The following is a 54,875-nucleotide window of genomic DNA, read 5'->3' as shown; positions in this document are numbered from 1 at the left end:
ACGATGAATCCGCCGCTACCGTCCGGGATGAGTGTGGCGAAGGACCCGGCGTCCCGGTCGACAATGTGGTCCAGCATCGGGCCGTCGCCCGTGCGCATGCCCACATACTGAGCGCCCGGAATGGCGAGCTGCGCCACGAACTGCGGCGTCCAGTCACTCAGCACGGCGGGGCCGACACGCGTGGGCCGTTCCACGGCGCCCTGGGCGAGAAGTTCCGAGATGCCGGTGAGGGCCGGCGGCGCCTGAGTTCGAGCGATCATGAACGACACCGTGCCGGGCAGAAACCGGCCCTCGGCCGTGCAGTCCTCTCCGACGGTCAGCCGGACGAGGCCGGAGCCGTACAGCCATCCGGTCATCGTGGTCAGGACCGTGCCCCCGGGCCGCACCTGGGCGAGCCACGCCGCCGGGATGGTACGCACGGAGCAGGTGGCGATCAACCGGTCGTAGGGGGCGCTGCCGGCGTAGCCGAGCAGGCCGTCGTGGGGGACGAGCGTCGGTTCATAGCCGGCGGCGTGGATCGCCGCTCGCGCCCGTTCGGCCGCCGCCGCGTCGAGCTCGACGGACGTCACCTGCCTGCTGCCAAGGTGTTCGCACATGAGGGCCGTCGAATAGCCGGTGCCTGTGCCGACCTCCAGAACCCGGTCACCCTCCTGGGCGTCCAGGTCCTCCAGCATGCGCACCACCAGGCTTGGCAAGGTCGAGGACGAGGTGGGGTCGCCGTGAACCGGGTCACGGACGTCGGCGGGGTGTGTGCCGCCGTCCAACTGGGTCACCAGCGTCTCGTCGGAGTACGCCTCCACAAGCCACGCATCGGCGTCCGCCGGTGTGGGCACGACAGGAACCCACCGTGTGCCCTCGCCGCTGTCCGACCGGCGGAAGAAAGCCCGGACGAACTCGTGCCGGGGCACGGTCTCGACAGCCTTCCGCCAACCGGGTGAGCGGAGGTGACCGGCGGCTTCGAGCTTCTGCGCCAGGCGCTCGCGCAGCTCGGCCGCGCGTTCTTCGTCGACGGTGACGCGGTCGGGGTCGGTCATGTGGGGAGTCCCTTCTCCAGCAGGTCGGCCAGGGTTGTGGCGATGGCCACGGTCGTACGGTCATCGACGAACGCCCACTGCCCATTCGGGTTGCACTCGTAGAAGCGCCACACGCCGTCGCGGCCCTCGGCGAAGTCGAACGCCCCGAAGGCCAGGCCGAAGGCGTGCAGGTAGGCACGGATGCCGTGGCGCACTGGGGCGGGTACGGCGATGGGGTGGTACGTGATCCGGTCGTAGTTCAGGCGCCAGTCCAGGTGGTCACCGTCCACGGTGATGCGGCTCGCGAACAGTTCCCCGCCGACGGCGGCTACCCGTACGTCGGCGGTTTTCCGGACGACCTGCTGGAACAGGTGCGGGCAGGCGGCGACACCGTCGCCGATCTCACGCGGATCGACCGGGCGGACCCAGATTGTGTGCGGCACCCCGCTCTGGCGGTACTCGGTGGAGCGCAGCGGCTTGTAGACCACGGGCCCGTACTCCGTCGCGAAGGCGCGGGCGGCCTCCGGATCATTGGTGATCAGCGTCGGCGGGACGTCGAGGCCCGCCCGCAGGGCTTCGGTGATCTGGCGGGGCTTGTATTCGGCTCCCTGGTTCCGGTGCGGGTGGTTGACGTACAAGCAGTCCGGAAGGGCGGCCAGGACGCCACCGAGCCCGTGCCGGACCTGGGCGGCGGCGAACGCCTGTTCCTGGCCGTCCATGCCTGTCGGCGCGGCGTACGAGGACGGCCGTCGCCAGTACACGGCTCGTGCGTGCTCCAGGCCGAGGGACCTGGTGGGGGTGGTGAGGGGGCCGCGCCAGGTGCGGCCTGAACATGCGTGGGCGGAAAGGGTCACCCCGCCGGGCCGGCCGGGGTCGAGCCGCACGACCGGGACGCCCCGGCCATGTAGCTCGGTGATGACGTGGTCTGCCGTCAGGTCGTCCAGCGCGGTCACGACGACGACCGGTCGGGGGGAGGCCATGGCGTCAGTCCTGGTCGCTTTCCTGGTCGTGGCCCTCGTCGGCGTTGGACGGACCGCTCCCGTCGCCCTGGCTGGTGCGGGTCCTGGTCTCCTTGCCGGTGCCCGTGCCGTGCTTGCCTATCTCGACCCTGCGACCTTGGGCGTCGAGGTAGACGGTGGTCTGCGTGACCGGGTCCAGGGTGGCGGCCGTCCCGGTGACCGTGATCGGTGAGGGGTAGGGCTCCATACGGGTCAGGCCCCATGGTCGGACGGTCGCCTTCATGAGCGCTTCCTTTCCTCGGTTGTCCGCGGTCGGTTCTCGTCTGCGGTACGAAGTTCGGCCCAGACGCGTTTCCCCCACGGCAGAGAGTCGGCGTCCCACCGGTGGGCGAGTGCGGCTACCACGGCAAGGCCGCGTCCTCGTTCGTCCTTGGATGACGGCGTCTGACGGACGGGCCGCTGCGGGGACATGTCCACCACGGCCACCCGGACGCGATCCGGACGGGGGCGGGACACGATCACGCGCAGGTGGCGGCATTCGGTGTGTTCGATCGCGTTGGCGACCAGCTCCGACACGATCAGCACGCACGTGTCCAGCAGGCCGGGCAGGTTCCAGGTGTGCAGGGCGGCCGCCGTCAGGAGCCGTGCACGTCGAGCGGATGCCGGCTCGCGGGGCATGGTCTGGGCGTATGCGGGGACGCCGGTCGCGGCGGGGAGTGCGGTCATGGTCGTTGATCGCCTCGGCGGTTCCGGTGCCGTCGCCCGCGTGTACGCGGGGCGCGAAGGGGCGACGACAGATCGATGCGGCCACGCGTGGGTACGCGGCCTGTCCGACGCCAGTACAACGGAGGTGTCTGTTGATGGGGGAGGAAAGGCGCTGCAAGTGCTGCTCGGAGCCAACCGGAAATTTCCGGGGCTGGTAGCGCTGTTCGATTACCGTCCGCACGCCGCCTCGCTAGCGTGTGCGTCGTGGAGGAGACCGCGCCCAGACAGCCCAACGTGCGCTTTCAAGAACGCATGCGCGACGTCGGGTTCAAGCAGTGCGAGCTCGCGGACAAGCTCAACGAGCTTCTGACGGACTTCGGTTACCCCGGCACGGTCTCCGATCGCACCGTCCGCCAGTGGCTGACCGGAAAGACCCGTTGGCCGCACCCTCGGCAAAGGCGGGCTTTGGAGGCATTATTCGGGTGTACCGCCGAGGAACTGGGGTTCGTTCCGCCCCAAGGCAAATGCCACGTCACCAGCCCCCCGGAGAACCACGTGCTCCGCCGGACATTCTTCACCGCGACCGCCGGGACGACCGCCGCCGTCGTCGTCCCCGATCTATCGCCCCGTCGGGCTCGCGTCGGCACTTCCGATGTCATCGAGCTGCGAAAGGGGCTTGATGCCCTCATGGCCCTGGACGCCCACAGGGGCGGCCACGAGGCCCTCGAAAGCGCTGCCTTGTCGGGAGCGCGCCAGGCCATGGACATGCAGCAGAAGGCAGCCACGCAGCGCATCCGCCAACGCCTTTTCTCCGCTGCCGCCGACTACACCGCCACCGCAGCTTGGTCTGCCATTGATGCCCGGCGGCTCGGCAGAGCGGAACAGTACTTGGACCGCGCTCTCCGACTCGCCGGCATGGCCAAGGACGGTATCGCCCAGCTACGCGTGTGGAACTCGTACGCCATGCTGGCCCACCAGCGTCACGAGTACGCCAAGGCCGTGGATGCCGCCTATGCCGCCCAAGCTGTCGGTGTCGCCCGCCGCGCCCCGCTGTATGCATCGCTGGCCCATGCCCGGGCAGCCCTCGGACACGCCACCCTGCACCACCGGCAAGCCGCCCTGCGATCCCTCGGATATGCCGAAGAAGCGTTGGCTAAGGCGGACGTTCAAGAGCCCCGCCCGTCCTGGCTGGGTTTCTACGACCTTTCGGAGCTGACAGCGCTCACCGCCATCGTGCGGGACCGCATCGGGGACCACGCGGACGCCGAGGCTGCCTCGCACCGGGCTCTGTCGTCCATCCCGCGGAAGTTCCACCGCAACCGCGCTCTGGTGACCGCGCGTCTGGCACTCGCACAGCTCCACCAGCGCGAGACAGACCAGGCGTGCGTGACCGCGTCGAGCGCCTTCGATCTGATGAGCGGCTACCCGATTCCGGGGCGGGTGCGGTCTCTTCTCGGCGACTTCTATCGGGACTTGATTGCCATTGCCCCCACGACCCCAGTGGCTCAAGACTGGGGCGACCGCTTCCGCAGCGAATGGAGCCGAGCTTGACCGTCATTGACGTCCGGCACTTCAGCCACGCCCACGCGGCCGACATCCGTCAGACCCTTCTCGACGTGCATGCCGACGCTTACTCCGACCGTGCCGACGACCCGTTCGTCCAGCGGTTCCCGTGGTTCGTGGACCACTGGTCCGGCAATCCCGGGTTCTCCTGCGTGATCGGCTACGACGGGTCCGAGCCCGTCGGCTACGCCTACGGTGCCGCCGCGCAGCCCGAACGCGAATGGTGGCGGGAGCATCTCGACCCGGCGCCGGCCGGAACGCGGACGTTTCATGTGTCCGAGCTGATGGTGCGGCCGAAGTGGCGCAAGCGAGGGCACTCCGAGCGGCTGCACCGGGAGCTTCTGGCGGCTCGTGATGACGATCTCGCCGCCCTTCTGGTGGACGTCACGCACCCGAAGGTGCAGGCCCTCTACGAGAGCTGGGGGTATCGGAAGGTCGGTGAACGTCAGCCGTTCCCTGACTCCCCGGTGTACGCGGTCATGCTTGCCGAGCTGCCGCTTCCGTGAGGGGTGCCCCGGTCCCACCCTTTCGCCGTTTCCTGGGGGCAAGCCCCCAGACCCCCCTTTTCGCGGCTTCGCCGCTCGTCCTCAAACGCCGGACGGGCTGAATAGGGCGCCCACTCCAGCCCGTCCGGCGTTTGAGGACAGCGCGCGCAGCGCGCTTCGGGGTGCGGGGGCTCGCCCCCGCAGAAACGGTGAATGGGGGTGCCCCCTCTGGGGGAGGGGCCGGGGCTCACCTCCCCCGCGCAGCCTCCAGCGCCACCCGCAGGTGCCCGCCGGCCTCTTCCAGCAACCGGCCGGCGGCGGCAGCGCCCACCCCGCCCAGCAGCACCAGAATCGCCTGCTTCACCTCTCCGTCCGTGGCCGTCAGCGCCGCCTCGATCTCGGCGTCGTCCGCCCCCGTCGCCAACGCGACGATATGCCGCGACCGAGCCCGCAGCTTCGCGTTGGAAGCGCGCAGATCGACCATCAGGTTCCCGTACGTCTTGCCGAGGCGGATCATGGTGATGGTCGAGATCATGTTGAGGACCAGCTTCTGGGCGGTGCCGGCCTTGAGGCGGGTGGAGCCGGTGAGGAGTTCGGGGCCGACGACGATTTCGATGGGGTGGTCGGCGGCGGTGCCGAGGGCGGAGTTCTCGTTGCAGGAGAGGCCGATGGTGAGGGCGCCGGCCGCGCGGGCCCGGGTGACGGCGGCGACGGCGTACGGGGTGCGGCCGGAGGCGGAGACGCCGACGACCGTGTCGTCGGGGGTAAGGGCCAGCGCGGCGAGGTCGGCGGCGGCCGCGTCCGCGTCGTCCTCCGCGCCCTCGACGGCCGTCACCAGCGCCTCCGGGCCGCCCGCGACCAGGCCGACGACGCGGCCGGGCTCGGTGGCGAACGTCGGCGGGCACTCGCTGGCGTCCAGCACTCCGAGCCGTCCCGCCGTCCCCGCGCCCGCGTAGACCAGGCGGCCGCCGCGCGCCATCCGTTCGGCGGTCGCGTCGATGGCGGCGGCGATGGCGGGCAGCCGGCCGGCGACGGCGGTGGCGACCGTGGCGTCGTCGGCGTTCATGACGGTCGCGATGTCCAGGGTCGGCAGCCGGTCGATGTCCGCCAGTTCGGGGCGGAACGCCTCCGTGGTGAGGTGGGCGAGCTGGGCGCGGAGGGCGGCGTGGGCGGGGGACGACGGCATGGTGGCCTCGCTCGGTCTCGGGTCGGCGTCTCGGGCGGCGTCTTGGGCGGCGTCTCGGGTCAGCGCGGGTCGGGCCGCGCGGCGTGGCGGTGGGCGAGTGCCTCGTAGGAGGCGGAGAGGGCGGGCGCCGCCCGCTCGTACGTCCGCTGCGCGACACCGATGAACAGGCAGTCCACGACCAGCAGCTGGCTGGTCCGGCTGGACATGGCGGCCGGGCGGAGTTCGCTCTCCCGGGCCGTGGACGTGGCGAGGACGTGGTCCGCGTACTGGCCGATGCCGCCGGCCGGGTCGCCGGTGACGGCGACGGTGGTGGCACCGTGCTCGAAGGCGACCCGCAGGGGTTCGATGACGTCGGTCGTCCGGCCGGAGTGGGTGATGGCGATGGCGACGTCGCCGGAGCGCAGCTGGACGGCGTTGGTGACGGCGAGGTGGGGGTCGGCGGGGGCGTGCGCGACCACGCCGATGCGCAGCAGCTTCTGGACGAGGTCCTGGCCGACGAGGTTGGACGCGCCGATGCCGTAGACGTCGACGCGCCGGGCGGCGGCGAGCGCGGATACAGCCGCCTCCAGGGCGGTGGTGTCGAGCCCGGCCGCCGTGTCGGCCAGGCACTGCGCCTCGTCGTGCGCGAGCTTGGCGACCACGCTCGGCAGCGGGTCGTCCACGGCGATGTCCGCCGTGACGGCCGGCGCGCGGCCCGCCGCCCGTTCCGCGGCCAGCGCGGCGAGCGCGAGGCGCAGCTGGCGGTAGCCGGGGTAGCCGAGCACGCGGGCGGTGCGGACGACGGTGGCCTCGCTGGTGCCGGTGCGCTGGGCGAGCCCGGTGACGGTCAGGGCGGCGGAGCCCGCCGGGTCGGCGACGAGGGCGTCGGCGACGCGCCGCATGGAGCGGGTCATGGTCGGCGCGAGCGTACGGACCTTGGCGGCGAGCGCGCCGGGAGCGGGCGGAGGGACGGGCCTGCGCAGCGGCGGGAGACGGCGTTCGGCGATTTCCTTCGGATCGCTGCTCACCCGGTGAAAGGTATTTTCAGCCGGATGTGCCGTCAACCATTCGCGTCCCGGACAATGGGGCAATGGAGCTCGAACAAGCACTGCACGCGGCCCGGGCGCTCGTCCTCGACGACCTGACCGCCGGGGGCGTGGCCGACCCGGACGTGGTCTCGCTGGTGGAGGACGCGGTGGCCGGCCGGCGGTGGTGGGTCGAGCAGTGGCCGGAGGGCGTGGCCTTCGTCGCCGGGCTGATCGCCCAGGACGTCCAGGACGCGCTGCTGGAGCGGCACGGCCGCTGGCCGCTGTGCCCGGTCTGCACGGACTCGGGCGACCCGCACGCCCTGGAGGTCGAGCCGGAGCTCGGGCCGGACCCGCACTGGGCCTGTACGAAGCAGGCGGTGATCGTGGCGCCCGTCGGGCGGCTGTCGTCGGCCCTGCGCGGCTGACGCGAGCGACGGAAGAGGCGAGAGGGAAGAGCGGTGACCCTCTACATCGACCCGCCGCAGTGGCCGGGGCACGGCCGCATGTGGTCGCACCTGGTGAGCGACGTGAGCTTCGACGAGCTGCACGCGTTCGCCGCCCGCATGGGCCTGCCCGCGCGGGCCTTCGACGGCGACCACTACGACGTGGCGGCGTCCTCGTACGCGGACGCGGTGCGGCTCGGCGCGGTGGAGGTGCGCAGCCGGGAGGTGGTGCGGCTGCTGCGGGCGGCGGGGCTGCGGAGGCGGAAGCGGCCGGGGGCGCGGCCGGGCTGAGTGCGGCGGCGCCCTTGCCGGGCCCGCGCTACGTGGTGAGCAGCGCGAGCTCCGTCGTGAGGTTGTGCCGGGCGGCGCGCTCCCACCGTTCGTACCCGCGCGGGGTGCGGAACAGCCGGGGCAGGGCGAGCAGTTGGCGCAGGACGGCCGCGCGGCCAGCCCGGAACGCCTCGTCGGGCACGAAGCCGTACTCCTGGCGCACCTCCGCCGCGTACGTCGCGTACGCCTCGGGGGTCCCGCCGAGGACGGCGAGGTCGGCGTCGCACAGCAGCTCGCCGTTGCGGTCGCCGGGGGCCGGGTCGTGGCCGACGGTCAGCAGGACGAGCCGGACGACCTCGGCGGTGACGTCCTCGGGCACCCCGAGCTCCGCCAGGGCGCGGCCCGCGAGCCGGGCGCTGCGCTCCTCGTTGGTCGAGCGTTCGGGCAGGTAGACCGCGTCGTGGAACCAGGCGGCGAGGCGGACGGCGGCGAGGTCGCGGGCGGACCGCGCGTGCTCGGCGAGTTCGTCGACGCGGTCGAGGACGGCGGTGAGGTGGGCGGTGGTGTGGTAGCGGCGCTGCGGCTCCGACCAGCGGGCGAGGAGGTCGGCGGCGTAGCGGGCGAGGTCGGGGGTGTCGGCGTCCGGGGCGTCCGTGTCCGGGGTGTCGATGTCCGGGGCGTCGGGGCTCGGAGCGTCGGGGTCCGGGCCGTGGGCCGGGCGGCGGGCCGTGCGGACGGCGTCGGCCCAGCGGGCTTCGAGGGACTGCCCGGACTGCCCGGGCTGCGCGGGCTGATCGGGCTGCTCGGCGGGGGTGGCCATGGGGCCATTGTGGTGCAACCGAGGGGCGTGCTTCCTCGGCGGGCGCCGGTGTGGCACCCTTGTTACATGTCTAGACCAATTCTCGAAGTGATCGCGCTGGACGCGGCGGACGCGGTGGCGGCGCGGGCCGGCGGGGCGGACCGGCTGGAACTGGTCAGCGACATGGCGGCCGACGGCCTGACCCCCTCGCTGGAGACCTTCGCCCGGGTGCGGGAGGCCGTCGACATCCCCGTCCGCGTGATGCTGCGGTCCTCCGACGGCTTCGGCGTGGGCGGCGCTGCGGAACTCGACGCGCTGTGCGCCGCGGCGGGCGCGCTGCGGGCGGAGGGCGCCGAGGAGTTCGTCCTCGGGTTCCTCGGGGAGGACGGGCGGGCGGACCTCGCCGCCGTCGACGCGCTGTGCGACGTGCTCGGGCCCGGTGCCCGGTGGACGTTCCACCGGGCGATCGACCGGGCGGCCGACCGCGACGCCCTGCGGAAGCAGCTGGCCGACCGGCCTGGCCTCGACACGTACCTCACGGCCGGCTCGGCGTCCGGGGTGGACGACGGGCTTTCCGTGCTGCTGGCGGAGGCGGCGCGGGGGGACGAGCCCGGATATGAGCCGCGGATTCTCGTGGGCGGGGGGCTGAAGTTGAAGCATGTGCCGGTGTTGTTGGAGGCCGGTATCGACGGGTTCCACATCGGGGGTGCGTCCCGGCCGGGGGGTTGGGACGCGGCGGTGGATGTGGCGGCGGTTCGGGCTTGGCGGGAGGCGCTTGGGGGGTAGGTGGGGTGTGGGGTGCCCCGGTCCCGCCCCCTCACCGTTTCTTGCGGGGGCAAGCCCCCACGCCCCCGAAACCGCGCTTCGCGCGGTTGTCCTCAAACGCCGGACGGGCTATTTGGCGGGCGCAGCCCCGGGAACCGGTGAAGGGGTGGGCTCGGGGCGCGCCTCCGTGCTCGCGGGCCGCGACCGCCGGACCGTCGCCAGCGTGACGGCCACCGCGCCCGCCATCGCCACCACCGACACCAGCGGGAACCACCGCCCCCCGAGCACGTCGATCGCCGTGCTCCCCACGACCCCGGCCGCCGCCAGCCCGAGGTAGAGCGCGCTGCTGTTGAGCGACATCAGCAGGGGTGCGCTCGGCGGGTCGACGGAGACCAGGCGGTGCGGCAGGGCGACGGCCATCGACCAGCCGACGAGCGGGCTGATGACGGCGTAGCAGAGCGCCCCGGGCATCGAGCCGGAGAGCAGCGGCAGGGATCCGTACGCGAGGGCCCCGAGGACGCCGCCGGTGAGCAGGACCGCGCGGACGCCCAGCCGGTCGACGAGCCGGCCGCCCAGCCAGTTGCCCGCCATCGAGGCGAGGCCGGAGACCAGCAGGATCAGGGAGAGCCGGTCCTGGTCGCCGCCCGTCGCCGGGCGGACCGCCGTCGCCAGGTAGATGTAGATGGAGTTGACGGCGACGAAGACGAGGAACGTCGTGAACGTCCCCGCGATGACCTGGCGGTTGCGCAGCGGCGCCAGGCGTTCCCGTATGCCGGGGGCGCCCGTGAGGGTGGGCAGGTCGCGCAGCAGTGCGGCGAGGCCCGTGAGCGCGGCGGCGCCCAGGGCGGTGACCAGCCACATCGTCCAGCGCCAGTCGGCGCGTCCGAGGTAGGCGCCCAGCGGGACGCCCAGCACGGTGGCCACGGTCATGCCGCCGAGCACGGTCGCGATGGCGCGCCCGCGCCGCTCCGGCGGGACGAGGGTGGTGGCGACGGCGTTGGCCGTCGGGGTGTAGAGCGCGGCGCCGGCGGCGGCGAGGATCCGGGTGGCGAGGAGCGTTCCGTAGCCCGGGGCGAGCGCGCTGAGGGCGTTCGCGAGCGTGAACACCGCGAGCGCGGTGAACAGCACCCGCCGCCGGTCCCAGCGGGCGGTCACCGTGGCGAGGACGGGCGCGAGCAGCGCGTACGCCAGGCCGAAGACGGTGACGAGCTGTCCGGCGGCGGCGAGGGACGTACCGAGGTCGTCGGCGATGCCGTCGAGGATGCCGGTCATGACCATGGAGTCGGTGCCGACGGCGAACGCGCCGAGGGCGAGCAGGAACAGGCGGAGACGCACGGGAGTCCTTCCGGGCAGTTCCGGGCAGGTAAGGTTGGACGTGCGTCAAACAATAGAGATTGTTGGACCCCTGTCAAACAAAAAATGCCGGCCCGGTCATGTCCTCAACTCCGGCGGCCCGGCGCTCCGGTGACGGAAGGTGGGAATGGTGACGACCGTGGAGGGAGAGCTGCTGCCGCAGCCCGACGCCGGGGACATCCGGCTGGAGAAGGTCCTCAGCGCGCTAGGGGACCCTGTCCGCCTGCACCTGTTTCACGTGCTGGGCACCGACGAGCAGTGCGACTGCGACTCCGTCCGCCTCGGCCTCGGGCATCTGCACAAGTCGACGGTGTCGCACCACATGCGCGTCCTGCGGGAAGCGGGCGTCACCTCCACCCGCGCGGTCGGCCGCAACCGGCATGTCGCCCTGCGCCGCGACGACCTCGACGCGCGCTTCCCGGGGCTGGTGGACGCGTTGTTGGCGGCGGGTGAAACGGCTGGTGAGACGGCTGGTGGAGGCGCGACCGGCGCCGGGGCGGCCGGCGGAGCCGTGTGACGGCCGCCGGCCCGTGCGCGCCGCCTTTCCCCGGTCCGCTCCGCCGGTTCCTCCCGCGGCCTACTCGGGCCGCCCCTCCCCGCTGATGGCGGCGAGCAGACCCTGGATCGGGTCCTCGCCCGCGTCCTCGCCGATCCTGGCGGCCTCGGCGCTGCGCGGGAACATGGCCTGCTCGTACACCGTGAGCGCCGCCTCGACGTCGCCGGGGTGCGCGGCGAGCGCCTGGCCCAGCTCAGCGCCGTCGAGCATCGCCAGGTTGGCGCCCTCGCCGTTCTGGATCGCGAGGTGGGCGGCGTCGCCGAGCAGGGTCACCCCCGGCACCCGCTCCCACCGGTGCCCGGCCGGCAGGACGTGGAAATGGCGCAGAACCGGCGTGACGTCCGCGTCGGTGATCAGCGCGGTGAGCTCCGGCGCCCAGCCGTCGAACTCCCGCGCGATCCGCGCGGTGGCCTCGTGAGCCGTGGCGGCGTCGGTGAAGTCGAGGCCGGTGAACCACTCCAGCGGCTCGACCACGCCCACGTAGGCGTGCAGCGTGTCGCCCTTCTCCCGGTGGGCGAAGATCTCCCTGCCCGGCTTGGCCGCGATCATCGCCCCGCCGCCGACCGCCTTCGCGACGGCGGGGTGCCGGGTGTCGGCGTCGTACAGGTAGGTCTCGACGACCGACCTGCCGCTGTACTCCGGTTCGACGGCGGAGAGCAGCGGACGGATCCGCGACCACGCGCCGTCCGCGCCGACCAGCAGGCTCGTCACGACGGTGCCGCCGCCGGCGAACGCCACCTCGTGCCGTCCGTCGCCGAGCGCGCGGGCGCCGGTGACCTTGTGCCCCCACCGGACGGTCCCGGCCGGGAGCGAGTCGAGCAGCATCTGCCGCAACTCGCCGCGCTGCACCTCGGGACGGCCCCCGGAGCCGTCGTCGGCCTTGTCGAACAGCACGCTCCCGTCCGGCGCGAGCACCCGCATGGCCTGGCGGCCCTCCAGGATGAGTTCCCGGAACTCGTCCATCAGTCCGGCCGCCTCCAGGGCGATCTGGCCGTTGTAGTCGTGGATGTCGAGCATCCCGCCCTGTGAACGCGCGGCCGGGGAGGCCTCCGCCTCGTAGACCGCCGCCGGTATGCCGTGGACGTGCAGGACGCGGGCGAGCGCGAGCCCGCCGAGACCGGCGCCGATGATCGTCACTTCGGTGGTCATGGGACTGCCTTCCTGATCGTGGACCGCCGGGCGGCTTCCGCGGCGGATCACGCCGGGAGCGCCGCTCCGGTAGGCCGGGACACTGCGATGCCGATGGCCGGTACCGGTGACGACCGGCCCCGACCTGCTCCAATGTCCCGCCGCCCGCCGACAGATCACCGACAGTCCGCCGACCGCCACCGACGGCCCCCGACAAACGGCCGATACCCATACCTGTGCCGGTATCACCGGCCGGGCGGCGGAGGTCCGTGACGGCGCCTTGCCTGTCATGTGACCGCACGAAGACGGCGGGGGGTGGCGGCGGAATCCGCTGATTCACCGGTCCGCATGAGCGCCGAAACCACCACCCGTACCGCCCGCGTCACTTCTCACCGGCGCGAGCCCCGCCGCCGCTCCCTTCTCCGCGCGGGGGAGGAGAGGTGCGTGCGGTGGCCGTATGCGCCTGCCCCTCCCGGCCCCGGCGCGGAACCGTCACCCCAGAGCCGCCGGCAGCGGCTCCGCGTGCAGCACCGTCAGGCCCGACACCGCGCGGGTGAGGGCCACGTACAGCCGCCGCAGGCCGGTGCGTTCGTCCGGTTCGCCGGCGACGACGGCGGCGGGCTCGTCGAGGACGACGTGGTCGTACTCCAGGCCCTTGGCCAGGGACGCCGGGACGAGGGTGAGGCGGGCGTCGGCGGTGGTCTCCTCGCCCGGGGCGAGGTGGGGGAGGGCCGCCTCCGTGAGGGCCGCCGCGAGGGCGGGGATCCGGGCGTCCGCCGCGATCAGGCCGATGGAGCCCTCGCGGCGGAGCGCGGAGCGGCAGGCGTCGACCACCGCGTCGTCCAGCGCGGCGGGATCGCCGACGGCCCGGACCGCGAAGTCGCCGGCGGCCTCGCGCACCGACGTCGCCTCGGACAGTCCGGGGGCGATGGCGGGCAGCAGCCGCGACGCGTAGGCGATCACCTCGCGGGGGACGCGGAAGCCCTGCGTCAGCTCCTCGACGGCCGCGTCCGGCTTGCCCAGGTGCGCGAGCGCCTCGCCCCAACTCGCCGTCGCCCAGGGCGTCGTGCCCTGCGCGATGTCCCCCAGTACGGTCGCGGAACCGGTGGTGCAGCGGCGGCCGACCGCCCGGTACTGCATCGGGGACAGGTCCTGCGCCTCGTCCAGCACCACATGCCCGAGCGAGGGCGTCCGCTGGACGAGGTCGGTCGCCTCGTCGATCAGCACCGCGTCCGCCGCCGACCACTTCGCCGTCCGCACGCTCCGCGCGGGCTTCGCCCACAGCACGGCCCGCTGCTCGTCCTCCGTCAGCAGGCCCGCCGCGTGCTCGGCGAGGAACTCCGGCTCCGACAGCAGCCGCAGCACCAGCTTCGCCGGGTCGACGGCCGGCCAGACGGCCTTGACCGCCGCCTTCACGGCGGAGTCGCGGGCCACCGCGTCCTGCACCCGGTCGTCCGGCGCCTCGCCGGCCTGCTCCATCCGGACGAGCACGGCGTGCGCGATGCGCTGCGGCAGGGCCTCGCGGGCGGCGCCGTACCGGATGTCGCGGGCGAGCAGCTCGCGGACGATCTCCTCCACCTCGTACGCCGGGACGCGCCAGCGCCGCGAGCCGCGCACGACGACCACCGGGTCCACCGGCATCGTCACGCCCGCCCTGACCGCGCGCCGCAGCACCTCCGCCATCCGCGCGTCGCCCTTGACCGTCGCCGCCTCGGCGGAGTCCGTCCCGCGCACCTCCACATGCGCGACCAGGTCGTCCACCGTGGCCTGCGCGACGTTCAACTCGCCGAGCGCCGGCAGCACTTGCTCGATGTAGCGGAGGAAGGACCGGTTCGGCCCGATGACCAGCGTGCCGGTGCGGGCCAGCCGCTCGCGGTGGGCGTAGAGCAGGTACGCGACGCGGTGCAGGCCCACCGCCGTCTTCCCGGTGCCGGGCGCCCCCTGGACGCACACCGTGCCGCCGATCCCGGCGCGCACGATCTCGTCCTGCTCCGGCTGGATCGTCGCGACGATGTCCCGCATCGGGCCGACGCGCGGCCGCTCGATCTCCGCCTGGAGCAGCGCGCTCGCCCGCTCGGCGCCCGACGCGTCCGTCAGGTCCTCGTCCTCGTACGCCGTCAACTCGCCGCCGGTGTAACCGAAGCGGCGCCGCCGCCCGACCCCCTGCGGCTCCTTCTTCGACGCCTGGTAGAACGGCTGCGAGACGGGCGCGCGCCAGTCGACGACCATGGGGTCGCCGTGCGCGTCGTGCACGTGCCGCCGCCCGATGTAGAACCGCTCCTCGCCGCCGCCTTCCCCCGTCGCGTCGGCCGGCGCCTCCTCGTAGTCCAGCCGCCCGAAGAAGAGGGGTGCGTGCGCGAGATCGGCGAGCGCCGTGATGCGCTCCTCGATCTGGCGGTTCAGGACCTCCGCGTTGACCCAGTTGGCCGTGACGTCCTTGATGTCGAGCGCCTCGACGTCCTCCCGCATCGCGCGCAACGCGGCGCGGGAGGCGGTGAGATGGTCGCGCTCGCGGGTGAGCGGGTCGAGTGCGGTCGTTTCGTGCTGGTCAGGGGCGTGCGCGGGCACGGCATGGCCTCCAGGGCGGCTGGCTGCGGGCTACGTACGAGCGGGGGCCGGCCGGTTTCCGTCCGGGCGGCGGCGCTCCCGGGACACGCGGCGGGAGGCGGAAGTCCGCGAGTCTACGGACGGGGGCGGGGCGGCGCCAATGATTTTCCGCGCGCCCCTCTCGCGCCTTTCCCGCCCCCGGGCGGCTCTCAGGGTCGGAGTCCGTCTCCCGTAGGGGCAGGCATGATCCCTGAGTCGTACGGCGGGGCTCCCGCGTTTACACCGCGAGGGCGATGTCCGGCGGCCGCGCGGCTCGCATCATGGGTACATGACCACCGCAGGGATCACCTCAGCCGCCCAGGGCGCCGAGCACGGCGCCGCCACCGCCCTCTCCCACGCCTTCCGCGCCGTGAAGGTGTTCGCCGGCACGGCCGTCAGCGTCGTCCTCCTCGGCCGCTTCGAGGGGGAGGAAGCGCTGGTCAAGCGCTGACGACAGGATTGTCAGTCCTCCACGAGGAGGATGTCCGCGTCGTCGAAGATGCGCAGCACGACCAGCAGCAGCCGCCCGCGGGACACCATGTACTCCGCGACGATCTGCGAGGTGAGACGGATCTCCCGGTCCTGCTCGCCGGCCCCGACGGGACGGGACAGCTCGGTGTAGGGGTCCCTCGCCAGCAGCTCCACGGCCTTGTCGAAGGAGGCCCTGAGCGCCGCGTCGAGGCGGTCACGGTCGCGCGCCGCGGGCTCCGTGTACAGCACCTCGTAAACATCCTCGCGGGGCAATGTTCCCTCCGTGCCGTCGCCGATGCTTCGGCCAGATTACCGAGCGGAGCCGCGCCCTCCGGCCCATCTGCCTGAGTACCCCTACCCCCGCGGATTGAGTACGCGCCCCGATCCGCCCGCCGCCGCCCGCCGATGGAATGGCGGCATGGCATCCACCACCACGAGAACCCCCTCCGCGACCTCCTCCGCCGCTCCCGCCACCGGCCGGTTCCGCCGGCTGCGCCGCGGGATCGACCGGCGGCTCGGGGAGCGGGACGAGCGCTGGGCGAAGGGGCCCGCCGTCGTCTCCCTCCTCGTCCTCCCCGCGCTGCTGTGGTACGCGTTCGGCGACGGGTTCCTCGTCATCGGCGACGAGCCGCTGGCGGCCGTGCTGTTCGCGGGAGCCCTCGCCCTGGCGGTGGCGTGGCTGCTGCCGCACCGGGAGTCGATGCGGTCCGCGCGCCTCACCTTCACGGTCACCGCGGCCGTCACGATCCTGCTGCCGATCGTGATCACCGTCGTCACGGTGGTGTTCGTGGTCTTCGCCTTCATCTTCGCCTCGGGGCCCGCGTGACGCCTTCCCCGCCGGACGGGCGACCTCAGGCGTCGTCCCCCGCCAGCAGCTCGTCCGCGTCCACGATCCGGTACGCGTACCCCTGCTCCGCCAGGAACCGCTGCCGGTGGGCCGCGAAGTCCTGGTCGATGGTGTCGCGGGCGACGACCGAGTAGAAGCGCGCCTCGTGCCCGTCCGCCTTCGGGCGGAGGACGCGGCCGAGCCGCTGCGCCTCCTCCTGGCGGGAGCCGAACGTGCCGGAGACCTGGATGGCGACCGTCGCCTCCGGCAGGTCGATGGAGAAGTTCGCGACCTTCGAGACGACGAGCACCGAGATCTCGCCCTGCCGGAACGCGTCGAAGAGCTTCTCGCGCTGCGCGTTGCTCGTCTCGCCCTTGATGACCGGCGCGCCCAGGTGCTCGCCCAGCTCGTCGAGCTGGTCGATGTACTGGCCGATGACCAGCGTCTGCTCACCCGCGTGCCGCCGCACCAGCGCCTCGGTGACCTTCCGCTTCGTGGCCGTCGTCGCGCAGAAGCGGTACTTCTCCTCCGCCTCGGCCGTCGCGTACGCCAGCCGCTCCCCGTCCGTGAGGTTGACGCGGACCTCGACGCAGTCGGCGGGCGCGATGTAGCCCTGCGCCTCGATCTCCTTCCACGGCGCGTCGAACCGCTTCGGCCCGATCAGCGAGAACACGTCCGACTCCCGCCCGTCCTCCCGGACGAGCGTCGCCGTCAGCCCGAGCCGCCGCCGGGCCTGGAGGTCGGCGGTGAACTTGAAGACCGGCGCGGGCAGCAGGTGCACCTCGTCGTAGACGACCAGACCCCAGTCGCGGGAGTCGAACAGCTCCAGGTGGGGATAGATCCCCTTCCGCTTGGTGGTCAGCACCTGGTACGTGGCGATGGTGACCGGACGGATCTCCTTCCGCGTCCCGCTGTACTCGCCGATCTCGTCCTCGGTGAGCGACGTCCGCTTCACCAGCTCGTGCTTCCACTGCCGCGCCGAGACCGTGTTCGTGACCAGGATCAGCGTCGTCGCCTTCGCCTCGGCCATCGCCCCCGCCCCGACCAGCGTCTTCCCCGCCCCGCAGGGCAGCACGACGACGCCCGAGCCGCCGTGCCAGAAGCCGTCGACGGCCTGCCGCTGGTACGGGCGCAGCGCCCAGCCGTCCTCGCGCAGCTCGATCGGGTGCGCCTCGCCGTCCACGTACCCGGCCAGGTCCTCGGCCGGCCAGCCGAGCTTCAGCAGCGACTGCTTGATCTGACCGCGCTCGGACGGGTGCACGGCGACGGTGTCGGGGTCGATCCGCTCACCCACCAGCGGCTTGATCTTCTTCGACCGCAGGATCTCCTCCAGCACCGGCCGGTCCGTGGACTCCAGCACCAGCCCGTGCACCGGGTGCTTCACCAGCTTGAGCCGCCCGTACCGCGCCATCGTCTCCGCGATGTCCACGAGCAGCGCGTGCGGCACCGGGTACCGGGAGTGCGTGACGAGCGCGTCGACGACCTGCTCGGCGTCATGCCCGGCCGCCCGCGCGTTCCACAGGCCGAGCGGCGTCACCCGGTACGTGTGCACGTGCTCGGGGGCGCGCTCCAGCTCGGCGAAGGGCGCGATCGCCCGGCGGCAGGCCTCGGCCTGCTCGTGGTCGACCTCCAGGAGGAGCGTCTTGTCCGACTGGACGATCAAGCAGGACACACATACCTCCGCAGATAGGATCGCCGCGTGACAGACACCACACCTGCCACTGCGCGGGCCATGCCCCGTGCCCGGCGCCCGAAAGGCGTCTCAGCGAGCGCACCCGGTATGCGCGCTGCTGTCTACGTCCGCCTTTCCCGTGAAACTGAAGAGTCTACTTCCCCGGAGCGCCAGCGTGCGGCGTGCGAGGCGTTGTGCCAGGCCAGGGGCTGGCAGGTCATAGCCGTCGAAGAGGATATCGACGTCTCCGGCTACTCACGGGGGCTTGATCGTCCGGGACTCCAGCGCATCTTGGCCCGGCTCGCAGAGTTCGACGTGATCGTGTTCTTCAAAATCGATCGTCTCGCGCGGTCCACGGTGGACTTCGCCGAGATCATGAAGATCACACAGAACGAGGGCGTGGCGCTCGCGTCGGCGAGTGAGCCGCTGGACCTCACGTCCTCCATGGGACGAGCCATGGCGAAGGTGATCGCCGTCTTCGCCGAGCTCGAGTCGGACACGATAGGGATGCGCGTCTCGAGCGCCCACGAGCACCTGCGCCGGGAAGGCCGCTGGACGGGCGGTCGCGTCCCGTACGGCTACCGGGTGGCCCCGAACCCGGACGGCCCGGGGCGCGTGCTGGTGGTGAACCCGGAGGAGGCGAAGACGGTCCGGGACATCGTGGAGCGGGTCCTTGAGAAGGACTCCTTGATGAAGATCGCGACGGATCTCACCAAGGCCGGCGTTCCCTCGCCCGGCCACTCGTCCCGGCAGACCAGCGGCAAGCGCACCGACTCCAAGCAGTGGTACACGACCACGCTCAAGAGCCTCCTCACGAGCCCGCAGCTCCTCGGGCAGGTCATCGAAGACGGCAAGCCGATCCTCCGCACGGACGGCCTGCCGCTCGTGACCCGCCCGCCGATCCTGGACATGGACACATGGCACGCCTTGCGGGACGAGCTGAAGCGGCGCACGGGGACGGGTGAACGGCGCCGCCACAACACGGCGTTGCTGCGCGCTGTCCTGTACTGCGGTGTGTGCGCGTCCCGGATGTACACCTACACATCCAAAGGCAGACTTCGTTACCGCTGCATCGGCCGCCTGAAGCAGCGGCAACGCACGGGCGAACAGGGCGGTTGCTACGGCCCGTCGGTCCCGGCGGAGCACACGGAGGAGCACGTCACGGGACAGTTCCTGGAGAAGTTCGGGAGCTTGCAGGTCGTGCGCGTGGTGGAGCACGTCGGGGAGGACTTCCGCCCGCAGATCCGCCAGGCGGAGGAGGCGTTGAGCGACCTTGAGAGGGACCGGTACGAACGGGGCCTCTTCAAGGGTGACGACGGCGCGCAGCGTTACGCGGACCAGTACGCCAAGTTGGAGGACCGCCTTGCCTCGCTGAAGGAGAAGCAGCGCAACGCCAAGCCGGCGGGCACGGAGGCAGTGCCCACGGGTCGGACGTTCGGCGAACTGTGGAAGGCGGCGGACGTGGAGGGGAAGCGGGACCTCCTCCTGGAAGCTGGTGCGTACGTGGAGGTTGCTCCGGCCAAGCGGGGCGCACGACGACTGGACACGTCCCGACTCGCCGTCTTCTTCGGGGAGGACGGCAAGATCCGCCGGGCTGACGCGGACGGCAAGGACGTGGAGGAGGTCATCCGGGAGGCCGTAGCCCGAGATCTGGAAATGGCGTAAGCGCGCCTGAGCGCCCGTCGCGGCTTGCTACTGGGATTCCCCCCCCGGCGGCGGGCCGTTCGGCGTTTGAGGACGAGCGGCGCAGCCGCGAAAAGGGGGTCCGGGGGCTTGCCCCCAGGAAACGGAGAAAGGGCGGGTCCGGGGCACCCTTCCCACCCCCACTCTAGATTGCTAGCATCCTAGCCATGCCCGCCGATCGCCAGGTGAAGCAGTTCAACGTCTACCTGCCCACCGACCTCATCCGAGAGGTCAAACACCACGCCGTCGACACCGAACGATCGCTCTCCTCGATCGTCGAGACGGCCCTGACCGAGTACTTCCGGCGCCTCGCGGCGGACGCGGGCGCCGGGGAGGGGAGTGCGCATGACGACGCATGACGGCACGACTGACGGCATCCAGGGGTTCCTCGTCGAGACCCGCAACTACGGTGCGACCGCCGCGTTCTGGAAGTCGCTGGGATATGAGGGCGTGCTGGAGACCGACCACGGCTCCGGCCAGTGGCAGCACCCGGCCGGCGGGCCGTACGTGTTCATCGTCGAGCAGCATGAACGGGAGCTCGTGACAAGGCCCGTGCTGACCGTCGCGGACGCCGACGCGTTCGCGCCCGCTCGCGCGCCGGAGTTCGCCCGGCCGTTCACGCCGACGCATTGGGGTGTGCGGCAGGCGCTGGTCCTCGACCCCGACGGGCGGACCGTCGCGCTCGAAGCGCCGCTCTCGGGGCGGCACGGAGAACACCATGGCTGAGCGGCAGCGCACCGTCCCCGACCACACCGCCGTCCGCGTCGCCCTCTGGCGCGCGCTGCACGTGCAGGCCGACGCGCCCCCTCACGTGCTCGATGACGAGATCGGGCTGGAGCTCGCCGACCCCGGCCCCGGCTGGCGGGAGCGCGGCGACATGACCATGCCGGGCGTCGCCGGCGTCCGCGCGTCCGTCGTCGCGCGCGCCCGGTTCGTCGAGGACCTCGTCGCCGAGCGTGCCGCGGACGGCGGGGTGGCGCAGTACGTCGTTCTCGGCGCGGGGCTGGACACCTTCGCCCAGCGGCGCCCCGAAACCCTCGCCGGCATAAGGGTGTTCGAGGTGGATCAGCCGGGCACGCAGGCGTGGAAGCGGCGGCGTCTGGCCGAGCTCGGTTACGTGACGCCGCCGTGGCTGACCTTCGTGCCCGTCGACTTCGAGGGCGGCGACTCGTGGTGGGAGCGGCTGGCCGCCGCCGGGTTCGACCGGGCCGCGCCGGCGGTCGTCGCGTCGACCGGCGTCAGCATGTACCTGAGCCACGAGGCCAACGTCGCGACGCTCCGGCAGGCCGCCGCCGGGCTCGCGCCCGGTTCCGTGTTCGCGTCGACGTTCCTCCCGCCGCTCGACCTGCTCGAACCGGACCAGCGGCAGGTGCAGGAGACCTCGATGCGCAACGCCGCCGCGTCGGGCACCCCGTTCGTCAGCCTCTACGCGCCCGAGGAGATGCGGCGGGCGGCGCTGGAGGCCGGGTTCGCGAAGGCCGTGCACGTCTCGCCGGACGAGCTGGCGGAACGGTACTTCGCCGGCCGCCCGGACGGTCTCCGCCCGCCCCGGGCCGAGCAGTTCCTCGTCGCGGAGGTGTAGTCGCAGAGGTTCAGGAGGCGTGCTCCTCCGCCAGTTCCGCCACCCCCGTGACCCGGTGCAGCGCGAACGTCCGCACCTCGTCCGTCGTGTGGTCGTACGCCGTGACGTAACCGCCCTCCACCCGTACGGGCGCGATCACGCGCTGGCTCGCCGCGCCCTCCGCGTTGACGTAGCCCATCCACACGGCGGCGCCGGTCAGGACGGCCGCCTGCATGGTGGCCAGGGTCTCGGCGGAGGTGGTGCGGGGCAGGGCGGCGGCGCCCGTCGCGGCCGGGGCCTGGGCCTCGGCGGCGGGGGACGGCTTGCGTTCGGCCGTGGCGGCGCGGTCGCCGGCCCGGACCGCCCGGACGGCGGCGGCGAGCAGCGTGTCGTCGGGCGCGGGCGGGCCGTCGGGGACGGGCGCGGGGGGCGTGCGCGGCGGAGTGCGGTGCGCGTCGGCGCGCGTGACCACGACGTCGCCCTCCGCCGACTCCGCCGCCGGCGCGTACCCCATCGCCCGCAGCCCCTCCAGCAGCGCGTCCGGCGCGGCCTGGGCCGCGAGGACGGTCGGCGCGAGGCGGCGCAGCCGCAGGGCGGCCGAGCGGCGGTCGGCGAGGATCTCGGCGAGCGTCGCCTCGTCGTCGCAGCGCAGGTACGACGAGGCCGCGCCGACGCGCAGCCGGCCGTGGCGGCGGGCCACGTCCTCGACGAGGTAGACGAGCGGCTGGGGCAGCGGGGTGCGGGAGTGCTCGGTGAGGAAGGCGAGGACGTCGGACGCCGCCTGCCCGGCGTCCAGCGCCCGCCGCACCGAGTCCGGCGTGAAGCGGTACACCGTGGCGCCGCCCTTGGACTCGATGTCCGCGAGCACGGCGAGCCGCTGGGCGAGCGGGCGGTGCAGCGGGCCGGGCGCGACGGCGGTGAGGTCGGCCTGGACGAGGACGTGGTCGAGCGGTTCCGGCAGCAGCGGCGCGAGGGCGGCGGCCGCGGCGGCCTCCGCGCGCGGGGTGCGGCCGGGGACGGTGTTCGACGGGGAGGGGCGCTCGGGGGTCGGATGGGTCGTGTGGGCCGTGTGCGTGAGCAGAGTGCGGCCGGGGGCCGAGAGGGCGCCGCGGCCGGTGACGCCGAGGAGTTCGGCCTCGGTGAGCGCCCAGCGGGCGAGGCGGGACCGGAGGTCCTCGGAGGGGGTGCCGGGAGCGCCTGCCGGGCCCGCCGCTCCCGCCGCCCCCACCCCCGCGAACCGTGGCGGCCGCTCCCACGCCAGGCGCGCGAGCAGCGCGTCGGCGGGGACGGCCGCCCCCGCCGGAAGCCCGGCGAGCAGCGTGAGGACGCGGCGCCGGACCTCCGGCGCGGGCGACCGGTCGAGGTCCGGTCCGAGCGCGGACAGCGTGCGGCCCTTGGCGTCCCGGGTGCCCGCGAGGCCGGGGGTACGGGTGGTGGCGAGCCAGGCGCCGGCCAGCCACGCCCAGCGCTCGGCGGCGGGCAGGTCGAGCCACTCGTCGTACGCCGGGGTGGGGACGTACCGCTCGTCCACGTCCCCGTCCGACGCCAACAGGCCCGCCGCGTAAGCGAGTTCGGCCCAGAACGCGGCGACGGGACCGGGCACGTCCAGGACGGTCGCGGCCCGCTTGAGGTCGCGGACGCTCAGCCCGCCCGCGCGCAGCACCAGCGGGCCGGCGGTCTCCCAGTCCGACAGCAGCTCCTCGACGGCGGCCAGCGCCGCGAACGCCTGCCCGGCCGCCGTCGCGTCCACCGACTCCGGCGCGTACGCGGTGACGGGCGCCGGCGCGGGCGCCTCCGGCTCGGGCGCGCGGTGCGCACGCCCGCCGCGCAGGTGCAGCGCCGCCTCGCGGGGCAGGACGACGCCGCCGGGCCCGGTCGGCAGCAGCAGCCCCCGGTCCAGCAGCCAGCGCAGGTGGGGAGCCGGTTCGGCGGTCACCGTGCCGTACGGCGGTCCCCAGGCGAGGCGTTCGAGCACGGCCGGCGCGCCCTCGGGCGCTTGGGCCAGCAGCGCCGCCATCCGGGCGCGGTCCTCGAACAGTTCCGTCAGCGCGGCGACCGCCGTCACCGGATCGTGGGTGGCGGGCAGCCCGGCCGCCTCGATGATCTTTTGCAGCCGTCCGGGTGACATCCCGGCCGTGGCCTCCGCGACGGTCGGGCCCAGCCCGGTGGCGGACGGCCGGTTCGCGGACGGCGCCAGCAGCTCGCGGGCCGTACGGACCAGGCGCAGCCGGTCGTCCCCGCCCCACACCAGCGCCTGCCGCCGCAGCTCCGCGACGGCGCGCGGCAGCTCGGCCGCGACGCGCGGATCCGCCGGTTCGTCGCCCGTCATCAGCCCGGCCAGCCGCTCGTACGGGCACGGGTCCGGTGCCACGGCCAGCGCCTCCGCGACCTGGAGCACGAACCGGTCCAGCCGGTCCAGCGCCCGCACCACGGACGCGCGCGTCGCCGCCCGGGTGGCCAGCTGGGTGAGGTCCCCCGGCACCGGGTTCACCAGGTCGGGCCGCGCCCGCAACAGCCCCGCCAGCGCCTCGTCGGGCCGCCCCCGCAGCTCCTCGGCTAGGGTGCGCGGCCCTCCGCCGGCCCTTCCGCCGCCGCTGCCCGTCTCCCGAGAAGTGGTCATTCTGTTAACGGTACCGGGTGGAGGGGACGGGGGTGGTGGGGCCGCGGCCCGCGCTTCGGCGGGCGGGCGGACGTCTTGCGCGGCTTACACGGCCACCGCCGTCGGGGAGCGGGCGGAGCGGACCTTTCCCGCCGGTCCCGCGCCTCGAACGTCCCGTTGGTCCCGTTCATCCCCACCCGTTCGCCCTCCCGGGCGCCCCCGGCCGTTCTCGCGGACAGCCGGGGGACGACCGGGTACCGTCGGGTTCGGGCGGCGGCGAGGCGTCGGAGGCGACCGGGGAGCTTGGGGGACGTGGTGGGGATCGAGAGCGATCAGCTCGTCTACGACTACCTCAGCAAGGTGGGCGACATAGCCCAGCGGCGGTCCCTCACGTCCGGGGACCGGATGCGCCTGGTCACCCGGCTGCGTACGGAGATCGAACGGCGTCGGGCGGTCGAGGGCGCCGAGACGCCTGCCGCCGTGCGCCGCATCCTCGACGGGCTGGGCACGCCGGACGAGGCGGTGACCGGCGCGGGCGGCGCGGGTGGTGCCGGTGGGACGGGTGGTGCCGGCCGGGCGGACGGGGCTGGGGTTGGTGCTGGGGCGGGGAGCGCGGGCCGCGTCCCCGCGCAGCGCGGCGAGCCGGGCGCGGGCGCGGAAGCCGGCGCCGGGGCGCACGTGGCCGCCGGAACGAGCGCCGTGCGCTTCCCCGACGCGGGCGCGCCCCCGCACCTCGCCACGGAGGAGGAGCTGCGCGGCCCGTCCGCTCCCGCCGGGGCGGCGGACGAGTGGTGGCGGGTGGAACGGACGTCCTTCGACGCGGGCGGCGGGACCGGGACGACGCACGGCTTCACGGGCGGGATAGAGATCCCGGACATGCTCAAGCCCCCGCCCGGCCCGGAGGAACTCGCCCGGCGGCAGGCGGACGCGGCGGCCGGCGAGCGTTCCGGCGGCCCCCTCCAGCCGGCGGCCGGCGTCGGCGAGCAGGCGCCGGCCGGGGCGGGGCCGGGGACGGGCGCCGCGGGTTCCCGCCGCCGTTTCCCGTTCCGCCGCGCGGGTGGTGCGGGCGGTACGGGAGGCGCGGGAGGTACGGCGGGCGTGGAAGGCACCGCGGGCACCATCCCCATCAGCCCGATGCTCGCCCTCGTGGCGATCCTGCTCGTCGCCGGCGCGGTGCTCGGGCAACTGCTCGTCATGGCCGCGGGCTGGGCCCTCGCCTACGTCACGCGCAGGCTCACCCAGGCCGAGTCCAAGTGGGCCGTGATGGGCGTCCCCGGCGTGGCGGCGGGCGCCGCCCTGGTCTGGCTCTGGGGGCGTCTCGAACACCGCTGGGGCGACCCGATAGCCCAGGGCGAACTGGGCGCCGCCCTGGCCGACACCTTCCCGGTCGTCGTCCGGGTGGCCGCCGTCGGCTCGGCCCTGTTCGTCCTGTGGCGGGCGCGACGCCCGGGGTGACACGGGTCGTCTCGACGGTGCTGGGCGGGAGCGCGGCCTGCTGGGCGTCGAGCCGAGGAAGCTGATCCGGCCCTTCGTGATGCGGTCCTTCGCGATGCGGCCGTTTCCGAGCCGGTCCTTTGCGGCGCGGCCGTTTCCGGTCCGGCTGCTCCCGATCCGGACGGCCGTTCCCGATCCGGCCGTTCCTGACCCGGACGGCCTTCCCGATCCGGTCCTTCATCTCCCGCCACGGGAAGCGGCGTCCGTCGCCCCGAGGCGACGCCGGAGCGCCGGCGCGCGCCGGTGACGGCGTCCGGGCAGGGCCTGCCGACCGTCCCCTCCCTGCTTCTCAAGGAGCGTCGCGTTCCCCCGCGAGGGTGAGCCGTTCCGTCCTCAGGGCGGACGTGCCGCCCCCGCGCCCACCGGGATCGTGGAACCGACCAGGCGCCGCCACAGATCAGCGGTACGGCCGGACCAGGAGGATCCTCATGTCTGCTCGCGCCCGCGACTCGGCAGGACTGCACGGCCGGACGGTGGCGGGCGTACCCCGCTGGGCCGTGTGGGCCGCGTACGCGACCTCGTTGACGGTCCTGCCCGCCGGCCTCTGGCGGATCCTGAGCGTCGACTTCCGCGTGCCGCTCATGGAGGTCGCGGCGGACGCCGACCCGCCGCCGGCGTGGTTCGGCGGCGAGTGGTGGTACGTCATCGCGCTGAGCGTGGCCAGCGAGGCCCTGGCGTTCCTGGCGGTCGGCCTGGTCAGCGAGTGGGGCGAGCGGTGGCCCCGGTGGATTCCGCGGCTGGGCGGCCGCCGGATACCGATTCTCGCGGCGGTCGTTCCCGCCGGCCTGGGCGCGACGGTGAACACCCTGCTCTGGCCGTACTCGATGACGATGATCAGCCTCGGCCACAAGGTCGACGGGTCGGGCGACGCGGGCTTCGGCATGCACGGCTGGCGGGAAGCCGTCTTCTACGTCGCGTACTGGCCGTTGGCCGCCTGGGGGCCGCTGCTCGGGGTCATCACCGTGCACTACTACCGCCGACGGCGCGCCGCCGAGTCCGCCGGGGCGGAGGCGGTCTCGGCATGACGGACCGCCGGCCGGACCGACCCGGCACCCACTGGTCATGGCCTCGAACCGGCCCTCTCCAGCGGGGACATGGCGGGGACGGACGATCAACGGCCGAAGGCCTGCGACGTGCCCCCCCGCGTGCGGCGTCCGGGGCCCGTTGCCCGGCAGGCGTACGTCGGCCGTGACCCTCAACCCGGGCCGTTCGTAGAAGCGCATGCCCCGTTCGGTCGACGTGTCCAAGTGCGCCGAGCGCCCGGCGCGTTCGGCGGCCGACAGGCCGGGGTGGGGGCAGGACGGCGTCGCCGAGGCCCCGAAGGGGCCGCCGGACGGGGGACGGGCGGGGGGCCGGGAACCAGGCGGGCACCTGCGGGCCGGTACGGCTCCGGCAGCCGTTCGGCGGCCTCGACGGCGGTGGTACGGCCCCGCCGACTGCACCGCCGGATACGGTTTCGGCGAGAGCGGCCCCGCGCTCCCGTTCGGGCATGGTTCACACCGCGACGGCGACCGCCCCTCGCCGTACACCCCCTCCGTCACCCCCAAGGGCTGTCCCGCTATTCCGGCCCAGCGATGGCAGGAACACGGGGGCTGGCATGATGACCTCCATGACTGCACACCGAAAGGCCGATGCCGCGTAGACGGCCGGGCGCCTTGCGCGCCGAACGATGTGGCCCACGTGCCTGGGAGGACCTGTCCTCTGACCGGATCCACGGGATCTCCGCCCCCACCAGTCTTGCGATACACCGGGTGGAGTGGCGTTCCGGCGACTACTACGTCTACCCCGGCGCCACTGAACGCGCGTTGCGGCGGTATCGAAAGTTCCTGACACCGCGGGGATGTGGACCTCTCTATCCGCGGTACGCGCGGTGCTCGTGCCGCGGTTGTTCCTTCGATGACGTGCGGCATGCACGCGACGTGCTGGAACAGGTCCTTCAGGAGCTGCCTCCCCGACCTCGCCTGGAGCTGGAACGCCGAGTGGTGTTCCTGGACGCCGCATACCTCAGGCGCACCTTGCCCGATCCGTTCGCCCATCATCGGCAGTGGCGCTCCGATCTGTGGTGGCGTCGCCGTCTCACCGACGGCGAGGAGGGTGGATGACGGCCTTCTGTCCCACTCCGCCGCAGTGGAATGAGCACAGCGTGGCTGGTGTGATCACGGCGTCGCAGCCGTCCTGGAGAGCCCCGTTCACCGGGGTAAGCCCGCGCCGGTTCGCGAAGCCGGTGGCCGTACTGCGGCGCAAGGAGGCCGGCAGTGTCCGCCGGGGAGCCGGGGACGGCCCTGGGGGCCTGCCTCTGGAGGGCCGGCTGTTGCCGGTCGCCGCCCACTGGCGCACGAACGTGACGCGCCACCGGCTCGCACGGGCTCGTGATGCCGCACCGCCGCCGCAAGGGCGAAGACCTGCCCGAGTGGACGGAGGCTCACAACACATCCCACAAGCGGGCCCGCGCCCGTGTCGAGCACGTCTCAGCCCGGATGAAGTCCGCATGCACAACCTCGCCCTCGCCGGACAGGCGAGCGGACCACACCGCGACCGACCCCCTGCCACCTCGGCTCAAAGGCCCTTAACGGGCCAGCCCTTAGCCGACGGGCGTCCCGATCCTGTCGTGCTCGAGCGCGGCGCGGAGTTGTCGCAGCGCCTGTGCCATGGCCTGCAACTGTTTGGGATCGACGGCCGCTTGGACGAGTTCGCTGACGGTCGCGAACGCGTCCTCCGCGTCGTTGACGAGCTCGACGCCGGCTTCGGTGAGTTCGAGCAGCGAGGAGCGGCGGTCTGCGGGATGGGGGATGCGGCGGACCCAGCCGCGCCCTTCGAGGCGGTCCATTCCCTTGCTGGTCGCTCCGACGCCGATGGCGAAGAACGCCGCGAGGTCGCCTACGCGGGCGCCCGGGTGGTCGCGCAGATAGCGGAGGAACTCGAACTGCGAGGCCGCGATCCCGTGGCGCCTGCGGAGCTGTTCGTTGAGCGCGTTGTACAGACGTGTCTCGCACCGCACCAGATCGCTGAAGAACGTCACGGTCGCGTCTTCGGACCCTTTAGATGCTGCGGCATATGTATTACCTTCCACGGCATACAGTTTAGCGACGCACCGGTGAAGGGGTACACCCATGAGCAAGGCACAGCGCGCGACGGTCGACGCCATGCTGCGGCAGGGCTCGCAGGGCGGCTTCCGGCCGCTGCCCGTCGAGCGGATGCGCGCCGACTTCGCGGCACTGATGGCGCTGTTCCCGGTCCCGGAGGTACGCACGTCCGAGAGCGTGCTCGGTGAGCGGCCCGCGGTACTGGTCGAACCGGAGGGCGAGGCGCGTCCCGGCACCATCCTCTACTTCCACGGCGGCTCGTTCTCCCTGGGATCACCACAGACAGCGATGGGGCTGACCGCGGGCCTGGTGACCCGTACCGGGTTCCGCGCGCTGTCGCTCGACTACCGGCTCGCGCCGGAACACCCGTTCCCCGCCGCGATCGAGGACTGCGTCGCCGCGTACCGGGCGCTGCTCGACGACGGGGCCGACCCGGAATCCGTCGCGTTCGCCGGTGACTCGGCCGGCGGAGGGCTGACCGTGACGGCCACGCTCGCCGCGAGGAAGGCCGGGCTGCCCGTGCCCGGTGCCATCGTCGCGTTCTCCCCCGGCCTCGACCACACCCGTACGGGGGCCAGCATGGACACCAAAGCCGGCGTCGACCCCTTCTTCACCCGCGAGGGCATGGCCCACACCGGCGCCTGGTACCTCGGCGGGCAGGACCCGCACCAGGAACTGCTCGCACCGGCCGTCCTGGCCGACCTCACCGGCTTCCCGCCGCTGCTGCTGCAAGTCGGTACGAACGAACTCCTGCTGGACGACTCGGTGCGCCTCGCCGAACGGGCCCGGGACGCCGAGGTCGACGTCATCCTGGACGTCACGGCCGGGGTGCCGCACGTGTTCCAGTCCTTCGTCGGCCAACTCGACGAAGCCGGCCAGGCGCTCGACCGCGCCGCACTGTTCCTCACCCAGCGCCTCAGCGCCTGAAGCTGAAACTCCGGAGCGGCACCGGCAGGCACTGCCGGCCGTCGAAATCCCTCGTGGATGAACTCGCGCTCGACCTCTGCCAGGGCGGCGGACATCACGAAGAGGCGCTTGCCCGCGCCGCGCGAGTCGTGGACGCGAGGACAGGGGGCCGCTGAGGCTCCCAGGCGGTGGTCCCGCTCGGCGAGCTGCCGGGCGGAGGCGATAGTTCGACCGGGCGGGCAGCCAGTGCACCGGCGATGTCCCGGACAGCCGCCTCTGCCTTCCGCCCCGCGACGGCGCACCGGGCGCCGCCGGGGCGGGACGGTCCACTGACACCCCCGCCCGCCCGGATCGCCGACCGCGACGATGTGCCGGGTGAAGGGGGAGCCGACGACGGCGCGGGTGAGAGTTCGGACGGACGAAGGGACGTCCGCCGAGGCGGCGAGGCGTGCGGGGTGGCTGGGCCGGGTGTGGTGGGCCATGTCGGAGGAACGGCCGGGAAGCGATGGGTGGTTCACGCGAAGTGAGGGTTTCCGGCGGCCCGTTCTCCGCTTGGGGAGCGGCGGTGGCGCGCGGGCGCGGCGGATGTCCGACGGGACCGGGTCCGGTACCGGCCAACTCCCGTACCGCACTGGGTGACCGCCGCGCCGGCGACTAGCGTCGGCCGGCGCAACGACCAACCCGGCATCCAGACAAGGGAGGAACCATGAAGATCCGCCCCCGTGTCGCGGTCGTCACCGCCTCACTGGCCCTCGCGGGCGGAGCGGTGGCAGGGTTCGCGGCACCCGCGTCCGCGTCGGTCGTGGAGGCCGCCGCGACGCCCGCCGCGACGCCCGCCGCGACCGTCCCCTCCGCCACCACCACCGGATCGGCCTTCACCTGCGGCACCTGGCGGTACCTGCGGGGCGACAACGGCCATGGCGCGTCGATCACGTGCTACGGGCAGTCGTTCACCTCGTACATCGTCTGCCACCGCGCCGACGGCATCGACTACCTCCGCTTCGGCGACCGCGTCCGCTCCGGCCGTACGTCGACCGCGTGGTGCGACCTGAACGGCGAGGTCATCGACGCCGGGGCGATCCCCGGCTGACGCGCGCCGCGCGTTCACACGGCGCCGCCCGCCCCGCCGAGCTCTCCGCCGCTCGCCCCACTGGCCTCTCCGCCGGCCTCTCCGTCGATTCCGACGGACACGGCACCCTCCCGGCAGTCGCGGCAGAGGGTGGGGCGGGCGGCCCGGACGGCGCGCTCGCAGCCGTCGCAGGTGCGGAGGGGGAGGGGAGCGGGCGGGGCGGGCGGCTGGGCGTGCGGGGACCCGAAACCCGGAGCGTCCCAGGGGGCGAGCCCCGGCGGCACGTCCCCGGGCGCCCCCAGGGGCTCCAGTGGCCCGGTGGGCAGGGCGGGCGGCAGCCAATGGGTGAGCCGGTGGCGCAGCAGGCGCGCGGGCCAGGGGATGCGGCCGACGGGGAGTTCGGCGGTTAGCGTGCGGACGATCTGCCGGGGCCCGACGCCCCGTTCGAGCCAGGCCCGGACGGCGGGCGAGAGCTGCCGCACGTCCTTCTCGGAGAGCAACAGGCGGGGATCGTGGCGGCGGAGTCCGGCGAGGAGGTCGGCGGCGGGCCCGTCGGGCGGGGGAAGCGGCTCGGGAGCGGCGGGCTGCTCGGGCTGCGACGGTGTGAGCTGTGACGGCGTGTCCTGCGACGACTCGGGCGGTCGTGACGGCTCGGGCTGCGGCCGCCCCGCCTCGTCCCGCCGCTTCGGCTTCCGCCGCCGCCGGACGAGGTCGACGGCCGACGGAGCATCCCCGGAACGCTCAACTGCACCTACCGAGCCCGGCCGTTCATGCCAGAGCGTCAGGGTGACGACGCGCCCCTCCTTGTTCCGCACCCGCTCCCGGCGCAGGTAACCGGCCTGCTCCAGCTCGCGCAGCCCGCGCGCGATGGTGATCTCGCCCTCCCGGAACCGCCTGGTCAGGTCCTTGATCCCGACGTTCGCGCCATCCGGCAGCGACTGCACGTACACACCGATGCCGATCGCGACCAGGGACAACTCCCGGTGCTGTGCGAGGTGATGGCCGACGACGGTGAAGTGCGAGGTGTGCCGGTGCCGCACGTGCGTCACTCCGGCGAGCGACACGGCGGCTCGCGGCGACCCGCCACACGCGCCCGCGTGCGCGCTAAACTGCGCCTCAGTCATAGGGAAGGGTTCTGCTTCCTTGATGATCAGGCCCTCGTTCGGGATTGCCGTCCCGGCGGGGGCCGTCGTCGTTTTCACGACATCCGGTGATGTGAGCGCGACGCTACCGCGCCGATCGCGGCGCTTTCCACCGTGTCACCTGATGGGGTGACAGGGGTGGGTTGGGGGGGGAAAAAATTCTTCCCACCCTGTCTTCAACCGGACGTCTCCCGTTCCCGGTTCGCGGTCATCCGCACCCCGGGGAACCGGGTCCCGGAACCCTCGATCCGGCGCTTCACGCGCTTCCGGCGGTTCCCCGTCGGCCGGTCGTCATCGGCGGACTCGCGTGGTCCCCGGCCTCCTAAAAGCGAGCCGCCGCCCCGGCTCCCGAGCCGACCCGTGCCCCCGAAGAGCCGAAGCCGGGCCGCCCGGCCGCGTACACGCGCGGATCTCCGGTGTAGACGCCGCACCAGTCGTCGGTGAGGGCGCGGAAGCCGTCCGGCGTGCAGCCGGTGAGCAGGCGGAATTCACGGATGAGGTGGGACTGGTCGGTGTAACCGCATGTCGCGGCGGCTTCGGCCCAGGAGGGCGGGCGGGTGCCGCGCATGAGCGCCATGACGCGCTGCAGGCGGGCGATACGGGCCAGGGGCTTGGGCGCCAGCCCGGTCTCCCGGTGGAAGCGGTCGGTCAAGTGCTGCCTCGACCAGCCGACTTCGTCCGCCAGCGCGCCGACCGTCGCCGCTCCCGTGCCCATGAGCCGTCTCCATACGTGGTCGACCTGCGGTGCCAGTTCCGGCCCCGTGCCGATCCGTGTCAGCAGGAATTCATCACAGATCCGGAAGCGCGGTCAAGGGGTTCGGGCGCCTCTCAGAGCCCTCGCCGCTTCGGTGATGAGGCGGTGCTCGTGGGGGCTGACGCCCTCGGTGATTCCGGGGTAGTCCACGAACGCGAAGGCCGTGATGTCGGACCGTGCGCCGGGGAGCTTGATGCGCGCGATGTCGCCGGCGTGCAGGGGAGTGCACGCGAACAGGTATGCGGTGGAGCGGCTTTCGTGGATCAGCTCCACGCCGAGCACAAACCGTGGCTCGATGCGAATGTGCAGGTCGCGGCGGGCGTAGTAGGCCATCGCGGTACGGGCCGTCTCCTCTCGGAGGGCGGGCCCGCCGGGGAGCCGCCATTTTCCGGCGCCGGACTTGAACATGAGGAGCCGGCCGTTGGTGTCGGTGATGTGTGCGAGGCCGTAGATGTGTGGTGTGGGCGTCATGGCGACGAGTCCTTACGCCGGGGAGCGGCGAGAGTGCAGAGGTGGCCGAAGCGTGGTGCGAGGCAGCCGTGGTTGCTTCAAGCGCCGACGCCTCCGGACACCACGCGGCCAGACTGGACCGGTTTACCGGTCCAGTCAAGTTAAGGCCCCACACCCATCGGGTAGTTGTCCACTCGCTCCCAGAGGTCGGACGGCGTCACACCTTCCTCACAGACCAACGCTTTCCCTGCTGCGTCGTAGGCAACATGCAGGTCGACCGCTACGGCGAGCGGTTGCTCGCGAGCCAACCGCGCCGATTCCTCCGCCGTGGCAAGCCGCACCGTCGTGACGTCGCTGCCCTTGGCCGGACGCCGCCCGGTTTCACGAGCCACGTAATTGGTCGTGCCCTCGGCGATCGGCCCTTTCTGTGCGAGGCGAGGGCAGTGGTCGGCCACCTCGTGCGGGAACCACGCGCTCACCAAGGACAGTGGCGAGCCGTCGTCCAGCAAGATGAGCCGGTCACGCCGCAAGGCTGCCTCGTCAGGTCGGAGGTCGAGCGCATCGCAGATTCGTCCGGGTGGCAACTCCCAGGCCGGAAAGCCGAGTCGGCGGAACGGCCGGCCGTCGGTCGTCCGTGCGGTGTTGATGCGGCGCCTTCCGGCCGGCCTGGCCAAAGGGACGTCCGTGACCAAGAATCCCAGCCCTTGCCGTGAGATCACCACGCCATCCGCGCGCAGCGTCTCGAACGCCTTGTTGACGGTCGCCCGCGAAACGCCCCACTGCTCACACAGGTCCCGGCCGGACGGCAGGACGTCACCGGGGCCGAACTCCCCTTCGGTGATGCGCTGACGAAGCGAGTCGGCGATCTGTTCGTACTTCAGCACTGGCATGCCCACAACTCCCACCCTCTGGACAGGTTGACCGGTCAAGGGACAGCATGCTGCCCATGACGCAGCCGCCCGTGGTCGCCCCTGAGATCATCGCGTTCTACACCGAGGGGTACGACGAGGCAACGCGGCTGACGGCGTCCGCCGACGGCAGGCTCGAACTGGTCCGTACCCAGGAGTTGCTGCGCCGGCACCTTCCGCCCGCGCCCGCGAGGGTCCTGGACGTCGGCGGAGGTCCCGGGGCGCACGCGCGGTGGCTGGCCGGCGACGGATACGACGTGTGTCTGGTCGACCCAGTTCCGCGTCACGTCGAGGCCGCTCGCGGAGCCGGTTGCCGGGCCGAGGTCGGAGACGCGCGGTGTCTTGCGGCAGCTGATCACTCCTGTGACGTCGTGCTGCTTCTCGGGCCCCTCTACCACCTCCTCCGGCAAGAAGAGCGGCTACAGGCTCTGACCGAGGCCCGCCGGGTGCTCAAGCCCGGCGGCCTGATCGCCGCCGCGGCGATCAGCCGTTACGCCTCCCTGTTCGAGCACACGGCCACCACCTGGCTCGATCGTGGAGGAGTGCGCGACGCGGTCGTGGACATTCTGGCCACCGGGCGGCACGAGGCCGGGCGCAAGGGATTCACCTCCGCCTACTTCCACACCGCCGACGGGCTCACGGACGAGCTGGACCGGGCCGGGTTCCGGGACGTGAGCCTGTTCGGCGTCGAGGGGCCAGCCTGGGGGCTGTTGAAGGCCGTTGAGCAGCACACGGGCGAGGGCCTCGGCGGATCGGCCATGTTCCGGGCGGCACTTGAGGCGGCGCGGATGGCCGAAGGGTATCCGGAACTGCTGGCCGCCGGCTCGCACCTGCTGGCCTTTGGGCGGGCCTGACGCCGACCCGCCTCGGGCGGGACCCGCCTCAGGCAGAAGCGGCGCGGCCCGGTGCCGGGGGGGCCCGGGACGATCAGGGGGCCGCCCGTGACCGGGTCCGGGACGACCACCGACTCCAGGCCGAAGACGTCGCGGACGAGGTCCGCCGTCACCACGTCCCCCGGGCGGCCCTGGGCGACGACGCGGCCGTCCTTCATGGCGACCAGGTGATCGGCGTAGCGGGCGGCCTGGTTGAGGTCGTGGAGGACGGCGACGACCGTGCGGCCGCGGTCGGTGTTGAGGCGGCGGACCAGGTCGAGGACCTCGACCTGGTGGGCGATGTCGAGGTACGTCGTCGGCTCGTCGAGGAGGAGCAGGCCGGTCTCCTGGGCGAGGGCCATGGCGATCCAGACGCGCTGCCGCTGGCCGCCGGAGAGTTCGTCGACCGGGCGGTCGGCCAGCGCCGCCACGTCCGTACGCCGCATCGCCTCGGCGACCGCCCGTTCGTCCGCCTCCGACCACTGCTGCCACCAGCGTTGGTGCGGCTGCCGGCCGCGGGCGACGAGGTCGGCGACCGTGATCGCCTCGGGGGCCACCGGGGTCTGCGGGAGCAGGCCCAGGCGGGTGGCCAGTCGCCGGGTGGGGACGCGGGTCAGTTCCTCGCCGTCGAGGAGGACGGCGCCGGACACCGGCTTCAACAGCCGTCCCAGGGCGCGCAGCAGCGTCGACTTGCCGCAGGCGTTCGGGCCGATGATCACGGTCACCTCGCCGTCCGGCACGTCGAGGTCGAGGCCGTCCACGACCGTCCGCTGCTCGTAGGCGAGGGTGAGGGAGCGGGCGCGCAGCCGCGCGGACGTCGCACGGGTCGTCGTGGGGGCCGTTTCCTGCGTCGTGCCGACTTCCTGCGTCATGCCGACTTTCCTCCCGTGCGGCCGCGGATGATCAGCCGGATCAGGTACGGCGCGCCGACCGCGGCCGTGAGGACGCCCACCGGGAGCTGGGTGGGTTCGAAGAGCTTGCGGGCCAGCAGGTCCGCCAGGACGACGATCAGGGCGCCCGTCAGCGCGGAGCAGACGAGCGGGATCCGGTCCGTCCGCGTCGTACGGCGGGCGATCTGCGGGGCGAGCAGCGCGACGAAGTCGACCGGGCCGGCCGCGCCCGTCGCCACGGAGGCGAGGACGACGCCGAGCAGGACGAGCCCCGCCCGTACCCGGTTGAGGCGGACGCCCAGCGCGGTGGCCGTGGCGTCGTCCAGCGCGACCGCGCGCTGTGCCCGGGCGGCCCAGCACAGCGGGACGGCGAGGACCAGCAGCGTCCACGCCACCGGCGTCGCCGCGTCCCAGCCGGCGCCGTTGAGCGAACCGGTCATCCACACCTTCGCCTGCTGGGCGACCAGGTAGTCGCCCTTGGTCAGGAACAACTGCGTGACCGCCCGCAGCGCGATGGCGAAACCGATGCCGATGAGCACGAACCGGCCCGCGTGCAGCCCGCCGCGCCACGCGAAGAGGTAGACGAGGGCGGCGGCGAGCAGTCCGCCCGCCGTGGAGACGTAGGGGAGCGTCGCGTACGAGGTGACGCCGAACGTCATCGCGCCGACCGTCAGCGCCCCCGCGCCCTGCGACACCCCGATGATGTCCGGGCTGGCGAGCGGGTTGCGGGCCACGGTCTGGATGAGCGCCCCCGCGATGCCGAACGCGGCCCCGACCAGCAGGCCGACGGTCATGCGCGGCAGCCGGAAGGTGCCGACGACCAGTTCGTCGGGGGACGGCCGGCCGAGGAGGACGTCCAGGACCGAGCCCGGCGCGACGAAGGTGTCGCCCACGCACAGGTACGCCAGGCAGGCCGCGGCCAGCGCCACCGCCAGGCAGAGGGCGACGGCCGCGCTGCGGCGGTGGAGGAGGAAGGAGGCCCGGCCGGGCCGGCGGGTGCGGAGAACCGTGTAACCGGTGGGGCGGAGGGGGAGGGTCTCGTCCGCCCGCCGCGGCGCCGTCATGCCGCCACCTTCCTGCGACGGGCGAGCCCGACGAGGAACGGGAGGCCGATGAGGGCCGTCATCACACCCGCCGGGACCTCGTTGTCGGCGTAGACCACCCGCCCGACGACGTCGGAGAGCAGCAGCACGACCGGCCCGAGCAGCGCCGCCATCGGCAGTAGCCGGCGGTGGTCGCCGCCGACGAGCGCCCGGGCGATGTGCGGCACGGCCAGGCCGACGAACGCGATCGGGCCGGCGGCCGCGACCCCCACACCGGTGAGCACGGTGGCCCCGGTGCCGGCCGCGATCCGCACGGCCGCGACGTTGCGGCCGAGGCCGCGCGCCACGTCCTCGCCGAGCGCGAGCGCGTCGAGCCCGCGCGCCACGGACAGCACCAGCACCGCCCCCACCAGCAGGAACGGCCACATCTGGCCCACGATCGCCTGGTCCCGGCCGGCCAGCGAGCCGATCTGCCAGAACCGGAACTCCTCCAGCGCCGACGCCCGGGTGGTCAGCACGCCGGAGATCACCGAGACCAGCAGCGCGTTGACCGCCGCCCCGGCGAGCGCCAGCTTGACGGGCGACGCGCCGTCGCGGCCGCGCGAGGCGATCGCGTACACCGCGACGGACGCCACCGCCGCCCCCGCGAACGCGAACCACACCTGCCCCGTGAGCGTGTGCACCCCGGCGGCGGCGATGGCGAGGACGACGCCCAGCGAGGCGCCCTGGCTGACGCCGAGGATGCCCGGATCGGCGATCGGGTTGCGGGTGACGCCCTGCATCACCACCCCGGCCATGGCGAGGGCGGCCCCCGTCATCAGACCGATCAGCGTCCGCGGCAGCCGCAGCGAGCGGACGACGCCGGCCGTCGCGTCGTCCCCGCCGTGCAGCAGGGCGTCGAGGACGCGGTCCGGCGGGATCGTCCGGCTGCCCACGGCCAGGCTGAGCACCACCGCCGCCAGCAGCGCCACGACGGCGGCGGCCGTCCAGCCGACGCGACGGCGGACGGGGACGGGGGTGGGGGCGGGCCCGGCGGCGGGTGGTGGTGGCGGGGCGGGGGAGCCGACCGGGTCGGGCGGGGCGGGTATGGCTTCCACGGCGCGGATTCCGGCGGCTCTCTCGGTGGGGGCGGACGGGGGCTGGCGTCGAACGGGTGGGGCAGGCAGGTCGGGCGGGGCAGGTGGGGCATCGGGGCGTACGACGAGGGCTCGTGCGCGGGTGCCACGCGGACGCGACGGCGCGCACGGCCGCTCTGACCGAAAGGCCCGAGTTAGGTCAGGCTAAGTCTACGGTGGGGGCCGGGGCGGCGAGGAGGGGCGTGCGCGCGGTGCACGCGCGCGGGGGCGCGGGGTTGCCACCGGCCGGGGCCCGCCGCCGCCGTACGGTCGCCGACTCGTCGTGCGGTCGCCGTCGCCATCCGCCGGTGTACGGACCTGCTGGCGTACGGGCCCGCCGCCGTACGGACCCGTCGCCGGGCCCGCCCCCGTTCCCGTCCGCCGTACAGAACCCGCCCGCCGTCCCACCGCTGTACGGGCCCGCCGCCGTCCCGCCACCGCGCGGATCCCGTCCGTGGACCCAGCCGCAGAGGACCCACCCGTCGTCCCGCCGCCCCAGCCCACCCCACCCCACCCGCGCGGGAGTCCGTCCCCCACGCGCACAATGAGCCCCATGACCACGCAGCCCCGCGCCGCCGTGCCGGCAGCCCCCTTCACCGTCGGCTTCGACCTGGACATGACCCTGATCGACTCCCGGCCGGGGATCCGGACGACCTACGAGGCCCTGGCCGCCGAGACCGGGGTGTTCATCGACGCGGAGCTGGCGGTCAGCCGGCTCGGGCCGCCGCTGTTCCAGGAGCTGCGGGAGTGGTTCCCGGAGGCGGACGTGCCGCAGGTGGCCGACCGTTACCGCGCCCTGTACCGGGAGCTGGCGATCACCGGCTCGCTCGCGATGCCCGGCGCGCGGGAGGCCCTCGCCGCCGTACGGGAACTGGGCGGCCGGTCGATCGTCGTCACCGCCAAGCACGGCGGGAACGCCCGGCTCCACCTCGACCACCTGGCCCTGGAGCCGGACGCGCTGATCGGCGACCTGTGGGCCGAGCAGAAGGCGGTCGCCCTGCGCGAGCACGGTGCCGGCGTCTACGTGGGGGACCACACCGGTGACGTCCGGGGCGCCCACGCGGCCGGCGCCCTGTCGGTGGCCGTCGCCACCGGCCCCTGCCCGGCCGGCGAACTGAGCGCCGCCGGCGCGGACGTCGTCCTCGACGGGCTCGCGGACTTCCCCCGCTGGCTCCGCGCGCACCGGGCGGAGGTGGCGGAAGCGGAGGCCGCGGCTTCCGCCTGACCGGCCGTCCGGCCGTCCGGTCCCGGCCGGCGCCCGCGGTCAGCGCGCCGCCGTCGCCTCCCGTGCGCGCCGCCGCTGGTCGGCGGCGGTGCGCAGGACGCCGGCCGCGGCGATCAGGAAGCCGACGCCCATGAGCATGCACACGAAGTAGGCGGCCGACGGCAGCGGGTCGGCGCCCAGGAAGAGCGGGGCGACGGTGGCCATGGTGGCCACTGCGCCCACGAGGAAGACGATCGCGCCAGCGCGCACCAGCAGATCCCCGGCCCGGGGCGTTTCGTTGCTCACCCGAGCAGGGTAGTTGCCTTGTGGCGGGCGTGCGCCCGCGGCTGCCCGGCAGGGCTGTGACCAGGAGCGGCGCGGAGGGACCGCCCGACGGCGGGGCGGGAGCGGACATCACCGGAGGCGCGCCGGACGCGCAGAGGTACGACCTGAGGACGTCTTGTCACCGGGCCCGGGACCATTAGCCTTGGTTCTGGCTTCGGTTCAGCGGGTTTCGCGACCCGCTGCCGTGCTGTCCAGAGCCGTTTTTACTTGCGTTCAGATGTTTCGATAATTTCCCACGCCTACCAACCGTTTCCGATACATTCCGACCGTTTCCGATTTCCGACGAGTACGAGGACGAGGACAGACGTGCCTACCGGCAAGGTCAAGTGGTTCAACAGCGAGAAGGGCTTCGGCTTTCTCTCCCGTGACGACGGCGGAGACGTCTTCGTGCACTCCTCGGTGCTCCCGGACGGGGTCGACGCCCTCAAGCCAGGCCAGCGCGTGGAGTTCGGCGTCGTCGCCGGACAGCGTGGTGACCAGGCCCTCTCCGTGACGCTCCTGGACCCCACCCCCTCCGTGGCCGCGGCGCAGCGCCGCAAGCCCGACGAGCTGGCCTCGATCGTCCAGGACCTGACCACCCTCCTGGAGAACGTCACCCAGCAGCTGGAGCGCGGCCGTTACCCCGACAAGGCGTCGGGCTCGAAGATCGCCAACATGCTGCGGGCGGTGGCGGACCAGCTGGACGTCTGACCGGCCGGCACGGCCGCCGGACCGGACGGGATCCCGGGCGCGCGTCAGACGAAGCGGAGCGCGTCCGGCCCCACGGCCGGTACCAGGCCCTCCGCCGCCGCCCGGGTCAGCAGGCCGCGGACCGCCGCGTAGCCGCTCTCCCCGAGGCCGGTGGTGAACTCGTTGACGTACAGCCCGATGTGCTGGTCGGCGACGGCCGGATCCATCTCCTGGGCGTGCTCCATGACGTACGGACGCGACGCCTCCGGGTCGTCCCAGGCCATCCGCACGGACGTCCGGGCCGCCTCGGCCAGCCGCCGCAGCGTCTCCGCGCCCAGCGAGCGCTTCGCGATGATCGCGCCCAGCGGGATGGGCAGGCCGGTGGTGGCCTCCCAGTGCTCGCCCATGTCGGCGAGGCGGGTGAGCCCGTAGTTCGCGTAGGTGAACCGGGCCTCGTGGATGACCAGACCGGCGTCCACCTTGCCGTCCCGCACGGCCGGCATGATCTCGTGGAACGGCAGGACGACGATCTCGCCCACGCCGCCCGGCACCTCGGCCGCCGCCCACAGGCGGAACAGCAGATAGGCGGTCGAGCGCTCGCTCGGCACCGCGACCGTCCGGCCGGCCAGCTCCGCAGGGTCGGTGATCCCGCCCGCGGTCAGCACCAGCGGCCCGCAACCGCGCCCCAGCGCGCCGCCGCAGGGCAGCAGCGCGTACTCCTCCAGCACCCACGGCAGCACCGCGTACGACACCTTGAGCACGTCGAGCTCACCGCGCTCCGCCATGCCGTTGGTGACGTCGATGTCCGCGAACGTCACGTCGAGGGGCGGCGCGCCGGGGACGCGGCCGTGCGCCCAGGCGTCGAAGACGAACGTGTCGTTGGGGCAGGGGGAGTAGGCGATGCGGATCGGCTGGTCAGCGGTCGGCTGGTCCATCAGTCTCGGCGGCCTTCCTCGGTGATGTCCTCTGGAGTGACGGCGGAAGCGACGGAGGATGTGGCGACGGGTGAGACGGCGGAGGCTTCGTCAGGTCGTACCGCCTCCGACGCCGCCGGCGTGCGTCCCGCGAGCGCCGGACCCATCGCCCGGAACGCCTCCGTCAGCGCGGCGAGCGCGTCCCCGATGCGCCAGGCGGCCCGGTCGCGCGGGCCGACCGCGTTGGAGACGGCCCGCAGTTCCAGCACCGGCACACCGTGCGCCGCCGCGGCCTCGGCCACGCCGAAGCCCTCCATGGCCTCGGCCAGGGCGTCCGGGTACCGGGCGGCCAGTTCGGCGGCGCGGGCCGCCGTGCCGGTCACGGTGGAGACGGTCAGTACGTCCCCCGGCCGGGCGCCCGTCGCCGCGCCGACCGCGTCGACGAGCGCGTCGTCCACCGGGTGCGCGTCGACGCCGAAGCCCAGTTCGGTGACGGGCAGGAAGCCGTCCGACGTGGCCGCGCCCAGGTCGGCGGCGACCACGCGGCGCGCGACGATGAGCCCCCCGAGCGGGGCCCCGGGGGCGAAGCCGCCGCCGATGCCCGCCGAGACCGCCAGGTCGTACGGGGCGCCGGCGAGCGCCGCCGCCGTGAGGGCCGTGGCCGTGCCGGCCGCCGCCGCGGCGGGACCCACCCCGGCCGCCAACACGTCGTACGTCACGCCGGCCGCCGGTATCCGGTGCAGGACGGCGCCGCCGGGCAGCGCGATCTCTTCGGGCTCCCCGGGCCCCGCCGGACCGGCGGCGGCCGTCACGGACGACCGCTCGGCGGCGACGGCGGTGACGACCAGGACGCGCATCGTCAGTTGTCGTTCTTCAGCGTGTAGTTCCAGACGCCGTACGTCTTCTTGTCGCCGACCATGAAGATGCTGATCTTGGCCTCGTCCATGCCCTGCTGGAGGAAGGACGACGCGGACAGGGTGCGGTACGTCCGCGTGGAGACGTCGCTCCGCTGGGTCCCGGAGGCGATGAACCAGCCCTTCTTGGCGACCTTGGGGTCGACGCCGAGGTGCAGGAGGCCGTCGGCGGGCACCTTGAGCGTCTTGCCGCCCTTGCCCAGGCAGTCGGCGAGGTCCGACTGTTCGATGCCCCCCTTGCCGTCGTAGCAGGCGGCCTCGGCGTGGACCTCGGACTTGTCGGCGGTCAGCGTCGTCAGCGGAGTCGGCTTGTCGCAGGCGGAGAGGGCGACGACACCGAAGGTCACGGCCCCGAGTGCGGCAGCGGCGCGGCGGCTTCTGCCCCGGAAAAACGCAGCGGTCATGCGGGCAGGCTATCTGGCCACGTCAATCCCGTGTCGCGCGGGTGCGGCGAGCCGCGCCGGACCACCGGGGACCGGGCGGCGTACCGGGGCGGCGAGGGGCCCATACGGGGGCGGCGAGGGGCCCTGGGGCGGGCGGCGCGTGGGTGCGTCGGGGCGCGTCGGGCGGTCGTGGGGCACCGCACCGGCCCGTCGCCCGTCACGCCACCCGCGGGTGCGGCGTCCCCCGCCGGGCGGCCGTCAGCAGGCCCCGGACGGCCGTGGCCACGCCCAGGGCCAGGAACCCGGCGGCCACGGCCATGCCGAGGACGCCGTTGAGCGGCAGCAGGATGCCGATGCCGCCGCCGAGCACCCACGACATCTGGAGCAGCGTCTCCGACCGGGCGAACGCGGACGTCCGGACCTCCTCCGGGACGTCGCGCTGGATCAGCGAGTCCAGCGACTGCTTGCCGAGCGCCTGCGAGATGCCCGCGACCGCCGCGACGAGGACGATGAAGAACGCGTTGGTGAGCACCGCCGCGACGATCGTCGAGGCCAGCGCCGCGGTGAGGACGACGGCGATCGTCTTCTCCGGGCCGCGGGAGCGCAGCAGTGCGCCGATCGCGGTGCCGAGGGCGTTCCCGCCGCCGGCCGCCACCGCGACCATGCCGAGCGAGAACGCCGGGCTCAGCCCGCTCAGCGGGTGGACGCGGAGCAGGAACGCCAGGAAAAAGGTGAGGAAACCGGACAGCATGCGGAGCGCGCTGTTCGCCTGGAGCGCGTGCAGCACCGAGCGGCCGACGGTCCGCAGCCCGGGCTTGGGGCGGCGCTCCCGGAGCGCCCGCCGCTCCCGCCACGCCCGCCACGGGCCCGGGCCGCGCCCGCTCGGGGCGGACCGTCGCGGCAGGGCGAGCGGCCGGCTGTGCCCGGGCAGACGGGACCGGTGATGCCGGTGGTGCCGGTGTTCGTCCGACGCGAGGCGGGCGCGGGCCTCGCCCTTCGCCGAGTCGACCATGTGCGGCAGGGACAGCGACAGATAGGCGCCGAGCAGGAAGACGACACACGCGCCGTACAGCGGCCAGGCCGGCCCCAGGTGGTGCAGCCCCGCTCCGAGCGGGGCCGCCACTCCCGTGGCCAGCAGTCCCCCCAGCGTCACCCGGGAATTCGCCTTCACCAGCGAGATCCGCGGTGGCAGCAGCCGTGGCACGACGGCCGACCGCACCACCCCGTACGCCTTGGAGGCCACCAGCACCCCGAGGGCCGCCGGATAGAGCTCCAGGCCGCCGGTGGCGACCGCGCCGGTCATGGTCAGGGCCAGGACCACCCGGGTGATCATCGCCGCGGCCATGGCGGCCCGGCGCCCGTGCGGGAGCCGGTCCAGCAGCGGGCCGATCACCGGGGCCAGAAGGGTGAACGGGGCCATGGTGATCGCCAGGTAGAGCGCCACCCGGCCGCGGGCCTGGTCGGTGGGGACGGAGAAGAAGACGGTCGAGGCCAGCGCGATCGTGATGAGCATGTCGCCCGCGGAGTGCACCGCGTGCAGCTCGATCAGCTTGGCCAGGCCCGACTCGCCCGCGCCGTGCGCGTGCGTCGCCTTGCGGATGCCGCGCGCGGCCCAGGTGACGGGCGCGCGCAGGGCACGGCCGACGCTCCGGCCGCCCCGGCGGAGCGGACCGCCATGTGCTGACCGGATGACACCCACGACGTCATCTTGCCCCACCTGGAGCGGAGTACGGCACACTCGGCCGGGTCGCTTCGGCCGGGGGCTCCCGGGGGCGTACCGGAGCGACCCGGGGAGCTCACCGAAACCCGGGTATCCCCCGGGTGGTCACCCGAGGTAGCGTGCCCCACGCGCCACCAGCGGTCGTTCTTGGCCGCGCGCCGAGTCTCGATCCCGCAGAATGGACATGACCAGGTGCGCCCGAGGCCGTTCGGGCGCGGACGTCGACGCGGTCCTCCGGTCCGCTCCGTCCGCCGGCCCGGCCGCTCGGCTGGCGCACTCGTGAGACGGCGTGGAAGAGAGAATCGATTCTTGTGAGTGCTGCGATGCGAAGCCGTACCCCGGACCGCCTGTGCGCCGAGGCGGTCGAACTGGCCCGTACGGCGGCCGAGGAGGCCGCGCACCCCGGGCAGGTCGGTGACCACGTCGAGGTCACCGCCGACGGGGACCGCGTCGTCACGCACTACTTCCGCTGCCTCGACCCCGGCTACCGCGGCTGGCGCTGGGCCGTCACCGTCGCCCGCGCCTCCCGCGCCAAGAACGTCACGCTCGACGAGACGGTTCTGCTGCCCGGCCCCGACGCCCTCCTGGCCCCCGAATGGGTGCCCTGGAGCGAGCGGCTGCGCCCCGGCGACCTCGGCCCCGGCGACCTGCTGCCCACCGAGTCCGACGACCTGCGGCTGGAGCCCGGCTGGACGGGCGCGGAGGAGCCGCCGCCGAACTCCGTCGTGGCCCCCGCCGCCCTCTCCCACGAGCTGGCCGACCTCGCCGACGCGGAGGACGCCGAGGTGGCGCCCGGCCCGCCCGCCGCCCAGCCGACCGCCCCCGCGCGCGGCTCCCTCACCTCGCTCGCCGAAGAGCTCGGCATGCGCCGCGCCCGCGTCCTGTCCCGCTACGGCCTGCACATCGCCGCCGACCGCTGGGACGAGTCGCACGGCGCCAAGACGCCCATGGCCCAGGCCGCCCCCGCCCCCTGCGTCAGCTGCGGCTTCCTCATCCCGATCGGCGGCTCCCTCGGCCAGGCCTTCGGCGTCTGCGGCAACGAGTTCGGCGCCGCCGACGGCCACGTCGTCTCCCTCTCCTACGGCTGCGGCGGCCACTCCGAGGCCGCCGTCATGCCCAAGCCGCCGCGCCCGGCGCCCCCCGTCATCGACGAGACGGTCGTCGACGTGCTGCCGATGGGGGACGCGGCGCGGGGGGGCCGACGAGGCGGACGAGGACCTGGGGCACGCCTAGCCGCTCGCGCGGGGCGTGGCCAGGGCGGGGCGGCGGCCGGGTCCGGCCGACGGCGGCGCGCCTGGCGGGCCCATGGGCGTCCCGCCCGCGAACCGACCGCCCGGGACGGACGGGAGCCGCCGCGCGTGAGGTGACGCGGAGACGCCGGCCCGTCCTCAGCCGGCCGTGACCGTCCCCCGCATCTCCGGGTGGATGTCGCAGTGGTACGGGAACGTCCCGCTCTGGGCGAAGGTGTGGGCGAAGGTGCCGCCCCGGCCGAAGGGCTCCGAGCCGAAGGAGCCGTCGTCGGCCGTCACCGTGTGGTCGGTGCCGTCGTCGTTGGTCCAGGTGACCGTGTCGCCCGCGGCGACCGTCAACTGGCCGGGGATGAAGGAGAAGTCGCGGATCGAGACAGTGGCCATGAGGTTCCCCTTTCGCCGGGGGATGTGACCCCGCCGGACGGGGGATCTGCCCCGCCGCCGGCCGCCCCAACCGGCTTGTCATCCTTACGAGTCCGGCGGAGACACCCCGGAGTCGTCCCGGGACGCCCGTGGGGGACGGGGGCCGGCGGCGCGGGCTCCTGACGTCCCGGTCCTCCCACCCCGCCGCCCCCGCGAACACCCGCACGGTACGTTCACCCTTGCAAGGCCCACCCCTGTGGGCAGAGCTCCACGCAGAGGAGACGAGACGACGTGAGCGGCACAGCGACGGACCCGTTCGGTACCGGCCGCCTCCGCCGGGGGGTGCTGGACGCCTGGGCGGCGTCGGCGGCCCGGTTCCGGGAGGACGCCAACGCCGAGGAGGACCTGGCGCTCGGCGGCTACCGCGACCGTCTCGTCGTCGAGCTGGCGCAGAACGCCGCCGACGCCGCCGCCCGCGCGGGCGTCCCGGGCAGACTGCGGCTGACGCTGCACCCGGCGCACGCCGACGGCCCGGCCGTCCTCGCGGCCGCGAACACCGGTGCGCCGCTGGACGCGGCGGGAGTGGAGTCGCTGGCGACGCTGCGGGCGTCGGCCAAGCGGGAGGAGACGGGCGCGGCGGGCCGCTTCGGCGTCGGCTTCGCGGCCGTCCTGGCCGTCAGCGACGAGCCCGCCGTCCTCAGCCGTTCGGGTGGTGTCCGCTGGTCGCTGGCGGAGGCGCGCGGGCTCGCGGAGCAGGCGGCGGCCGGCGCGCCCGCGCTCGGCGACGAGCTGCGCCGCCGCGAGGGCCACGTCCCGTTGCTCCGGCTGCCGCTGCCCGCCGAGGGCACGCCGCCCGAGGGCTACGACACCGTCGTGGTGCTGCCGCTGCGCGACGGTGCCGCGCAGGACCTCGCCGAGCGGCTGCTCGCGGGCGTGGACGACGCCCTGCTGCTCGCCCTCCCCGGGCTGCGGGAACTGGTCGTTGAGCTGCCGGGCGCGGCCCCGCGCACCCTGACGACGCATCAGGAGGCCGGGCACGTCGTCGTCGAGGACAGCGCGGGGGAGACCACCCGCTGGCGCGTCGAGCGGGCCGGCGGGCGGCTGGACCCGGCGCTGCTCGCCGACCGCCCGGTCGAGGAGCGGCTGCGCCCGAACTGGGCGCTGACCTGGGCCGTCCCCGTGGGCCCGGACGGCGCCCCGGCCCGCCCGCGGACCGCGCCGGTGCTGCACGCCCCGACGCCCACCGACGAGCCGCTGGGCCTGCCCGCCCTGCTGATCGCCACCTTCCCGATGGACCCGACGCGCCGGCACGCCGCGCCCGGCCCGCTGACCGACTTCCTGGTGGGCCGCGCCGCCGAGGCGTACACCGCGCTGCTGCGCGACTGGCGTCCGGTGACGGCCGGCATCCTCGACCTCGTCCCGTCGCCGCTGGCGCAGAGCCCGCTCGACGCGGAGCTGCGCAGCCTGGTGCTGGAGCGGCTGCCGAGGGTGGCGTTCCTGCCGAGCGCGTCCGCCGCGCCGGAGGGTGAGGAGGCGTACGCGCTGCGGCCCTCCGAGGCGGAGATCGTGGAGGGTGCGGGCGCGAATACCGTCACCGTGCTCGGCGAGCTGTTCCGCAGCCTGCTGCCGGCGGGGCTGGAGCGCCGTCAGGAGCTGCGCGCGCTGGGTGTGGCACGGGTGTCGCTGGGGGAGACCATCGACCGGCTCGCGGGCGTCGAGCGGACGGCGGAGTGGTGGTGGCGGCTGTACGACAGCCTCGCCGGGGTGGACCCGGACCGGCTGAGCGGCCTGCCCGTCCCCCTCGCCGACGGCAGCCGCACCGCGGTCGGCCCCCGCCAGGTGCTGCTGCCGCCCGCCGACGCCGAGGCGGCGTCCGGCGCGGAGCGGCTGTCCCGGCTCGGCCTCAAGATCGCCCACCCGGCGGCGGCCCACCCGCTGCTGGAGAAGCTGGGCGCCACGCCCTCCTCGCCCCGCGCGGTGCTCACCACCCCGCAGGTCCGCGCCGCGGTGGCGCACTCGCTCGACGCGGCGGAGGCGTGGGACGAGGACGCCCTCGACCCCGACGAGCTCGCCGACACCGTCCTGGCGCTCGTCCGCGACGCCAACCTCGCGCCCGGTGACGAGCCGTGGCTCGCCGCGCTCGCTCTCCCCGACGAGGATGGCGAACTCGCCCCGGCCGGTGAACTCGTCCTCCCGGGCAGCCCGTTCGAGCAGGTCATCCGCCCCGGCGAACTCGCCGCCTGCGACGCCGCGCTGGCCGAGCGCTGGGGCGCCCAGCCGCTCACCGCCGTCGGCGTCCTCGCCGACTTCGCCCTCGTCCGGGCGGCCGACGTCGTCCTCGATCCGGACGAACTGGAGCCGCGCGACGGCGACTTCCCCGAGCCCGACGACGCCGGGCTGCTGGACGCCGTCGACGTCTGGTGCGAGGACGTCCTCGACGGACTCCCCGAGACGCCCGTGCCGCCCGTGGCGACGGAGCTCACCGCCGTCCGCGACCTCGACCTGGTCGCCGACGACGCCTGGCCGCGGGCCCTCGCCATGCTGTCCCGGCCGCCGCTGCGCGACGCGCTCACCGCGCCCGTCCGCGTCCTGCTGCCGGACGGCACGACGGAGAGCGTCCGCCCCTACACCGCCTGGTGGCTGCGCGGCCACCCGGTCCTCGACGGCCGCCGCCCCGCCGGGCTGCGCGCCGCCGGCGGCGACCCGCTGCTGGAGGGCCTGTACGAGGAGGCGGACGCGACCGGGTTCGCGGACGAGCAGGTGCTGCGCGCCCTCGGCGTCCGCACCACCGCCGCGGCCCTGCTCGACGAACCGGGCGGCGCCGCCGAGCTGCTGGCCCGCCTCGCCGACCCGGACCGCCCGGTGCGCGCCGACCGGCTGCACGCCCTCTACGGCCTGCTGGCCGCGCTCGACCCCGAGGACGTGACCCTCCCCGACGACCTGCGGGCCGTCGTCGACGGCGAGGTGCGGGTCGTCGACGCGGCGGACGCGCTGGTCGCCGACGCGCCCGATCTCCTCCCGCTGGCCGCCGGCCTGCCGCTGCTGCCCGTCCGCCCGGACCGCGCCGCCGACCTCGCGGAGCTGTTGCAGGTGCGACGGCTGAGCGAGGCGGTGCCCGCGGTGGTGGAGGCGAGCGCCGGGGAGCTCCGCGAGGTGCCCGACGGCGTCCGCGTCCTGCTGCCGGACGCGCCGACCACGTACGTCGAGCACGAGGAACTGCACGTCGGCGACGTGGAGTTGGACTGGCGCCTCGGCCCCGACGGCGTCCTGCACGCCACCACCCTGGAGGGCGTGGCCGCCGGCCTCGCCTGGGCCGCCGGCCACTGGTCCCGCCGCTTCGAGGCCGCGGCGCTGCTGGAGGACCCGTCGCGGACGGCGGAGCTCGCGCGGGACCGGTGGTTCGACTGACGTCCGCGCTCAACGGCATGACGTGGCGGCGGCCTTACCGCGGGTGAGGCCGTACGCGGTGGTGTGGCGGGGCACGCTCTCCGGACGCGCCCGCCCGGGTGGTGCGGAACCGGAGCGGGGCAGGACGGGCGCGCCCCTCCGGCGCTACCCTGCCGGGTATCCGATCGGACGCACGGGGGTGCCGCATGCCGGAAATACTGCTGCCCAGGGAAGGCGACTGGCGCGTCTTCACGCCGGAGGCGCGGGAGGTCGCCGAACGCCGTGACCTCGGGGAACTGCTTGAGGTGTACGCGCTGACGAACGGCTTGTCGCGCAAAAAACCCAACCGGGTCTACGAGTTCGCGCGGGGCGTCGTCCGCCACAACCACGGGAAGCCGGCGCTGGCGTTCCACCTCGACGACATGACCGAGGTGACGGCGAAGGTCACCCGGCGCACCTACAACGGCCAGTACGACGCGATGTACTTCACCTTCACGGTCACCTGCGCGAAGGGCGGTTCGCTGAAGCTCGACGCCTACTACAAGCGCGAGGGCGACCACGGGCACCGGTACTACGGGCTGGGCGAGGCGCTCCGCAAACACGTCGCCGCCCGGCGGCTGCCGGCCGACCGGGAACGGCTCCGGCAGGGGCACGAGGTCACCTTCGGGGAGTTCGGCCTCAGCCCCGGCGGCCTGATCTGGAAGGGGAAGAAGCCGGTGCCGTGGGAGCGCGTCGGGCCGGCGCGGGTGAAGGAGGGCTGGGTGACCGTGGAGCTGGCCGGCGGTTGGACGAAGAAGTGCGCCCGGGAGCTGGGGGACGTGCCGGACTACGAGGTGTTCCTGGCGCTCTTCGCCGAGCTGCGGGAGTCGCTGCCGCGCATAGGCTGAGCCGGGGGCGGGGTGGGGGTGGGCCTCGGACGGGGGCCCGGTGGGTCCTGATGGGTCCTGATGGGCTTCGACGCCCGACGGGGGCTGGGCCTGACGGGCTTCGACGAGTTCCGACGGGTGTGGCGGGCCCGTCGGCAGGGAGGTCCGGATGCGGGTCGCCGCCCGACGCGGGCGTTGCGGGAAGGGCCCGGCGCGGAAGCACTCCGGCGCGGAGGGGGCCGCCCGGAAGATCCCGGCTCGGCGGGCCCGCGCGCGGGGGCGCCGCCCCGGGAACCGCACCGCTCCCCCGCTCGTCTCCCCGCCCGACACAGCCGTCCCTAACGTCCCGTCAGGAGACACCACTCCCATGCGCCTTCCCCGTCCCGCCCACCGCAGGCTCGCAGCCGCCGTCCTGGCCGCCACCGCGACGTTCGGCGCTGCTCCCGCCGCCTCCGCCGCCGGCCCGGCCCCTGCCGGCCGGAGCGCCGCCGCGCCGGCCGTCGCCGAGGCGGCGTACACGGCGAAGGAGCGCGCGGAGGCGCTCGCCTACTGGACGCCGGAGCGGATGCGGAAGACCGGCCTGGCCGTGGACCTGGGGAAGTCCGGCCCGCTGGCGAAGCCGTGGAAGGGCACGCCGATGAAGACCGTCGGGCGGCTGTTCTTCGTCAACGCCAATGGCGACGACACCTGGTGCACGGCCACCGCCGTCCGCAGCGGCAACCGGTCCGTGGTGATGGCGGCCGGGCACTGCGTTCGCCGGCCGGCCTCGCCCGTCAACACGTACACGGACCTCGTGTTCGTGCCGGGCTACGACAAGGGGAAGCGCCCCTACGGCGTCTTCCCGGTCGCGAGGACCGTGACGCCCGCCTCCTGGGCGAAGGACGCCGTCGGCGACGTCGCCGCGCTCACCGTCGACCCGGTCAAGGGCCGGAGGCTGACGGACGCGGTCGGCGGCCAGGCGATCGCGTTCGACCGGAAGCCGGGCGAGAAGGTGACGGCCTTCGGCTACCCGGCGTCCCGCCCGCAGCGCGGCGAGGAGTTGCTGGCCTGCACGGGGGACGACCAAGGCGGGGCCCGACGACGAGGTGGTCATCCCCTGCGACCTGGCGGGCGGGTCGAGCGGCGGCCCCTGGCTGGCCGGTTTCGACGCCAAGTCCGGTCTGGGGACGCTAGTGTCGGTCAACAGCCACGGCGACTCCCCGGACGGCAGCCGGACGATGTCCGGCCCCCGCTTCGGCGCGGTCGCGAAGGCCGTCTACGAGCGGGCGCAGCGCGGCTGAGCCGGGCTGAGGTGGGCGCGTCCTCTGGGGGCTGGGGGAGGCCCGGGGGCGTCTTCCCGAGCCTCCCGCCGACCCCTTCTCCGAGGCGTCCGTCCGGAGCGAGGGGTCCGCGGAGCGCCCGGCTGCGGCGTGCCCGCACTATGCGGAGGCCCGGCGCGCCCGCCCCGCCCGGCGCACCCGACGCGCCCGCCCCGCCCCGCCCGGCGCACCCGACGCGCCCGCCCCGCCCGGCGCACCCGCCCCGCCCGGCGCACCCGCCCCGCCCGGCGCACCCGCCGCGCCCGGCGCACCCGCCGCGCCCGGCGCGCCCGACGCGCCTCGCGCGAACGCCTCCGCCGCGAACGCGCGGAAGTCGCGCGGCTCGCGCCCCGTCATCCGTCGCACCTCGTCCGTCACCCGGTCCTCCGCCCCCGCCGCGATGTCCTCGTCCAGCCGCGTGAGCAGGGCGGCGAACGGCGCGGGCAGCCCGTCCGCGGCCAGCCGTTCCCGCAACTCGGCCGCCGGGACGGGCCGGTGGCGGGCGGGGCGGCCGGTGACGTCCGCGACGACGGCCGCCGCCTCGGCGTAGCTCAGGGCGCGCGGGCCGGTGAGGACGAGCTCGCGGCAGGGGGCCGCCGGGTCCGTGAGGGCGCGGGCGGCGCGCGGCGGGCCACTACGGGTGGTGGCACGACGTGCTCACGGACGCGCTGCGCCGGCTGCCGGGCGGGGACGGGGACGGCGACGACGCGTCCTTCACCGCCCACGCGCTGCTGGCGGCCGTCCGCGCCGACCTCGTCGAGCACCTCGTCGGCGAGCGCGGCCAGGACCCGGAGCGGCTGCGTGCGGCACTGGCCGCGCACGTCCGGCGGGTGCTCGGCGACTGAGGTGTGCCTCGGCCGCGTCGTCCTACGCTGGGAAGTACCGATCCGGTTCGTTCGGGACCCGGGAGGCCGAGATGACCAGGAAAGTGGCGGACTGCCGCAAGTACCCCAGCGAGTCGCACTGCACGCTCACCATCTCCGGCGAGGAGGACGAGGTCCTGCGGGCCGCGGCCGAGCACGCCGTCTCCGTGCATCAGCACGAGGACACACCGGAGCTGCGTGAGAAGCTGCGGGACTTCCTGGAGGACGAGCAGCCGTCCGCGTGAGATCACTGTCGACCGTCAGCCGGCGGGCACCGGTCCCGGTCGCCCGCCGCGTCGTCCCCTCACGCCGGCGCGTCACTCCGTCTTACGCCGGGAACCGGCGCCCCACCCACCTCCAGGCCACCTCCAGCACCACCGCCGCCACCGCCGCGACGCCCACCGCCGCCCACGGCAGCGTCGTCCCCACCAGCTTCAGCGCGAAGAACCGCTGGAGCCACGGCACCCCCAGGACCACCAGGAACGCCACGCCCATCGCTGCCACCAGCAGCACCCGCCACCACGTGTACGGCCGGGCGATGATCGCCAGCACCCACATCGAGATCAGGAACAGCGTGAGCGTCGCCGCGCTGGTCTCCGCGTCGAGGGAGCCCGCGCCCGTGTAGTAGTAGCGGGCCAGCAGGTAGGTGGCGAAGGTCGCGAGGCCCGCGATCAGCCCGGCCGGGACGGAGTAGCGCATCACGCGCCGGACGAAGTGCGGCTTGGCGCGCTCCTTGTTGGGCGCCAGGGCCAGGAAGAAGGCGGGAACGCCGATCGTCAGGGTGGACAGCAGCGTCAGGTGCCGGGGCAGGAAGGGGTACGGCACCCGGGTGCAGACCACGAGGATGGCGAGCAGCACCGAGTAGACGGTTTTGGTCAGGAAGAGCGTGGCCACCCGCGTGATGTTGCCGATGACCCTGCGCCCCTCGGCGACCACCGAGGGCAGTGAGGCGAAGCTGTTGTTGAGGAGCACGATCTGGGCGACGGCCCGCGTCGCCTCCGAGCCGGCGCCCATGGCGACGCCGATGTCCGCGTCCTTGAGCGCCAGCACGTCGTTGACGCCGTCGCCGGTCATCGCGACCGTGTGCCCGCGGGCCTGGAGCGCCCCGACCATGTCCCGCTTCTGCTGCGGGGTGACGCGGCCGAAAACCGACCCCTCGTCGAGCGCCTTGCCCATGTCCTCGCGCTCGGCGGGCAGTTTGCGCGCGTCGACGGGCGACTCCGCGCGCGGCAGCCCGAGCTTGGCGGCGACCGCGCCGACGGAGACCGCGTTGTCACCGGAGATGACCTTCGCGGCGACCTTCTGCTCGTCGAAGTAGCGCAGGGTGTCGGCCGCGTCGGGCCGCAGCCGCTGTTCGAGGACGACGAGGGCGGCCGGGCTGACGTCCTCGGCGACGCGCGGGTCGTCCAGGTCGCGGCCGGCGCGGGCGAGCAGCAGGACGCGCAGGCCCTGGGAGTTGAGCTCCTCGACCTCGCCGAGCGCCCGGTCGCCCTCCTTGAGGAGCACGTCGGGCGCGCCCAGCAGCCAGGTGGCGACCTCGCCGTCGGGGGAGTGGAGTTCGGCGCCGCTGTACTTGCGGGCGGAGGAGAAGGGGAGTGCCTCGGCGCAGCGCCAGCCCTCGCCGTCCGGGTAGGCGTCGACGATCGCCTGGAGGCTGGCGTTGGGGCGCGGGTCGGAGTCGCCGAGGGCGCCGAGCACCTGCCGGACGTACGCCTCCTCGGCGTCGGCGAGCAGCCGCAGGTCGGAGACGTCCATGCCGCCCTCGGTGAGGGTGCCGGTCTTGTCCAGGCAGACGACGTCGATGCGGGCCAGGCCCTCGATCGCGGGCAGCTCCTGGACCAGGCACTGCTTGTTGCCGAGCCGGATGACGCCGATCGCGAAGGCGACGGACGTCAGCAGCACCAGCCCCTCGGGGACCATGGGCACGATCCCGGCGATCATCCGCCGGACCGCCTCCCGCCAGTCGTGGTCCTGCACCACGAGCTGGCTGATGATCAGGCCCACGGCGGTGGGGACCATCATCCACGTGACGTACTTGAGGATCTGGCTGATGCCCGTGCGGAGCTCGGAGTGGACGAGGGTGAAGCGGGACGCCTCCTCGGCGAGCTGTGCCGCGTACGCCTCGCGGCCCACCTTGGTGGCGGCGAACGCGCCGCCGCCCGCGACCACGAACGACCCCGACATGATCTTGTCGCCGGGCTTCTTCAGTACCGGGTCGGCCTCGCCGGTCAGCAGCGACTCGTCGATCTCCAGGCCGTCGCTCTCCAGCACCTCGCCATCGACGACGCACTTGTCGCCGGGCCCGAGTTCGATCACGTCGCCGAGGACGATCTCGCCGGTGGCGAGGGGGACGGGCGTGCCGTCGCGGCGGACGGTGGGCTTGGACTCGCCGATGACCGCGAGCGAGTCGAGGGTCTTCTTGGCGCGCAGCTCCTGGAGGATGCCGATCGCGGTGTTGGCGACGATGACGAAGCCGAAGAGGCCGTCCTGGAGCGGGCCGACGACCAGGATGATCAGGAAGAGGACGCCGATGATCGCGTTGAAGCGGGTGAAGACGTTGGCCTGGACGATCTCGCCCACGGACCGGGAGGAGCGCACCGGGACGTCGTTGACCTCGCCCCGGGAGACACGCTCGGCGACCTCCGCGGCGGTCAGCCCGGGGTGCCGGCGCGGCGGTCGGCCGGGGGCCCCGCGTGCGTCCTGGTCCGCGGCCTCGCCCGCGGTCTGCGCCGGATCGCTCATGCATCCGACGGTACGGGCGTTCAGCCCGTTTCACCTTCCGAAGGGATGCTTTCGGCCGCCTTGCGCTCGTTCTCCCGCGCCGCCGCGTGCCGCTTGATCGCGGCGTCCCGCTTGCGGACGTACCAGACGCCGACGAGGCCGAGCCCGCCGCCGGTCAGACAGGTCCACAGCCACCACAGGTGGCCGCCGTCGGAGAGCCGGCCGTAGAAGGGGAGCTGGACGACGAAGAGGACGAACCACACGATCGTGCCGCCGGTGATGGTGGCGACGACATTGCCCTCCAGGGGCTCCGGCGCCTCGTGCCTGGGTGTCCACTTCGTCATGGCCGCCAGCCTAGTCCGTCCGGAGACGACGATCTTGGCCGGATCCCCGGGGCCTATAGGGGTCTACGCGCGGAGATAGCAATTCGGGGCTTGTTTATTCATACTGAAACGAGTCGGATCTGATCGGCTGCTTTTGTATGAACATCCAGCCGTGCTCGATCCCGCCCTCCCCGCCAACCGCTCCGTGGGCCTCGGCCCCCGTCCCGTACGTCTGAGGTCCCGCATGTCCTCCTCGGCCACCGCACCGGTCGACGCCCAGCAGCCGTCCCCGACGCCGT

The 54,875-nt window shown here is 73.9% G+C and carries 55 protein-coding genes and 3 pseudogenes (2 of these 58 running past the window's edge); 27 read left to right on the top strand and 31 right to left on the bottom strand.

From position 1 onward, the window contains the following. The 4 genes in view from tgmC to K7I03_RS13370 are tightly spaced (at most 4 nt apart) and all read right to left on the bottom strand, a layout consistent with a single transcriptional unit that may run on beyond the window. Positions 1 to 1,034: the 5' portion of an ATP-grasp peptide maturase system methyltransferase gene (gene tgmC / locus K7I03_RS13385; RefSeq protein ID WP_185941513.1), read on the bottom strand. The gene continues 169 nt to the left of window position 1, outside the view; 1,034 of the gene's 1,203 nt are visible here — the first part of the coding sequence; its start codon is at positions 1,032 to 1,034; the stop codon falls past the left edge of the window. After that, a complete protein-coding gene (gene tgmB / locus K7I03_RS13380) occupies positions 1,031 to 1,993 on the bottom strand; it encodes an ATP-grasp ribosomal peptide maturase (RefSeq protein ID WP_185941512.1) in 963 nt (320 codons plus the stop codon). The genes tgmC and tgmB overlap by 4 nt, the downstream gene beginning before the upstream one ends. Positions 1,994 to 1,997: 4 nt before the next feature. Beyond that, on the bottom strand, positions 1,998 to 2,255 hold the full coding sequence (gene tgmA / locus K7I03_RS13375; protein ID WP_185941511.1) for a putative ATP-grasp-modified RiPP: 258 nt from the start codon (positions 2,253 to 2,255) through the stop codon (positions 1,998 to 2,000). Further along, the gene (locus K7I03_RS13370) at positions 2,252 to 2,650 is read right to left on the bottom strand and encodes an ATP-binding protein (protein WP_224347032.1); all 399 of its coding nucleotides are present in this window, start codon (positions 2,648 to 2,650) and stop codon (positions 2,252 to 2,254) included. Before K7I03_RS13370 ends, tgmA begins: the two co-directional genes overlap by 4 nt. 291 nt (positions 2,651 to 2,941) lie before the next feature. Here K7I03_RS13370 and K7I03_RS13365 point away from each other — a divergent pair, with 291 nt between their 5' ends. Then, a complete protein-coding gene (locus K7I03_RS13365; RefSeq protein ID WP_224347031.1) occupies positions 2,942 to 4,228 on the top strand; it encodes an XRE family transcriptional regulator in 1,287 nt (428 codons plus the stop codon). Further along, on the top strand, positions 4,213 to 4,746 hold the full coding sequence (locus tag K7I03_RS13360) for a GNAT family N-acetyltransferase (protein WP_185941509.1): 534 nt from the start codon (positions 4,213 to 4,215) through the stop codon (positions 4,744 to 4,746). The genes K7I03_RS13365 and K7I03_RS13360 overlap by 16 nt, the downstream gene beginning before the upstream one ends. 226 nt (positions 4,747 to 4,972) lie before the next feature. Here K7I03_RS13360 and murQ read toward each other — a convergent pair whose 3' ends face one another. Together murQ and K7I03_RS13350 are read right to left on the bottom strand one after the other, a co-directional pair. Beyond that, on the bottom strand, positions 4,973 to 5,911 hold the full coding sequence (murQ, locus tag K7I03_RS13355) for an N-acetylmuramic acid 6-phosphate etherase (RefSeq protein ID WP_185941508.1): 939 nt from the start codon (positions 5,909 to 5,911) through the stop codon (positions 4,973 to 4,975). A gap of 59 nt (positions 5,912 to 5,970) precedes the next feature. Beyond that, positions 5,971 to 6,918: a MurR/RpiR family transcriptional regulator gene (locus tag K7I03_RS13350; RefSeq protein WP_398857127.1), complete on the bottom strand. Its 948-nt coding sequence runs from the start codon at positions 6,916 to 6,918 to the stop codon at positions 5,971 to 5,973. 62 nt (positions 6,919 to 6,980) lie between these two features. On the opposite strand from K7I03_RS13350, the gene K7I03_RS13345 reads away from it, so the two are divergent. Then, the gene (locus K7I03_RS13345; protein ID WP_185941507.1) at positions 6,981 to 7,343 is read left to right on the top strand and encodes a hypothetical protein; all 363 of its coding nucleotides are present in this window, start codon (positions 6,981 to 6,983) and stop codon (positions 7,341 to 7,343) included. Positions 7,344 to 7,376: 33 nt separating this feature from the next. Beyond that, on the top strand, positions 7,377 to 7,652 hold the full coding sequence (locus tag K7I03_RS13340) for a DUF4031 domain-containing protein (RefSeq protein WP_185941506.1): 276 nt from the start codon (positions 7,377 to 7,379) through the stop codon (positions 7,650 to 7,652). Positions 7,653 to 7,680: 28 nt separating this feature from the next. On the opposite strand, the gene K7I03_RS13335 is transcribed toward K7I03_RS13340, so the two are convergent. Then, positions 7,681 to 8,451, bottom strand: coding sequence for an HD domain-containing protein (locus tag K7I03_RS13335; protein WP_185941505.1), 771 nt, complete (start codon positions 8,449 to 8,451; stop codon positions 7,681 to 7,683). A 66-nt stretch (positions 8,452 to 8,517) separates the two neighbouring features. Here K7I03_RS13335 and K7I03_RS13330 point away from each other — a divergent pair, with 66 nt between their 5' ends. Then, positions 8,518 to 9,216, top strand: a complete 699-nt coding sequence (locus K7I03_RS13330) for a copper homeostasis protein CutC (RefSeq protein ID WP_185941504.1) — start codon at positions 8,518 to 8,520, stop codon at positions 9,214 to 9,216. A gap of 108 nt (positions 9,217 to 9,324) precedes the next feature. Here the strand turns inward: K7I03_RS13330 and K7I03_RS13325 are convergent, their stop codons facing one another. Further along, entirely contained in the window at positions 9,325 to 10,530 is a 1,206-nt protein-coding gene (locus K7I03_RS13325) for an MFS transporter (protein ID WP_224347030.1), read from the bottom strand. Positions 10,531 to 10,675: 145 nt separating this feature from the next. Between K7I03_RS13325 and K7I03_RS13320 the strand changes: the two genes are divergently transcribed. Then, positions 10,676 to 11,065, top strand: a complete 390-nt coding sequence (locus tag K7I03_RS13320; RefSeq protein WP_221902667.1) for an ArsR/SmtB family transcription factor — start codon at positions 10,676 to 10,678, stop codon at positions 11,063 to 11,065. Positions 11,066 to 11,125: 60 nt separating this feature from the next. Here K7I03_RS13320 and K7I03_RS13315 read toward each other — a convergent pair whose 3' ends face one another. Beyond that, positions 11,126 to 12,253, bottom strand: coding sequence for an FAD-dependent oxidoreductase (locus tag K7I03_RS13315; protein WP_185941503.1), 1,128 nt, complete (start codon positions 12,251 to 12,253; stop codon positions 11,126 to 11,128). 471 nt (positions 12,254 to 12,724) lie between these two features. Then, the gene (locus K7I03_RS13310; RefSeq protein ID WP_185941502.1) at positions 12,725 to 14,800 is read right to left on the bottom strand and encodes a HelD family protein; all 2,076 of its coding nucleotides are present in this window, start codon (positions 14,798 to 14,800) and stop codon (positions 12,725 to 12,727) included. 307 nt (positions 14,801 to 15,107) lie between these two features. Here K7I03_RS13310 and K7I03_RS13305 point away from each other — a divergent pair, with 307 nt between their 5' ends. Further along, positions 15,108 to 15,269 carry a hypothetical protein gene (locus K7I03_RS13305; RefSeq protein ID WP_185941501.1) on the top strand — a complete coding sequence of 54 codons (162 nt, stop codon included), beginning with the start codon at positions 15,108 to 15,110 and terminating at the stop codon, positions 15,267 to 15,269. 11 nt (positions 15,270 to 15,280) lie between these two features. Here K7I03_RS13305 and K7I03_RS13300 read toward each other — a convergent pair whose 3' ends face one another. After that, the gene (locus K7I03_RS13300; protein WP_398857122.1) at positions 15,281 to 15,538 is read right to left on the bottom strand and encodes a hypothetical protein; all 258 of its coding nucleotides are present in this window, start codon (positions 15,536 to 15,538) and stop codon (positions 15,281 to 15,283) included. 169 nt (positions 15,539 to 15,707) lie between these two features. Here K7I03_RS13300 and K7I03_RS33815 point away from each other — a divergent pair, with 169 nt between their 5' ends. Continuing rightward, a complete protein-coding gene (locus K7I03_RS33815) occupies positions 15,708 to 16,115 on the top strand; it encodes a hypothetical protein (RefSeq protein WP_185941499.1) in 408 nt (135 codons plus the stop codon). Between the two features lie 25 nt (positions 16,116 to 16,140). Here K7I03_RS33815 and K7I03_RS13290 read toward each other — a convergent pair whose 3' ends face one another. Continuing rightward, positions 16,141 to 17,787, bottom strand: a complete 1,647-nt coding sequence (locus K7I03_RS13290) for a DNA repair helicase XPB (RefSeq protein WP_185941498.1) — start codon at positions 17,785 to 17,787, stop codon at positions 16,141 to 16,143. Between the two features lie 27 nt (positions 17,788 to 17,814). On the opposite strand from K7I03_RS13290, the gene K7I03_RS13285 reads away from it, so the two are divergent. The 4 genes from K7I03_RS13285 (at position 17,815) to K7I03_RS13270 (ending at position 21,052) form a co-directional block, all read left to right on the top strand. Continuing rightward, positions 17,815 to 19,452, top strand: a complete 1,638-nt coding sequence (locus tag K7I03_RS13285) for a recombinase family protein (RefSeq protein ID WP_185941497.1) — start codon at positions 17,815 to 17,817, stop codon at positions 19,450 to 19,452. A 185-nt stretch (positions 19,453 to 19,637) separates the two neighbouring features. Further along, entirely contained in the window at positions 19,638 to 19,829 is a 192-nt protein-coding gene (locus tag K7I03_RS13280; protein ID WP_185941496.1) for a ribbon-helix-helix protein, CopG family, read from the top strand. Then, positions 19,816 to 20,196 (top strand): VOC family protein, encoded by a 381-nt coding sequence (locus K7I03_RS13275; RefSeq protein ID WP_185941495.1) that lies wholly within the window; start codon positions 19,816 to 19,818, stop codon positions 20,194 to 20,196. Before K7I03_RS13280 ends, K7I03_RS13275 begins: the two co-directional genes overlap by 14 nt. Further along, positions 20,189 to 21,052, top strand: coding sequence for a class I SAM-dependent methyltransferase (locus K7I03_RS13270; protein ID WP_185941494.1), 864 nt, complete (start codon positions 20,189 to 20,191; stop codon positions 21,050 to 21,052). The genes K7I03_RS13275 and K7I03_RS13270 overlap by 8 nt, the downstream gene beginning before the upstream one ends. A 10-nt stretch (positions 21,053 to 21,062) precedes the next feature. Here the strand turns inward: K7I03_RS13270 and K7I03_RS13265 are convergent, their stop codons facing one another. Beyond that, positions 21,063 to 23,651, bottom strand: a complete 2,589-nt coding sequence (locus K7I03_RS13265) for a helicase-associated domain-containing protein (RefSeq protein ID WP_185941493.1) — start codon at positions 23,649 to 23,651, stop codon at positions 21,063 to 21,065. Positions 23,652 to 23,942: 291 nt separating this feature from the next. Between K7I03_RS13265 and K7I03_RS13260 the strand changes: the two genes are divergently transcribed. The 3 genes and pseudogenes from K7I03_RS13260 to K7I03_RS13250 form a co-directional block, all read left to right on the top strand. Next, a complete protein-coding gene (locus K7I03_RS13260) occupies positions 23,943 to 25,085 on the top strand; it encodes a hypothetical protein (protein WP_185941682.1) in 1,143 nt (380 codons plus the stop codon). A 467-nt stretch (positions 25,086 to 25,552) separates the two neighbouring features. After that, entirely contained in the window at positions 25,553 to 26,149 is a 597-nt protein-coding gene (locus K7I03_RS13255; RefSeq protein WP_185941492.1) for a hypothetical protein, read from the top strand. 1,118 nt (positions 26,150 to 27,267) lie between these two features. Beyond that, positions 27,268 to 27,610, top strand: a pseudogene (locus tag K7I03_RS13250) (hypothetical protein); the annotation flags it as partial. A 95-nt stretch (positions 27,611 to 27,705) separates the two neighbouring features. On the opposite strand, the gene K7I03_RS13245 reads toward K7I03_RS13250, so the two are convergent. Beyond that, positions 27,706 to 28,143 (bottom strand): MarR family winged helix-turn-helix transcriptional regulator, encoded by a 438-nt coding sequence (locus K7I03_RS13245; RefSeq protein WP_224347029.1) that lies wholly within the window; start codon positions 28,141 to 28,143, stop codon positions 27,706 to 27,708. 91 nt (positions 28,144 to 28,234) lie between these two features. Between K7I03_RS13245 and K7I03_RS13240 the strand changes: the two genes are divergently transcribed. Further along, positions 28,235 to 29,134, top strand: coding sequence for an alpha/beta hydrolase (locus K7I03_RS13240; RefSeq protein WP_185941491.1), 900 nt, complete (start codon positions 28,235 to 28,237; stop codon positions 29,132 to 29,134). A gap of 685 nt (positions 29,135 to 29,819) precedes the next feature. Continuing rightward, entirely contained in the window at positions 29,820 to 30,203 is a 384-nt protein-coding gene (locus tag K7I03_RS13235) for a hypothetical protein (RefSeq protein WP_185941490.1), read from the top strand. A gap of 14 nt (positions 30,204 to 30,217) precedes the next feature. Here K7I03_RS13235 and K7I03_RS13230 read toward each other — a convergent pair whose 3' ends face one another. The 4 genes from K7I03_RS13230 to K7I03_RS13215 all read right to left on the bottom strand — a co-directional run bounded on the left by K7I03_RS13230 (position 30,218) and on the right by K7I03_RS13215 (position 33,418). Continuing rightward, positions 30,218 to 31,231, bottom strand: coding sequence for a hypothetical protein (locus tag K7I03_RS13230; protein ID WP_185941489.1), 1,014 nt, complete (start codon positions 31,229 to 31,231; stop codon positions 30,218 to 30,220). Between the two features lie 415 nt (positions 31,232 to 31,646). Continuing rightward, the gene (locus K7I03_RS13225) at positions 31,647 to 32,039 is read right to left on the bottom strand and encodes a helix-turn-helix domain-containing protein (RefSeq protein ID WP_185941488.1); all 393 of its coding nucleotides are present in this window, start codon (positions 32,037 to 32,039) and stop codon (positions 31,647 to 31,649) included. A gap of 93 nt (positions 32,040 to 32,132) precedes the next feature. After that, the gene (locus tag K7I03_RS13220; RefSeq protein ID WP_185941487.1) at positions 32,133 to 32,549 is read right to left on the bottom strand and encodes an NUDIX hydrolase; all 417 of its coding nucleotides are present in this window, start codon (positions 32,547 to 32,549) and stop codon (positions 32,133 to 32,135) included. A 140-nt stretch (positions 32,550 to 32,689) separates the two neighbouring features. Next, the gene (locus K7I03_RS13215; protein WP_185941486.1) at positions 32,690 to 33,418 is read right to left on the bottom strand and encodes a GntR family transcriptional regulator; all 729 of its coding nucleotides are present in this window, start codon (positions 33,416 to 33,418) and stop codon (positions 32,690 to 32,692) included. 56 nt (positions 33,419 to 33,474) lie between these two features. Between K7I03_RS13215 and K7I03_RS13210 the strand changes: the two genes are divergently transcribed. Further along, positions 33,475 to 34,290 (top strand): class I SAM-dependent methyltransferase, encoded by an 816-nt coding sequence (locus tag K7I03_RS13210; RefSeq protein WP_185941485.1) that lies wholly within the window; start codon positions 33,475 to 33,477, stop codon positions 34,288 to 34,290. Positions 34,291 to 34,346: 56 nt separating this feature from the next. On the opposite strand, the pseudogene K7I03_RS13205 reads toward K7I03_RS13210, so the two are convergent. The 3 genes and pseudogenes from K7I03_RS13205 to K7I03_RS13195 form a co-directional block, all read right to left on the bottom strand. Next, a pseudogene (locus tag K7I03_RS13205) lies at positions 34,347 to 35,180 on the bottom strand (ABC transporter ATP-binding protein); the annotation flags it as partial. Further along, positions 35,177 to 36,262 (bottom strand): FecCD family ABC transporter permease, encoded by a 1,086-nt coding sequence (locus K7I03_RS13200; RefSeq protein ID WP_185941483.1) that lies wholly within the window; start codon positions 36,260 to 36,262, stop codon positions 35,177 to 35,179. The gene K7I03_RS13200 and the pseudogene K7I03_RS13205, both read right to left, overlap by 4 nt. Continuing rightward, positions 36,259 to 37,338, bottom strand: coding sequence for a FecCD family ABC transporter permease (locus K7I03_RS13195; protein ID WP_185941482.1), 1,080 nt, complete (start codon positions 37,336 to 37,338; stop codon positions 36,259 to 36,261). Before K7I03_RS13195 ends, K7I03_RS13200 begins: the two co-directional genes overlap by 4 nt. 571 nt (positions 37,339 to 37,909) lie before the next feature. Here K7I03_RS13195 and K7I03_RS13190 point away from each other — a divergent pair. Then, positions 37,910 to 38,581: an HAD family hydrolase gene (locus K7I03_RS13190; RefSeq protein WP_185941481.1), complete on the top strand. Its 672-nt coding sequence runs from the start codon at positions 37,910 to 37,912 to the stop codon at positions 38,579 to 38,581. Positions 38,582 to 38,620: 39 nt separating this feature from the next. Here the strand turns inward: K7I03_RS13190 and K7I03_RS13185 are convergent, their stop codons facing one another. Further along, positions 38,621 to 38,866 (bottom strand): hypothetical protein, encoded by a 246-nt coding sequence (locus K7I03_RS13185; protein ID WP_185941480.1) that lies wholly within the window; start codon positions 38,864 to 38,866, stop codon positions 38,621 to 38,623. Positions 38,867 to 39,211: 345 nt separating this feature from the next. On the opposite strand from K7I03_RS13185, the gene K7I03_RS34060 reads away from it, so the two are divergent. Next, positions 39,212 to 39,595 carry a cold-shock protein gene (locus K7I03_RS34060; RefSeq protein ID WP_185941479.1) on the top strand — a complete coding sequence of 128 codons (384 nt, stop codon included), beginning with the start codon at positions 39,212 to 39,214 and terminating at the stop codon, positions 39,593 to 39,595. Between the two features lie 44 nt (positions 39,596 to 39,639). Here the strand turns inward: K7I03_RS34060 and K7I03_RS13175 are convergent, their stop codons facing one another. From K7I03_RS13175 to K7I03_RS13160, 4 genes are all read right to left on the bottom strand, one after another. Next, positions 39,640 to 40,509: a 1,4-dihydroxy-6-naphthoate synthase gene (locus K7I03_RS13175; RefSeq protein WP_185941478.1), complete on the bottom strand. Its 870-nt coding sequence runs from the start codon at positions 40,507 to 40,509 to the stop codon at positions 39,640 to 39,642. After that, a complete protein-coding gene (locus K7I03_RS13170) occupies positions 40,509 to 41,345 on the bottom strand; it encodes a futalosine hydrolase (RefSeq protein ID WP_185941477.1) in 837 nt (278 codons plus the stop codon). Before K7I03_RS13170 ends, K7I03_RS13175 begins: the two co-directional genes overlap by 1 nt. A 2-nt stretch (positions 41,346 to 41,347) precedes the next feature. Continuing rightward, on the bottom strand, positions 41,348 to 41,806 hold the full coding sequence (locus K7I03_RS13165; protein WP_185941476.1) for a DUF2771 domain-containing protein: 459 nt from the start codon (positions 41,804 to 41,806) through the stop codon (positions 41,348 to 41,350). A gap of 196 nt (positions 41,807 to 42,002) precedes the next feature. Continuing rightward, positions 42,003 to 43,484 carry an MFS transporter gene (locus tag K7I03_RS13160; protein ID WP_185941475.1) on the bottom strand — a complete coding sequence of 494 codons (1,482 nt, stop codon included), beginning with the start codon at positions 43,482 to 43,484 and terminating at the stop codon, positions 42,003 to 42,005. Positions 43,485 to 43,828: 344 nt separating this feature from the next. On the opposite strand from K7I03_RS13160, the pseudogene K7I03_RS13155 reads away from it, so the two are divergent. Continuing rightward, positions 43,829 to 44,704: pseudogene (locus K7I03_RS13155) on the top strand (DUF3027 domain-containing protein); the annotation flags it as partial. Between the two features lie 189 nt (positions 44,705 to 44,893). On the opposite strand, the gene K7I03_RS13150 reads toward K7I03_RS13155, so the two are convergent. After that, positions 44,894 to 45,139, bottom strand: coding sequence for a plastocyanin/azurin family copper-binding protein (locus K7I03_RS13150; RefSeq protein ID WP_185941473.1), 246 nt, complete (start codon positions 45,137 to 45,139; stop codon positions 44,894 to 44,896). 270 nt (positions 45,140 to 45,409) lie between these two features. Between K7I03_RS13150 and K7I03_RS13145 the strand changes: the two genes are divergently transcribed. After that, positions 45,410 to 48,526, top strand: a complete 3,117-nt coding sequence (locus K7I03_RS13145; protein WP_185941472.1) for a sacsin N-terminal ATP-binding-like domain-containing protein — start codon at positions 45,410 to 45,412, stop codon at positions 48,524 to 48,526. 185 nt (positions 48,527 to 48,711) lie between these two features. After that, positions 48,712 to 49,392, top strand: coding sequence for a DUF6585 family protein (locus K7I03_RS13140; RefSeq protein ID WP_185941471.1), 681 nt, complete (start codon positions 48,712 to 48,714; stop codon positions 49,390 to 49,392). Between the two features lie 525 nt (positions 49,393 to 49,917). Here the strand turns inward: K7I03_RS13140 and K7I03_RS13135 are convergent. After that, positions 49,918 to 50,157, bottom strand: coding sequence for a hypothetical protein (locus K7I03_RS13135; protein ID WP_224347028.1), 240 nt, complete (start codon positions 50,155 to 50,157; stop codon positions 49,918 to 49,920). 299 nt (positions 50,158 to 50,456) lie between these two features. Here K7I03_RS13135 and K7I03_RS13130 point away from each other — a divergent pair, with 299 nt between their 5' ends. Further along, positions 50,457 to 50,651, top strand: coding sequence for a trypsin-like serine peptidase (locus K7I03_RS13130; protein ID WP_224347027.1), 195 nt, complete (start codon positions 50,457 to 50,459; stop codon positions 50,649 to 50,651). A 138-nt stretch (positions 50,652 to 50,789) separates the two neighbouring features. On the opposite strand, the gene K7I03_RS13125 is transcribed toward K7I03_RS13130, so the two are convergent. Further along, positions 50,790 to 51,143 (bottom strand): hypothetical protein, encoded by a 354-nt coding sequence (locus tag K7I03_RS13125; RefSeq protein ID WP_224347026.1) that lies wholly within the window; start codon positions 51,141 to 51,143, stop codon positions 50,790 to 50,792. Positions 51,144 to 51,322: 179 nt separating this feature from the next. Between K7I03_RS13125 and K7I03_RS13120 the strand changes: the two genes are divergently transcribed. Both K7I03_RS13120 and K7I03_RS13115 read left to right on the top strand, forming a co-directional pair. Continuing rightward, positions 51,323 to 51,514, top strand: coding sequence for a hypothetical protein (locus K7I03_RS13120; protein WP_313772140.1), 192 nt, complete (start codon positions 51,323 to 51,325; stop codon positions 51,512 to 51,514). 71 nt (positions 51,515 to 51,585) lie between these two features. Next, on the top strand, positions 51,586 to 51,777 hold the full coding sequence (locus K7I03_RS13115; protein ID WP_185941468.1) for a DUF1059 domain-containing protein: 192 nt from the start codon (positions 51,586 to 51,588) through the stop codon (positions 51,775 to 51,777). Between the two features lie 82 nt (positions 51,778 to 51,859). On the opposite strand, the gene K7I03_RS13110 is transcribed toward K7I03_RS13115, so the two are convergent. Then, positions 51,860 to 54,274 carry an HAD-IC family P-type ATPase gene (locus K7I03_RS13110; RefSeq protein ID WP_185941467.1) on the bottom strand — a complete coding sequence of 805 codons (2,415 nt, stop codon included), beginning with the start codon at positions 54,272 to 54,274 and terminating at the stop codon, positions 51,860 to 51,862. Between the two features lie 20 nt (positions 54,275 to 54,294). Further along, positions 54,295 to 54,597, bottom strand: a complete 303-nt coding sequence (locus K7I03_RS13105; protein WP_185941466.1) for a DUF2530 domain-containing protein — start codon at positions 54,595 to 54,597, stop codon at positions 54,295 to 54,297. 223 nt (positions 54,598 to 54,820) lie between these two features. On the opposite strand from K7I03_RS13105, the gene K7I03_RS13100 reads away from it, so the two are divergent. Then, positions 54,821 to 54,875, top strand: partial view of an NCS2 family permease gene (locus tag K7I03_RS13100; protein WP_185941662.1) — the start only. Its footprint extends 1,412 nt past the window's final position; only the first 55 of its 1,467 coding nucleotides appear in the window; its start codon is at positions 54,821 to 54,823; its stop codon lies off the right edge, out of view.

The sequence above is a fragment of the Streptomyces mobaraensis genome (assembly GCF_020099395.1).
Lineage (GTDB): Bacteria > Actinomycetota > Actinomycetes > Streptomycetales > Streptomycetaceae > Streptomyces.
The sequence above is the reverse complement of the archived record's forward strand: the minus strand, read 5'-3'. Positions and strand labels throughout refer to the sequence as shown.

Coding starts and splice junctions, on each gene's coding strand:
- K7I03_RS13305 (WP_185941501.1), top strand. CDS start 15,108: ATGACCACCGCAGGGATCACCTCAGCCGCCCAGGGCGCCGAGCACGGC.
- K7I03_RS13345 (WP_185941507.1), top strand. CDS start 6,981: ATGGAGCTCGAACAAGCACTGCACGCGGCCCGGGCGCTCGTCCTCGAC.
- K7I03_RS13275 (WP_185941495.1), top strand. CDS start 19,816: ATGACGACGCATGACGGCACGACTGACGGCATCCAGGGGTTCCTCGTC.
- K7I03_RS13210 (WP_185941485.1), top strand. CDS start 33,475: ATGACGCAGCCGCCCGTGGTCGCCCCTGAGATCATCGCGTTCTACACC.
- K7I03_RS13255 (WP_185941492.1), top strand. CDS start 25,553: ATGTCTGCTCGCGCCCGCGACTCGGCAGGACTGCACGGCCGGACGGTG.
- K7I03_RS13215 (WP_185941486.1), bottom strand. CDS start 33,418: ATGCCAGTGCTGAAGTACGAACAGATCGCCGACTCGCTTCGTCAGCGC.
- K7I03_RS13315 (WP_185941503.1), bottom strand. CDS start 12,253: ATGACCACCGAAGTGACGATCATCGGCGCCGGTCTCGGCGGGCTCGCG.
- K7I03_RS13165 (WP_185941476.1), bottom strand. CDS start 41,806: ATGACCGCTGCGTTTTTCCGGGGCAGAAGCCGCCGCGCCGCTGCCGCA.
- K7I03_RS13225 (WP_185941488.1), bottom strand. CDS start 32,039: ATGGGCACGGGAGCGGCGACGGTCGGCGCGCTGGCGGACGAAGTCGGC.
- K7I03_RS33815 (WP_185941499.1), top strand. CDS start 15,708: ATGGCATCCACCACCACGAGAACCCCCTCCGCGACCTCCTCCGCCGCT.
- K7I03_RS13200 (WP_185941483.1), bottom strand. CDS start 36,262: ATGACGGCGCCGCGGCGGGCGGACGAGACCCTCCCCCTCCGCCCCACC.
- K7I03_RS13115 (WP_185941468.1), top strand. CDS start 51,586: ATGACCAGGAAAGTGGCGGACTGCCGCAAGTACCCCAGCGAGTCGCAC.
- K7I03_RS13105 (WP_185941466.1), bottom strand. CDS start 54,597: ATGACGAAGTGGACACCCAGGCACGAGGCGCCGGAGCCCCTGGAGGGC.
- K7I03_RS13330 (WP_185941504.1), top strand. CDS start 8,518: ATGTCTAGACCAATTCTCGAAGTGATCGCGCTGGACGCGGCGGACGCG.
- tgmA (WP_185941511.1), bottom strand. CDS start 2,255: ATGAAGGCGACCGTCCGACCATGGGGCCTGACCCGTATGGAGCCCTAC.
- K7I03_RS13320 (WP_221902667.1), top strand. CDS start 10,676: ATGGTGACGACCGTGGAGGGAGAGCTGCTGCCGCAGCCCGACGCCGGG.
- K7I03_RS13360 (WP_185941509.1), top strand. CDS start 4,213: ATGGAGCCGAGCTTGACCGTCATTGACGTCCGGCACTTCAGCCACGCC.
- K7I03_RS13220 (WP_185941487.1), bottom strand. CDS start 32,549: ATGACGCCCACACCACACATCTACGGCCTCGCACACATCACCGACACC.
- tgmB (WP_185941512.1), bottom strand. CDS start 1,993: ATGGCCTCCCCCCGACCGGTCGTCGTCGTGACCGCGCTGGACGACCTG.
- K7I03_RS13140 (WP_185941471.1), top strand. CDS start 48,712: ATGCCGGAAATACTGCTGCCCAGGGAAGGCGACTGGCGCGTCTTCACG.
- K7I03_RS13190 (WP_185941481.1), top strand. CDS start 37,910: ATGACCACGCAGCCCCGCGCCGCCGTGCCGGCAGCCCCCTTCACCGTC.
- K7I03_RS13270 (WP_185941494.1), top strand. CDS start 20,189: ATGGCTGAGCGGCAGCGCACCGTCCCCGACCACACCGCCGTCCGCGTC.
- K7I03_RS13240 (WP_185941491.1), top strand. CDS start 28,235: ATGAGCAAGGCACAGCGCGCGACGGTCGACGCCATGCTGCGGCAGGGC.
- K7I03_RS13280 (WP_185941496.1), top strand. CDS start 19,638: ATGCCCGCCGATCGCCAGGTGAAGCAGTTCAACGTCTACCTGCCCACC.
- murQ (WP_185941508.1), bottom strand. CDS start 5,911: ATGCCGTCGTCCCCCGCCCACGCCGCCCTCCGCGCCCAGCTCGCCCAC.
- K7I03_RS13110 (WP_185941467.1), bottom strand. CDS start 54,274: ATGAGCGATCCGGCGCAGACCGCGGGCGAGGCCGCGGACCAGGACGCA.
- K7I03_RS13235 (WP_185941490.1), top strand. CDS start 29,820: ATGAAGATCCGCCCCCGTGTCGCGGTCGTCACCGCCTCACTGGCCCTC.
- K7I03_RS13175 (WP_185941478.1), bottom strand. CDS start 40,509: ATGGACCAGCCGACCGCTGACCAGCCGATCCGCATCGCCTACTCCCCC.
- K7I03_RS13265 (WP_185941493.1), bottom strand. CDS start 23,651: ATGACCACTTCTCGGGAGACGGGCAGCGGCGGCGGAAGGGCCGGCGGA.
- K7I03_RS13150 (WP_185941473.1), bottom strand. CDS start 45,139: ATGGCCACTGTCTCGATCCGCGACTTCTCCTTCATCCCCGGCCAGTTG.
- K7I03_RS13335 (WP_185941505.1), bottom strand. CDS start 8,451: ATGGCCACCCCCGCCGAGCAGCCCGATCAGCCCGCGCAGCCCGGGCAG.
- K7I03_RS13370 (WP_224347032.1), bottom strand. CDS start 2,650: ATGCCCCGCGAGCCGGCATCCGCTCGACGTGCACGGCTCCTGACGGCG.
- K7I03_RS13170 (WP_185941477.1), bottom strand. CDS start 41,345: ATGCGCGTCCTGGTCGTCACCGCCGTCGCCGCCGAGCGGTCGTCCGTG.